Here is a 55397-nt window from a genome sequence, read left to right as displayed (position 1 = left end):
CAGTTTTCCCGGCATATGCGATAAGGACATGATCACCCTGCGTTGGCCTGCGGCAGACATCGACGATGGCATAACCGGCGGCAGTCTCCAGGGCGCGACAGTTGGCGTCATACTGACAAAGGCGGGAAACGGTTAGCGTTTGCTCAACGTAGTCTGCGGCAGGTGATGGAAAACCCATGATGACCTCACATAAAAATACTGTATATTTAAACAGTATAATCATGTGAGGATTTAGTCAATATGACGTGACATGTCACAGCGGTAGTTTCGTTTCGTGCCAGCCGTACATCACCCAGCATGCGGCTTCTCCTGAGTGCGGGCAGGATGCCACCGGCAGTTGATCGCCGCACTTGCCGCAGCGGCGTTTGCTGATGGCGTTAATCCTACCGCGCACCCGGGCGTCATCCTGGCGGATCAGCAGCGCGATGTACTCGGCCATTTCGTAGGGATCACGACCAGGGCGCCGGGCGGCGCAGTTCCGCGCCAGCATCTCCTGCTCCTGTTCATCCAGCACCAGTTCAATTTTGCGCTCACCGGCGGCGGACTGCCGCGCGCGCTGCGCGGCTTTGCGTTCTGCGGGGGATTTAGGCACCTTTCACCTCTACGCATTGAACATTATCTACGCTTGGCGAAACGTCATCCCAGGACCTCTTATCATCTGCAACTTTCATCGCCTTAATGGCTGCTTTGCACTGCTCCATACTCTGCATGGGAACCACCTGCATATTCGATGATTGGCTGCTGATGACGAAAATCAGGAAGAAGTACGGCATCATTTCACCTCCTGCGGTGCGGCTGCGAGCATGGCGGCCCGGAGCGTGCTTGCGATATCGCCATCAGTTTCGCCGTATGCATCTTGAGCCGCCGCCAGCATGTCGCCGTTCGGCTCGACCGGAACCATCACGTAACCATCCGGAATTACCGGAGAGTTGCCAGCGTTGAGCAATCGCTCCATGATTTCGACCATATCTTCTGGCGGAACCTTGCAGTACTGGCCGATGTGCCTCTGCTGTTTGGCGTATTCGAGAATGTGCTCCAGTTTGTTGCGGTTGATCATGACTTACCTCCGCTGAGCATGGCGGCGCGGCAGTGATTCCACCACGCAGCCCGGATAACTGCATCACCAATGCTCATCTCAGGGTGCTGACGGCACAACTCCTCCCAGTGCTGCTTTGGCGGCACTACCGGCACCGGCTGCGCGTGGCGATAGAGCGGCGCTATGTTTCGTTCTAGGTCGGTAATGACGCTCCAAATTGGTACTGACTCGACGCCTTGTTTCGCCATATCACGATAACTGTCGGCATACGCCAGCACAGGATTGCGATCCGGCTCGCTGTCCGCTACTGGCTGCGCTGGCGGCATATCTGGACCTTTGCGAATGGCTTTTGCCAGCTCGATAGGGTCATCGTAAAGCCAGTCTCCTGTCTCAGGGTGATTGGCTTCTGCCAGTTGGGAGGCCCACTCCAGACCGTCTTTGCGTCCCTGTAGGTAGTCGAGAGGAAGACACTCAGACTCGCCGTCCATTGCGGACAGCGCGATTTCAAACAACGCCGCACATTGGTTTACATGGGCGCGGCCTTCACCCGTTATCTTCGTGTGACGGCAAAACTCAATTTGCTCCTGCGCCTTTTTAATTAACTGCTTTCTGGGTATGGTTGATTTGGTCATTGGTTGGCTCCCCGTGAAATTTTGTGGCCCGGCGCATAGCAGCGCTGGCGGTCTTTGCTGATGCGCCAGCCAGCTTTGCGCGCCTGCTGAGAAATGTCGGTCATATTCCGGCCAATAAAATCAGCCTGCCCCTGCGGATAGATTTTCCCTGACTGACAACCATCACAGTCGCAGTAGAGGTCCGCGCAGAATCCTTCAGTGATAGCCATCACTCAGCCTCCACCTTGATGCCATCGGCGCGAAGTGCGTCAGCACATGCAGTGATCGCCTTATTCCAAACTTCAGTTTCTGACCATAGTTGACTACCGGCGTACTCCGCAGGGCAAAATCTTTCATCTGGCAGCTTCACGGTGCGGGACTCCAGCTCGGCGATGCGAGACATCACGCGCCGTGTTTTCTCTCTCTCCCGCTCAAGCTCTGTGTCCAGCTCTGCGATGCGGTCTGCCTGCTGGTCGAAATGGTAGTCTTTAGCTGCCTGGGTTACGTCTCTGCTCTGCACCTTCTCCAGCGCCTCTACCAGTGCGATGACATTGTTTGGGTTAGCCAGGGCGTAAAATTTCTCCGCCGCCGCACGGCCTTTCGAATACCGGGCGATAATGGCGAGCTCTTTCGCATCGATCGCTGCCGCTTTCAGGCTCTGCGCCAGTTCGGTGATATCAGTCATGCTGCACGCTCCTGATTAGATGTTATTTGCGAGAAGGCAGAATGCAGTTGCAGCCACGATTGGAACTTGTGCATTTCCAATGGCTCTGTACCTATCCACCCTAAAGGGAACCCCATCAACCAAGATTGATTCTGGGGAGTAGGTATCCCAAACGCTATGGTGAAATTTCTTGCTGATTCCCACTTCTGCATTGACTCTGCCGAGTAATTCGCTTTCGTGGTCGGTGTATGCAAGTAGCCAAAATCTTTCCCGTATGTGGTCAGCACCCATGTCTTTCGCGGAAAGTTGAACCGCCCTGGTTTTGTAACCCATTGCAATGAGGTCGGTTGCGGCGATGGTGATAGCGTCTTTAGTGACGTTTTCTGCAAAGACAAGACCTGGCTTAACTTCACTAACGATTCGACGCATTTCTGGCCACATGCTTTTTGCAGTAATTCTTCCTCTTGATGCTTTGCTAAATGCCTGGCATGGAAATCCGCCAGATACGATGTCAACAATTCCTCTCCATGGCTTTCCGTCAAAACTGCACACGTCAGACCAAATCGGGAAAGGCTGGAGAATTCCATCGTTTTGTCGTTGCGCGAGAACTTGTGCGGCGTAGGCATCACGTTCAACTGCGCAAACTGTTCGCCAGCCAAGGAGGTGTCCGCCGAGTATTCCTCCGCCAGCGCCTGCGAAAAGAGCCAACTCATTCACCGTTACCTCCGTCGCGCAGCTGATACGCCACCATTGCGCAGATGTTCGGCGCGTCGGTGAAGTCGTCATCATCCGAAGTCACTAGCGCTCTAACGCAGGCCTCTGCACCTTCAGCCTTAATCCCGGCTACGATGCGATCGGTGGCGGGGGTTTCGATATTCCGCTTAGCCTCATCGACGAGAGTTCTAATTGGATTCGGGTATTTGTTACGATTACCTGTGCTCTCCATCAGCCCATCGTGTAATGCTGTGTTGCGAAATCCGGCTGTATAAACCTCGTTGCAGGTTTCAAGCGCGTTTTCGGCAAGAATTGCTCTGCTACTTTTCAGCGCCGCATTCTCCTCAGCCAGCTGCTTAAACGCTTTCGCCAGCTTCAGGAACTTCTGCTCTCTGATCGACAGCTCGCCTGCGCTCTCCAGGGAAGCGATGAGCTCGTTTACTGTTTCGATGTTCATGCCGCCACCCACTCGATCGCCAGATAAGCCACATACAGGACGGCGATGATTGCCACCCACCCAATGATGTTTGCCACCATCACGAACAGCAGCAGTGACCGCCGGCTGTAATTCACGAAATCAAAATCCATACTTACCCCCGCTTACCCGTTTAACTTATTGATTCAATTGATATCAATGAAGATCGTTGTTTTAGAACTCTTCGACCTTCCACCCGCCGCCGGCTTTTGCCGGGAGCTTCGTTACTCCGATGATCCGGAATGGGTACTGGTCGGCGGCGACTTTGGTTTTCACCCTGGCATCGTCAGTCCAGAACCCTTTCACCTCATGCAATTCCATCTGGCCGTTTGCCAGCATCACTGCGAAGTCAGGCGTGTAGAACGTGTTGTCAGCCAGACGCAGCTTGATGCCTTCGAACCGGTACCAGGCGATTTCCCCGTAGCGCCTACGCAGTTCAAGCTCTTGCGCATACGCCGTTTCGGTTTTGTTCATCTGGCCAGCTTTAAGCCGGCCAAGTGCCTGTAGTGTCTTTCGCATGATTTTTACCTTATTGGTAATTTATAACCATAAACGGATCAATATCAATAGTCTTGCGCATATTTTATTACCTTTTTGGTAAACATTAAGGCGTAAAAAAACGCGCTTCCGCGCTGCGCTGGCTGTCAGGGTGCCGGGCCTCCCCGGAATCCCGGCGGGATCTCGGTATCCGGCCTGGATATGGTGTTCACATCTCGCTGCCCAGAGCCGCCTTTCAGCTCGAACAGCCCTTTCCAACCCTTCGCCATGCTCTGCTTCACAATCTGCATCTGCCTTGTGTGGTTGCCACCAGACAGGTTAATCAGTTCGGTGATTGCTGCCCCTCGCTCCGTTCAGTTGGCGCATAGGCTTTAAACCGCATTTCTGACCTGTAGGCCTTCCACTCATCCCAGGCTTCGGCATTGAGCTGTTCAGGATACGGATAAGATTTTTTTGGCTCCCTCCCCCTTGGGGGTTAGGGGGATCTTATCTTTTACTTCTTCTCTTCTCTTCTCTTCTCTGGTCCGCATTTCGTCCGCATCAGAAGCGGACATTTTGACGACATTTCTCTTAACTCTTTTCCTGTCAGCGTCCTGTGCGCGGCGCTTCGCAGACTGACCGTTATGGGCTTCAAAGCGCGGCATTACTAGGCTTTCGCCATCTTCTTCAAGCCATCCAACGGCCATCATCGCCCGGGCAAATCCTGGAAATCCGATGAGGTCATCGAGCGTCTCAGGGCTGTAACCGTCAAGAAAACCATCAACAGAATGGACATCAAAAAGACACCATGCGGAATGTAGTCCGCCAACTATCCGAAGTCTGTCCGCTTTCAATGCGGACGCCATGCGGACAACTTTAGGATGTGTGTGAAGGTCTGCACGCATCTTGATCCAGTCGCCGGCCATTATTCACCCCGGATAATTCATAAAGGGTCAAATTACCGTTAAAAACAGCACCAGTATCGATGTAGAGCTGGTTTTTGTTACGCATTGGCTGAAGCGCTGGAGTGTGTCCGAAAATGAATAAGTCAGCCCAGAAATACTGGAGCTAAAGCCATCAATGGATAAACTGATTCGCTCACGACTCCAGATAGCTTGCTGTGAATCTACCGGCTTACCGTACTCATATTCGTCGTGAGGATAGTCTGCATGGCAGATGACAAACTTCTTACCGCCCTTCTCCACCTCGATGATGAGCGGCAACTCTGCGACCTTGGGTAGCAGGGATTTCAGGCGCATATCCTGCTCGTAGTCCAGACTGTGCCACCATCCTCCACCATTTGACATCCAGTGCCCAAAGCTACCAGTGCCGGTTATGGCATCCAGCATCATCTGCTCATGGTTTCCGCGTACTGCCCGGAACCATGGCTGATTTATCAAGTCCAGGCACTCGAAGCTTTCCTGCCCACGGTCGATCAGGTCTCCGACAGAAACCAGCAGATCCTGCACCGGGTCGAAACCTGCTTTATCTAGACTGCTCATCAGGTTGGTGTAGCAGCCATGCAGGTCACCGCAAACCAAAACCCGGCGCCATTCTTCGCCATTTATACGCTGATAGATTTTCATGCTGCCACCGTAGAACTGCCGGCCTGCAGCATGAGGCGTTTTATCTCAGCCTGGCGGCGTTTGTTTGTTTCCATAGTGCACTGCACGCAGTGACCGTTATGCACCCAACGTTCGCTATCATGGCCATGCTTACACGATTTCCCGGTGTAGTACCGCTTCAGGCCACTGGTAGCTGCTTCAGTCCTGGTAATAATCTTCATCTTCGTAACCTCATTCCGATTGCGATTACGATAATTTTGCAGCAAGCCAAAAAAAGATCAACCGTATTTGGATAATTATTACCAGATTGGTATTCAGGGAAAGGCAGGAGCCGCCTGGGGGTGGCGGCGCGGGTGAGTTTTGAGGATTAACGTTCGTGGAACCAGAGGACCAGGTCGGATTTTGCGGAGATCCACTTACGGGATTTGCAGGCTTTAAACAGTCTTTCTAACAGAGGCTTACGTGGAATTCTTCTACGGCCAGTCAGGTGAACCTGAATGTAGTGGCTGGTCGTGCCGGCGTCACTTGCGAACTCTTCTCGCTCAGCCGGCGAGAGGTCGAGCCAGCAGCGTTTGAAGTCAAATTTTTGCACATCGCTCATATTTTTTAGTCCCGGACTAACTTTAGACAGCCTGATTATTACCAATCTGGTGTAAAAATCAATGACTGTTACCTTTTTGGTAAGTTTACCTTTATGGTAATATTCTATTAAATTTAATCAGTTAGGTAACAATTTCAGGCCAAAAAAATAGAAATGAAAAGCATCTACGACATAAGGCGCGACAACCTCAACGAGATAATCCGGAAGGATTTCGATAACACGCAACTCCGGTTTGCCGAGAGAATCAAAAAATCAGCTAACCTCGTTAACAGGTGGAGCAAGGGAACAAAAAATATCGGCGCTAACGCGGCACGCGAGATCGAGTCGTTCGCCGGGAAAGGTCGGTTCTGGCTGGATATCGACCATCTGTCAGATACCCCGACGCTGCCGGAGATTATCGACCCGCAGGAATGGAGTGTGGAAAAACAGGCAGCGTTTACCCTGGGTGTATGGATGGGTCAGCATTCGGATCTGAACTCAGAGAAAAAGGTTTCGGAAGCGGCCGGCATCGGCCAGGCGACCGTAAATCGCATCCTGAACTGCGAAGGCTCCACCAGCATTGGCGTACTGTCGGCTATCGCCAGGGCGTTCGGCCGCGATGCATATGAGCTGATCCTGCCGCCTGGAAATGCTGGTCTGATTGACTATGACCACCATGAATACGCCGGGCTGCCGCAGGAAGAGAAAAACAAGATCGCCGCCTTCATCAAGTTCATCGTCAGCCAGAACCAGTAACCTCTAACCTACCTGTTACTCCTGCCAGTGGGATAACTCCCCGCGCCTCATGCACTTACCAAAATGGTAAACTTTTCCTCATCAAATCTATTGACACAACCATAAATTGATCAGATTATTACCTTAACGGTAACAGCAGGGCGTTGAATTACCAGAAATCCACCAACGTGTGGTTTTCTCATACCCCTGATATTTACCAAATGGTAATAGTGAGGTGTGTATGCAATGGCAAATCATTAACGGCTGGTACTGCGTTACGGCATGCGGGCTGATGAGCTGGAAGTTTCGCACGCTGCCGGAAGCAATCAGCTGGGCATTCGTCAGCAAACTGGCAGCAAAAACGGAAATGGGTATGGGGGTGAGCAAGTGAACATTCAGCAGATTAACAACCTGAAAAAAATCATGAACAACATCGACGGCGACTACCAGCTTAACCAGATGCTGTACGAGCGCCACGTCGAGCTTATCGACGCGATCAAGTTCCATCAGCTGCAAAAGCCATTCTACGAACTGGAGCGCAAAGGCGTGCGCAGCGAGATCCTGGAAGAGCTGATGATGAGCTCTGAGTTTGAAGAATGCCTGGCCGCGTATCAGCGGGAACTCACCGGCATCATTGCCAAGTGGGATCTGGCTGACCAGCTGGATACGGCGAGGAACGCGGCATGAGCAAACAAACAGGTGGACCAGCCTTCCCGGTTTCCGATGGTGCCGCGCATCGGATAGCAATGCAGGTGGCCGGTGACAATGAAGCTAAATACATTGCCGAATCAGCAAAAGCACTCGCCGGAATGACTCTCCGCGATTACTTCGCAGCCAAGGCTATGCAAGCAATGATAGCAGCACATGAGCCCGATGACGCGATTCCTGGATGGGCATATGGAATGGCAGACGAGATGCTGAAGGCTCGGGAGGAGTGATGACACCAGGAATTTACTTCGACATCAGCAACGAGGACTACCACGCCGGCGACGGCGTGAGTAAGTCGCAGCTGGATATGGTGGCGTTGAGCCCGGCCCTTCTGCAGTGGCAGAAATCAGCACCGGTCGATACCGAAAAGCTGAAAGCTCTGGATATGGGGACAGCCCTGCACTGCCTGCTTCTGGAGCCGGAAGAGTTTGATAAGCGCTTCATCGTGGCGCCACCCTTTAACCGCCGAACAAACCAGGGGAAAGCTGATGAAGCGGCTTTCATGAAGGATTGCGAGGGGAGCGGGAAAACAATTATGGAGGCGGAGCAGGATCGTCAGTTGAAGCTGATGCGTGACAGCGCAATGGCACACCCGGCAGCGCGCTGGCTGCTTGAGGCGGAAGGATTCTGCGAAGCCTCCCACTACTGGACAGATCCGGAGACTGGCGAGCTGTGCCGCATACGCCCGGACAAGCGCCTGAAGAATCACCCTGTCCTGTTGGACGTGAAGAAGGTTGCCGATATGGAGCGTTTCTCACGCCACATTGAGGAATTCCGGTACCACGTACAGGACGCGATGTACCGCGAAGGCGCGCAGCAAACCACCGGCGATCCGCATGGATTCTTCTTCCTGGCAGTGAGCAAAACCATTGACTGCGGCCGCTACCCGGTACGGGTGTTCGAACTGGATGCGCAGGACGTGGATACAGGGCATGCGCTCTACCGCCGGGATCTGAATACCTATCACCAGTGCCGAGAAACCGGAGACTGGGGTGGATTTGAAGTTATTAAACGCCCTGAGTGGGCACGTAAACAGGATATGTACGTATGAGCAACGATATCGCAATCACTTCTCAGCCTGGCGCTACCGTCGGCACCGCCGCGGCAATCTTCAGCCCGGAAGGGATGGATCGCCTAGTGCGATTTGCCACCCTGATGGCTGACAGCAAAGCCACCGTTCCTGCGCACCTGGCTGGAAAGCCAGCTGACTGCCTGGCGGTGACTATGCAGGCGGCGCAGTGGGGAATGAACCCGTTCGCGGTGGCGCAGAAAACGCATGTGGTTAACGGCACGCTTGGCTATGAAGCACAACTGGTTAATGCGGTTGTCTCTTCCTCAAACCTTCTGGCCACTCGCCTGAACTACAAATGGGATGGCGACTGGTCAAAGGTAAGCGGGAAAACCGACAAATCTCCGAGCCTGACAGTGACAGTGTGGGCAACCCTTAAAGGCGAATCTGAGCCTCGCACCCTGACCATCAGCATGGCTCAAGCCGGCGTGCGCAACTCCCCTCTCTGGGAGCAGGATCCGCGTCAGCAGCTGGCTTACCTGTGCGTTAAGCGCTGGGCACGCCTACACGCCCCTGATGTTCTCCTTGGCGTCTACACCCCTGACGAATTGCAGGAGGCAGCACCGCGTGTTGAGCGCGATATTACGCCAACACCAGCGACTGCATCCGGCATGAACAAGCTGATCAACACCAAGCCTGAACAGTTGGCTGAAGAAAAACCAAAGAGCAGCGACGACCGCGATCCAGAAGAAATTCTGTGCGCTTTCACTGACGCGGCGATGAACTACAACACGCTGAAGGACCTGGACAACGCTTACAAATACGTTGCCAAAAAGCTCGCTAACGATGATGAGCGTCTGGCTAAAGCTACCGACGTCTACAGCATCCGCCGCGAAGAGCTGAATCAAATCCCGATGTAATCACCACCGCGGCGCCCGGCGCCGCACTGAAAAAAGAGAGGTAACGATGAAAGGTGCATTAGGCAAAAAGGAACTGCTGGCGGTGGTGCCTGTATCGATGAGCACTATCGACCGCATGGAGAAAAACGGGGAGTTCCCTAAGCGTTTCTGGATCACAGACAAGCGCTGTGCCTGGAACAGCGAAGAGATCGAGCGCTGGCTGGATGAACGTCAGCAGAATGGCACAACGGAGTTTGCTGGGAAAAAGCCTCCGGTTGAGCAGCGAGTATTTCGCCCGGTTGGTAACGCGGCGTGACGTCGCTGGCGAGGTACTGGGAAAGGTGGTCAGGATGGTTTCTGTACCTGGCCGCCGTATCCGCCTGGCTGTTCCTGCTGGCGGTCATTTTTCGAGAGGGTTGGATACGATGAATCGGATGGAAAAATACCACGCGGATTATGTCTCTCAGCGCAAAGCGCCCCCTCTTGTCGCCGTAACGCCGGCGGCAATGGAGATCGAGCAGCGCGCTATTGCTCGCGAGAAAAAAGGCCAGTACCGCCTGGCCGCTCGCCTCTGGCTTGAGTGTATGGATGCGGCCACTGGCGAGGTTGAGCGGGCCCGTATCGCTATACGCCGCGATCAGTGCATTGGCCGCGGGAATCGGCTTCGCCAGGGATGCTATGCCGGGATCTGCGCCACCGCCGGGGTGATTTATGACTAACCCACACGACAGCATTCGCGTAGGCAGTATCACGCTGGTTTATTCGTCCGTGCGCCGTGGCTGGCTGGCGCCTGGCGGCCAGGTTATCAGAAACCCATTGAAGGCTCAGCGCGTGGCGGAGCAACTGAATAGCAAGAAGGGGGTAGCATGACGGGGAAATACACTCTTATCTACGCTGACCCTCCCTGGGTTTACCGTGACAAAGCAGCAGACGGCGAGCGCGGCGCCGGTTTCAAGTATCCAGTGATGAATGTTCTGGATATCTGCCGGCTGCCAGTATGGGAACTCGCCGCCGAAGATTGCCTTCTGGCTATGTGGTGGGTACCGACTCAGCCGGTAGAGGCGCTGAAAGTCATGGAGGCCTGGGGATTCCGTCTGATGACCATGAAGGGATTCACCTGGCACAAGACGAACAAGCATAAAGGGAACAGTGCGATCGGCATGGGCCATATGACCCGGGCGAACAGCGAAGACTGCCTGTTTGCCGTGCGCGGGAAACTACCGGCCCGCATGGATGCCTCAATCTGCCAGCATGTCACGGCGCCGCGCCTGGAGAACTCGCGCAAACCGGACGTTATCCGCGAGAAACTGGTGCAGCTGCTTGGCGATGTCCCGCGTATTGAACTCTTCGCCCGCCAGTCGTCTCACGGTTTCGACGTATGGGGGAATCAGTGCACGGCGCCGGCGGTTGAGTTGCTGCCAGGCTGCGCAGTGCCGGTAGTGAAGACGGAGGCCGCATGAACATTGCCGAAGAGGCCTCGCTGATACGACAACTCGAAGAGGCGCGCGCCATTATCAACCAGAGGAATGGTGAGATCCTTCACCTGCAGCGAGAAGCGGCGCGCTACCGTGAGCAGCGGGATTCTGCAAACGCGATGGTTAAGTTCCTGCGCGGTCTCTTTGAGAATTCTTCGCAGGCGACACAATGAGCCGCCTCCGGGCGGACTATTGTTCATTCATCCACTTTTCAAATGCAGACGGGGAGAACGGCACCAGGTCGTAATGCTCCCCGTTTATCCATGCATCAACCATATTTGCCCACTGCTGCAGCATGTAGGCCCGCTGCCGGGAATACTCGGCCTTGTTGTAAACCGCCCTCACGCCCTTCTGTTCATGCGCAAGCGCCTTCTCTATCCAGTCTGACGGGAATCCCGCTTCATGCAAAAGCGTGCTCGCTGTGCGCCGCAGGTCGTGCACCGTGAGAGGTTGCAGGCTCTCCCCGGCATCCGCTGCCGCAGCAACCGCGCGATCGATGACTGAGTTCAGAGCGGCATTGGATAGCGGCTTACTGGTGCTGTAGCGACCTGGCAACAGATAATCACTCCCGCCGGCGCACATCTGCAGGCCTATCATCAGATCCTGCGCCTGAGGCGGCAGGTAGATGACGTGCGACCGGCTCCCCTTCATCCTGTCAGATGGGATCGTCCAGGTTCCTTTGCTGAAATCCACCTCTTTCCACGTCGCCATGATGAACTCGGTTTTGCGCACCATCGTGATCAGGATGAGCTTCACAGCCAGCTTTAAGGTTGGCAAAGTGCTGACGGTATCGAGCGACCTGAACAGCACGCCGATTTCTTCAGGCTGCAGGCAACGGTCACGCGGTTTAAACATGGCGATCGCTGAAGGTTTGATATCTGCGGCCGGGTTGAATAACCCGTGCCCGCGGTCATTGGCGTACCGGTAAACGCTGCTGATGATTTCACGCGCCTGCACCGCCGTCGCACGTCCGCCGCGCTCGACTATGCGATCGCAAAGATCACGCACCATAGGGGTCGTTATCTCGGACATCATTTTGTTTCCGAGAACAGGCAAAATATCCCGGTCGATTACTGATTGCTTCATAGCCCGCGTGCTGTCAGCCAGGACCACATGTTTCATGTAGGCGTCGGTATGTACCGTAAATGTTTCGGCGCCGCGGATCCGCTTGATACCGTCACGCTTCGCTGCAGCCGGCGACTGGCCTGCGTTCAGCAGTTTTTTAGCGGCTATCAGCTCATCCCTGGCTTCAGCCAGTGTGATACCGTCACGACCATACTGACCGATAACCAGCGTCTCCCGGCGGCCGTTGATGCGGTAATCGTAACGAAACGAGATGGTGCCTGAGATCAGCACGGCTACATACAGACCGTCGCGATCTGAGACCTTGTACATTTTGCCCTGCGGTTTCAGGTTTTTTAGTTTGGTATCGGTAAGCACATTTCACCCGTGATGCATCATTTGTCTGACGGTACGAGAGTATACCGTAATGGTAATACCGTCAGGTATACCGTCAAAAAATGTGAGATAGAGTGAATAGTTTTGAAGTGATATAAAGAAAAACCCTCTGTAAAAACAGAGGGTTGCATTTCAATTTGAGTAGATATGATTAGCTATAAGGTAGCCGTTAATCATTCCCACTCGATCGTTGCTGGCGGCTTGCCGCTGATGTCATACACCACGCGGGAGATACCGTTCACTTCATTGATGATACGGTTGGAGACGCGGCCGAGGAAATCATACGGCAGGTGTGCCCAGTGCGCGGTCATGAAGTCGATGGTTTCCACCGCACGCAGGGAAACCACCCAGTCGTATTTACGGCCATCGCCCATCACGCCGACGGAACGAACCGGCAGGAACACAGTGAACGCCTGGCTGACTTTGTTATACAGGTCAGCTTTGTGCAGCTCTTCGATGAAGATAGCGTCCGCACGACGCAGCAGGTCGCAGTACTCTTTCTTCACTTCGCCCAGCACGCGCACGCCAAGGCCGGGGCCCGGGAACGGGTGACGGTAGAGCATGTCGTACGGCAGGCCCAGTTCCAGGCCGATCTTACGCACTTCGTCTTTGAACAGCTCACGCAGCGGCTCAACCAGGCCCATCTTCATCTCTTTCGGCAGGCCGCCCACGTTGTGGTGAGATTTGATGACGTGCGCTTTACCGGTGGCGGAAGCGGCAGACTCGATAACGTCAGGGTAGATGGTACCCTGCGCTAGCCATTTGACGTCGTCCAGCTTCAGCGCTTCTTCGTCGAACACTTCCACGAAAACGCGACCGATAATTTTACGCTTCGCTTCCGGATCGCTTTCACCCGCCAGCGCGTCGAGGAAACGCTGCTCGCCTTCAACGTGAACAATGTTCAGGCCAAAGTGGTCGCCGAACATCTCCATCACCTGCTGTGCTTCGTTCAGGCGCAGCAGACCGTTGTCCACGAATACGCAGGTCAGGTTTTTGCCGATAGCGCGGTGCAGCAGCATCGCGGTCACCGAAGAGTCCACACCGCCGGAGAGGCCGAGGATCACTTTGTCGTCGCCAACCTGCTGACGGATACGCTCAACGGCGTCGTCAATGATTTTCGCCGGGGTCCACAGCGCTTCGCACTGGCAGATGTCGCGCACGAAGCGCTCCAGCATACGCATCCCCTGACGGGTGTGGGTCACTTCCGGGTGGAACTGCACGCCGTAGAAGCGTTTTTCTTCGTTGGCCATAATGGCGAACGGGCAGTTGTCGGTGCTGGCGACGGTTACGAAGTCCGCTGGGATGGCGGTCACTTTGTCGCCGTGGCTCATCCACACGTCCAGCAGCGGTTTGCCGTCTGCGGTCAGGGAATCTTCGATACCGCGCACCAGCGCGCTGTCGTTAACCACTTCAACCTGCGCGTAACCAAACTCACGCTCGTTAGAACCTTCTACATGGCCGCCCAGCTGCATCGCCATGGTCTGCATGCCGTAGCAGACGCCAAATACCGGCACGCCGGCTTCGAACACATACTGCGGCGCGCGCGGGCTGTTCTCTTCGGTGGTGCTTTCCGGGCCGCCGGAAAGAATGATGCCGCTTGGATTAAATTCGCGGATCTGTGCTTCCGTGACATCCCATGCCCACAGCTCACAGTAGACGCCCAGCTCACGCACGCGACGCGCCACCAGCTGAGTATACTGAGACCCGAAGTCGAGGATGAGGATGCGATGTTTATGAATGTTTTCCGTCATTGACGCTAATTCCGAGGCAAGTGAAACAGAGTAAATAAATCGCCCGACGCAAGGTCGGGCGAAGAAATCAGGAGCCCAGACGGTAGTTCGGGGACTCTTTGGTGATGGTCACGTCGTGAACGTGGCTTTCCTGAATGCCCGCACCGCTGATGCGTACGAATTCAGCTTTGGTACGCAGCAGATCAATGGTACCACAGCCGGTCAGACCCATACAGGAACGCAGACCGCCCATCTGCTGGTGAATGATCTCTTTCAGGCGGCCTTTATAGGCCACGCGGCCTTCGATACCTTCCGGCACCAGTTTGTCAGCGGCGTTATCGCTCTGGAAATAGCGATCAGAGGAGCCTTTGGACATCGCGCCAAGGGAGCCCATCCCGCGGTAGGATTTGTAAGAGCGACCCTGATAGAGTTCGATTTCACCCGGGGACTCTTCGGTACCCGCCAGCATGGAGCCAACCATCACCGCCGCCGCACCGGCGGCGATCGCTTTGGCGATATCGCCGGAGAAACGGATACCGCCGTCAGCGATAACCGGAATACCGGTCCCTTCCAGCGCTTCCACCGCGTCGGAAACAGCGGTGATCTGCGGCACACCCACGCCGGTGACGATACGGGTAGTACAGATGGAGCCCGGGCCGATGCCCACTTTCACCGCGCTGCAGCCGGCTTCCGCCAGCGCGCGCGCGCCTGCGCCAGTGGCGACGTTGCCGCCGATGATCTGCAGGTCAGGATATTTCGCGCGCGTTTCACGGATACGCTGCAGAACGCCTTCTGAGTGACCGTGCGAGGAGTCGATCAGCAGAACGTCAACGCCTGCCGCTACCAACGCGTCTACGCGCTCTTCGTTGCCGGCACCGGCGCCGACCGCCGCGCCTACGCGCAGACGGCCCTGCTCATCTTTACAGGCGTTCGGTTTACGTTCTGCTTTCTGGAAGTCTTTGACGGTGATCATGCCGCGCAGGTGGAAGCTCTCATCCACGACCAGCGCTTTCTCGACGCGTTTTTCGTGCATCTTAGCGAAGACCACTTCACGGCTTTCGCCTTCACGAACGGTGACCAGACGCTCTTTCGGCGTCATGTAGACGCTGACCGGCTGGTTCAAATCGGTGACGAAACGCACGTCGCGGCCGGTGATGATGCCGACCAGCTCGTTTTCTTCGGTAACCACCGGGTAGCCGGCGAAACCGTTGCGCTCGGTCAGCTCTTTCACTTCACGCAGGGTGGTGGTTGGCAGAACGGTCTGCGGGTCGGTGACCACGCCGGACTCATGTTTCTTCACGCGACGAACTTCTTCAGCCTGGCGCTCGATGGACATGTTTTTGTGAATAAAGCCGATGCCGCCTTCCTGTGCCAGGGCAATAGCCAGACGCGCTTCCGTTACGGTATCCATGGCTGCGGAGAGCATAGGAATATTCAGACGAATGGTTTTCGTCAGCTGAGTGCTGAGATCGGCAGTATTCGGCAGAACGGTAGAATGAGCGGGAACGAGGAGGACGTCGTCAAACGTCAGGGCTTCTTTAGCGATACGTAGCATGGGCAATATCTCGACCAGGGTGGATAAATATTGCCGTGGCATTATACAGAGCGTAACCGATTGCATCTACCCTTTTTTGCAAATAATACTTGCCATCCCCTCTGAGCGCGTTACTATCGACTGAATAACCTGCTGATTTAAAGTTTGATCTTGCTCACATGTTACCCTCTCAATCCCCCGCAATTTTTACCGTAAGCCGCCTCAATCAGACGGTGCGTCTGCTGCTTGAGCGCGAAATGGGCCAGGTTTGGATCAGCGGCGAGATCTCTAACTTCAGCCAGCCCTCCTCCGGCCACTGGTACTTCACCTTAAAAGACGATAACGCCCAGGTGCGCTGCGCGATGTTCCGCAACAGCAACCGCCGGGTCACGTTCCGCCCGCAGCACGGGCAGCAGGTGCTGGTTCGCGCCAACATCACGCTGTATGAGCCGCGCGGCGACTACCAGATTATCGTCGAAAGCATGCAGCCCGCCGGCGAAGGGTTGCTGCAGCAGAAGTATGAGCAGCTGAAAGCGCAGTTAACGGCGGAAGGACTGTTCGAGCAAAAACATAAGCAGGCGCTCCCCTCTCCCGCCCACTGCGTCGGCGTCATCACCTCGAAAACCGGTGCCGCGCTGCACGATATTCTCCATGTCCTCAGGCGCCGCGATCCCGGGCTGCCGGTGATCATCTACCCAACCGCGGTCCAGGGTGACGACGCCCCCGGGCAGATTGTGCGCGCCATCGCGCTGGCCAACGCGCGCCAGGAGTGTGACGTACTGATTGTCGGACGCGGCGGCGGTTCGCTGGAGGATCTGTGGAGTTTTAACGATGAGCGGGTGGCGCGGGCTATTTTCGCCAGCCAGATCCCTATCGTCAGCGCCGTCGGCCATGAAACCGACGTCACGATCGCTGATTTTGTTGCCGACCTGCGGGCACCGACTCCCTCAGCCGCCGCGGAAATCGTCAGCCGCAACCAGCAGGAGCTGCTGCGCCAGCTGCAGTCCGGACAGCAGCGGCTGGAAATGGCGATGGACTATTTCCTCGCCAGTCGCCAGCGCCGTTTTACCCAGCTGTTCCATCGCCTGCAGCAACAGCATCCACAGCTGCGCTTGGCCCGCCAGCAGACCGCCCTGGAACGCCTGCGCCAGCGGATGCGTATCGCCGTGGAGTCACAGCTTAAGCGCGCAGAACAGCGGCAAAAGCGCACCGTTCAGCGTCTGAATCACTACAACCCGCAGCCGCGGATCCACCGCGCGCAGTCGCGGATCCAGCAGCTGGAATACCGGCTGGCGGAAATTATGCGTGGCCGCCTCAGCGAGCGGCGTGAACGGTTTGGCAACGCGGTGACCCATCTGGAGGCGGTGAGCCCCTTAGCCACCCTGGCGCGGGGCTACAGCGTCACCTCGGTGAGCGACGGTACGGTGCTGAAGCAGACAAAACAGGTCAAAACCGGCGATCTGCTCACCACCCGCCTGAAAGACGGCTGGGTCGAAAGCGAAGTGAAGCAGATCGCGCCGGTGAAAAAAACGCGGGCCAGAAAGCCTTCGCCCACTAAACCAGCGGAATAAATTCCACCCGTTTTTTCGAGATAAGGCCATGCCCATGCTGGCAAAAGTAATCCACCGCGCCGCACGCCTTCAGCACCTCCAGCGGCTGGTGGCATTCCGGGCAGCGGGCCTCAAGGGTAAATACCCTTTCGCACTGGGCGCAATGCGCGCTACTGCCTTTGACATCTAACGGCGCGTGGCACAGAGGGCAATCAAGTTCCATAACCATTCCTTTCAACGTTTATCTGCACCTATTTTATCATGTTCCGGGTTTAATGCGGGCCGCGTAATTGCTGCTGCAACCTGAGCAGCCATTCCACTTCCTCAAGCCTACGCTGCGTTAGCCCGGCCACGCTGTCCGGCGCCCGGATAAACAGATTATCCGCGCCGAGGATCTGCTCATCAAGACAGTGCGTATAGATCGCCCCGGGCCGGGTCCAGCGCTGCACCCGCTCGCCGTCCTGTAGCGTCACCACTTCGCCCTCAGGGGCGCGATCGAGGGTAATTATTCGCCCGTCCCGCAGTCCTATCCGCATTCCCTTTTGCCCGCCCGCGGGACCCGCGTATTTGTTGAGCCAGATATTGAGCGGGATAGTGCCCAGGGTTCCCTGCAGATGCGCCTCCCCCTCGGCAGTGCTCGTATCCCCAGGAGCAATGTCATGGCCGAGGCGGTCTTTCGCCACCCGAAGGGAAAGGCTCAGCGCCGTATCGCCTCCGCTGGCGTGCAGGGTTTCGCGGAGCATCGCCAGGACATGGGTGCCGATATCGAGGATCACCCCATCAGGGTGACGCAGCTGCCGGGTATCCAGCTCCCCGGTGGCAAAATTGAGTGCGACCGGCTCACCAGCGCTGTTAAAGCCGCTTGGCTCCTGCAAATAACCTTCGATCCAGACGATATCCTGCGCTGACAGGTGCGGCGGAGGCAGGCCGCTGGCCTCCCTTTCCGCCCGCCACAGCGGGCCAGGAGCGTTCAGCGCAACGCCTCGCGCCATCCAGTGGTCAAGAGCCAGCACCCGCGCGGCCTGCTCAGTCGGCGCCAGCAGCGCCCGCAGCCGGGCGGCCTGCTCAAGGTTGGCCACGATCGGCTTTTCCACCACGATGCGGGAAATGCCGCTGGCTAACGCCCTCTCCAGTACGGGCAGATGCTGAAGTGATGAGGTGGTAATGAAGAGCGTATCCAGGGGTTCTGCCAGCAGCGCCGACAGCGAACTACAGCGCTGGATCCCCGGCAGCGCTCTGCTGCAGTCCAGGTCATAGCCCTGGCAGCGGTCGATGACGTCCCCCAGGCGACGCAGCGCCGGTAAATAGGCGGTTTCCACCACCGCGCCGAGGCCGATAAAACCAATCTGCATAGTAAGTCCACCTTTGAGCCGCTCTGTTCCCGGCGAAGTATCGCGGGATTATGGCGGAAGGTTTTGACATTTACCGGCATGGCGGCCACAAAAAACCCGCCGAAGCGGGTTTAATGATTATTTGCTTTTCTTGATGTGCTTGATCAAGCGCTTACGTTTACGCATCTGGTTCGGCGTCAGGGTGTTACGCTTGTTAGCGAACGGGTTTTCCCCTTCCTTGAACTGGATACGGATTGGCGTGCCCATCACGTCCAGGGATTTACGGAAGTAGTTCATCAGATAGCGCTTGTAGGAATCCGGCAGATCCTTGACCTGGTTACCGTGGATCACCACGATAGGCGGGTTGTAGCCCCCGGCGTGGGCGTATTTCAGCTTCACGCGACGGCCACGCACCAGCGGTGGCTGATGATCTTCCGCCGCCATGTTCATGATCCGGGTCAGCATCGCGGTGCTTACGCGGCGCGTAGCGCTGTCGTAGGCTTCGCGTACCGATTCAAACAGGTTGCCGACGCCGCTGCCGTGCAGGGCGGAGATGAAGTGCACCCGGGCAAAGTCGATAAAGCCCAGACGATAGTCGAGGGTCTCCTTCACCTGCTCCTTCACTTCCTGACTCAGGCCATCCCACTTGTTAACGACGATCACCAGCGAACGGCCGCTGTTAAGAATAAAGCCCAGCAGCGAGAGGTCCTGGTCGGAGATCCCTTCGCGAGCATCGATCACCAGCAGCACGACGTTGGCGTCTTCAATCGCCTGCAGCGTTTTGATCACCGAGAACTTTTCCACGACGTCGGTGATTTTCCCGCGCTTGCGCACCCCAGCGGTATCGATGAGCACGTATTCGCGCTCGTCACGCTGCATCGGGATATAAATGCTGTCACGGGTGGTGCCCGGCATATCGTAGACCACCACGCGATCTTCACCGAGGATGCGATTGGTGAGGGTTGATTTACCGACATTAGGACGCCCGACAATCGCCAGCTTGATCGGCAGATCCTGCGGATTGAAGTCGTCTTCCGGCTCTTCTTCCGCTTCGCCATTCTGCTCGGCTTCGAATTTCGCCCAGTATTCGGCATCTTCATCCACCTCTTCCTGCGGATTAACCTCATCTACCCATGGCAGCAGGGCCTGCTCCAGCAGGCTGGTCACGCCGCGGCCGTGCGAAGCGGCAATCGGATAGATATCGCCCAGGCCGAGCGACCAGAAGTCCGCCATCGCCTGGTCGACGTCGATGCCGTCGGTTTTGTTAGCCACCAGGAAGGTGGGCTTTTCACGAGAGCGCAGGTGTTTAGCGATCGCGATGTCCGCCGGCATCAGGCCCGCGCGCGCATCGACCATAAACAGCACCACATCGGCCTCTTCGATTGCCAGCAGCGACTGCTCCGCCATCCGGGTTTCCACGCCCTCTTCCGTACCATCAATACCACCGGTATCGATACAGATGAATTCGCGGCCTTCGACTTCGGCCCGACCGTACTTACGGTCACGAGTCAGCCCCGGGAAATCCGCAACCAGCGCATCACGAGTGCGCGTCAGGCGGTTAAAGAGCGTGGATTTTCCAACGTTAGGGCGCCCGACAAGCGCGACCACAGGTATCATGTTAAATGCCTCATACAATCACTAAGCAACATCGTCTTAACGACGTTTTTAAAAAAGTCAAAACGGCCCCTGTCTGCCAGGGGCCGTTTCTTAATCACTCACGACAGCGGTAATTAACGCGTAATCGCGTACAGCGTACCGTCTTTCGCCTGGATCAGCAGTCGACCATCGGCAACCACCGGGTCGGTCAGGAAGCCGGAGCTGTCCACTTTCTGCTGCGCCACAAAATGGCCATCTTCCGGATTAACCCAGTGCATGTAGCCTTCGCTATCGCCGACGACCAGATTGCCATTATACAACACCGGCGCGGTCAGCAAACGGTGCAGCAGATCGCTTTGCGTCCACAGGGTTACACCGCCGTCGGTGGTCAGTGCCAGCAGGCGATCGTTCTGGTCAACCAGGTAGATACGGTTACCATCGACGATGAAATCATTCACCGAACCCAGCTCGCGTTTCCACATAATCTGGCCGCTACGCAGGTCCAGCGCGGTCAGGTTGCCGTTATAAGCCAGCGCATAAACCACACCGTTAACGATGATCGGCGTCGTGTCGACGTCGTTCAGGCGGTCAATTTCCGTCGGGCCGGTGGCCGTAGAAATACGCTGCTGCCAAATCATCTGCCCCTGCTGCATCAATACTGCACTGACGCGGCCGTTGTCGCCGCCGACGATCGCCGCGCCGTAGGCGGTCGCAGGCGCAGACTCGCCGCGCAGGGAGAGCGCCGGCATATCGAGGTTAACGGTCCACTTCACGGCCCCATCGGTCTCGTTTAGCGCCTGCAGCTGGCCGTTGCTGGTATGCACCAGCACCATGCCATCGCTCACCACCGGACGCGACAGCGCCTCGCCGGCGACACGGGTTTGCCAGGCCACGGTACCATCGCTGGTATTCAGCGCATACAGCTGCGCTTTCTCGCTGCCGATATAAACATGGCCGCCAGAGACGGTCACCCCGCCAGAAAGCAGCGCTGGCGTGCGCGAGAACCAACCATCTTTCTCCGCCAGATTCACCGACCACACCTCTTTGCCGTCGTCGGCGTTCAGCGCTTTGACGGTGCCTTTACGGTCAGCAGCATACACTACGCCGTCGGCAAAGGCCGGATGAAGGTTAGAGTAAAATTCGCCGATACCATCGCCAACCGAGGTGCTCCAGGACGTGGACGGCGTAAACTGGTTTTCTACCGTCGGCAGCGGTGACATTTTCACCACATCTTCTTCGCTATTAAACAGCGAACACCCGCTCAGCAAGGTAACGGAAAGCAGCCCTGGCAACAGTAATTTACGCAATTGCATCGAGTCCCTCTCAGATGGACAAATTATTCATTTTCATACGCATCATTTCGCTGAGCGCAGGAGAAGCATCGCTTTTCACGCCAGCTTCCCACGCCGCACGGGCCCCTTGCTTATCGCCTTTGCTCAACAGAATTTCGCCGCGCAAATCGGCCACAATGGCGGTCCAGCCCTCACCTTTGATGCTGTCGAGGGTTTTCAGCGCCGCATCAGCCTGTTTCATTTGCAGCTGAACGCGGGCCAGACGCATACTGATAACCGATTTCAGATTATCATCAGATGCGGCCGCCAGCCCCTGCTGCAGCTGCTTTTCAGCGTTCGGCAGATCGTTCTGTTCAACAAAATGCTGTGCCAGCTCGAGAGAGGCGAAGGCGCCGTAGGTATTTTTATTGTCAGCCGCGAATTTCTCTGCCCCTGACAGCACTTCTGGCGTATTCGATTTCAGCGCGGAAGTCGCCTTCTCGTAAGCCAGCGACGCGTCTCTGGCGGTATCCTGCTGATGGGAGGTCCAGTAGCGCCAGCCAACCAGCGCGCCAATCCCTAAAATCACCCCGACCGCCAGCGCTTTGCCGTTTTCGGCAAAGAAACGCTTCAGCGCATCGACCTGATCGTTCTCGTTGTTAAAAGTTTCCACGCAGTCCTTCTCCTGACTAATAATTCCCGGGAGATTAACCCAGAAGTGTGCGCAAATGCGCGGCAACGCTCTCCTGCGTTACGGTAGTTTGCTCACCTGAGCGTAAATCCTTCACTACCACGTTTCCGTCAGCAATCTCTGATTCACCGACCACCAGCGCGACGCGCGCCCCCCACTTGTCAGCGCGGGCGAACTGCTTCTTAAAGTTGCCGCCGCCGTGGTTGGTCATCAGCTTCACGCCGGGCAGCGCATCGCGAACCTGCTCAGCCAGACGCATTGCAGCAGACTGAGTATCGGTCCCGGAGGCTACCAGGTATATATCGACAACAGGATCGGCTTTAAATTCCGGATTCACTGCCTGGACCAGTAAAACAAGACGTTCCAGCCCCATGGCAAAACCCACGCCCGGGGTAGCGCGACCGCCCAGCTGCTCAACCAGGCCGTCGTAACGACCGCCGGCGCAGACGGTGCCCTGGGAACCAAGGCTGGTGGTCACCCACTCGAACACGGTGCGGTTATAGTAATCAAGGCCGCGCACCAGGCGCTGGTTGACGGTGTAGCGGATCCCGGCATCGTCAAGCAGCGCGCACAGGCCGGCAAAGTGGGCTTTCGACTCTTCGTCAAGATAATCGCCGAGCGCCGGCGCGTCGTTGAGCAGCGCCTGAACGTCCGGGTTTTTGGAGTCCAGCACCCGCAGCGGGTTGGTATACATCCGGCGTTTACTGTCTTCATCCAGTTTATCGGTAAACTGCTCCAGGTATGCCACCAGCGCGTCGCGGTAGTTGGCGCGTGCTTCCAGCGAACCGATGGAGTTCAGCTCCAGGCTGACGTGCTCGGAGATGCCCAGCTCACGCCACCAGCGCGCGGTCAGCATAATCAGCTCCGCGTCGATGTCCGGGCCCTGCAGGCCAAACACTTCGGCGCCGATCTGATGGAACTGGCGGTAGCGACCTTTCTGCGGGCGCTCGTGACGGAACATTGGCCCGACGTACCACAGACGCTGTTCTTGATTGTACAGCAGACCATGTTCGATGCCGGCACGTACGCAGCCCGCCGTCCCTTCCGGACGCAGCGTCAGGCTGTCGCCATTGCGGTCTTCGAAGGTATACATCTCTTTTTCAACCACGTCGGTCACTTCGCCGATCGCGCGTTTGAATAACGGGGTCTGCTCTACAATCGGCAAACGGATTTCGCTGTAACCGTAGCTACCGAGCACCTGCTTCAGTGAGCCTTCAATGCGCTGCCAGAGAGCGGTTTCGCCCGGCAGATAATCGTTCATGCCACGGATGGCTTGAATGTTCTTTGCCACGTTTATTCTCTTTATATATACAAAAATGAACCCCGGCGCCTCGCGCCCGCAGGTTCAATCATACACGGGAAGCGTATCGCTTCCCAACACGTTATTTTGCTTCAACCTGTTGAACGTCAATCCGACGGGCTTCATCGAGCATCGAGGCTTTGGCGCGGATCCGCGCTTCCAGCTGGTCGATCATGTCGTTGTTGTCCAGGCGATCTTTACGCACGCCGTCTTCATACAGGCCGCTTTTCTTGTTGCCGCCGGTGACGCCAAGGGTGGAGACCAGCGCTTCGCCCGGGCCGTTCACCACGCAACCGATGATCGAAACATCCATCGGGGTGATGATATCTTCCAGACGCTGCTCCAGAGCATTCACCGTACCGATAACGTCAAACTCCTGGCGTGAACAGGTCGGGCAGGCGATAAAGTTAATGCCGCGGGAACGAATACGCAGAGATTTGAGGATATCAAAGCCGACCTTGATCTCTTCCACCGGATCCGCCGCCAGCGAGACGCGCAGCGTATCGCCGATCCCCTCGGACAGCAGTAGTCCCAGACCGATCGCCGATTTTACCGCGCCGCTGCGCGCGCCGCCCGCTTCGGTGATCCCAAGATGCAGCGGCTGATCGATCTGTTTCGCCAGCAGACGATAGGATTCCACCGCCAGGAAGACATCGGAGGCTTTAACGCTGACTTTAAACTGATCGAAGTTCAGACGATCGAGATGATCGACATGACGCATGGCGGATTCGAGCAGCGCCTGCGGCGTCGGCTCGCCATATTTTTCCTGCAGATCTTTTTCCAGCGAGCCGGCGTTGACGCCGATGCGGATCGGGATGTTTTTATCGCGAGCGCAATCTACAACCATGCGGATGCGCTCTTCGTTGCCGATGTTGCCCGGGTTGATACGCAGGCAGTCGACGCCATATTCCGCCACTTTCAGCGCAATACGGTAGTCAAAGTGGATATCGGCGACCAGCGGGACGTTAACCTGCTGTTTGATAAGTTTGAACGCCTCAGCAGCGTCCATCGTCGGAACAGAGACACGGACAATGTCCGCGCCTACGCGCTCTAACGCTTTGATTTGATTTACGGTCGCCGCCACATCGGTGGTGCGCGTATTGGTCATTGACTGAACGGCGATGGGAGCCCCATCGCCAATTGGCACATTACCAACGTAAATACGTTTAGATTTTCTACGTTGAATCGGAGCCTGGTTATGCATGAAAAATCTCCCGCGTTACCCGTCTGTTACTGCGCCGGTGATGCTTCGGCATTGAGGGTCAGACGCGCAACCTGGTTAGTTCTGATAAAACGACTTAAATCGACAGGCTTGCCCAGATACTGGATCTGTACCGCGGCCGGGGCGCCAATTTTCAGCTTATACGGCGCCTGACCGCTCAGGTTCAGGTTACCGCCTTTACGCTGCAGGCCGCTGAACAGTTTTTTACCGGTGGCATCGCTCACTTCCAGCCAGCAGTCGGCGGAAAAGTTCATCACCAGATCCTGCGCCGACGCCGCCGGAGTCGTGACGTTCGCCTGATCGGTCGGCAACGGCGAGGCTGGAGTGGTAGCCGGAGCTGCCGGCGTCGTCCCCGCGGTATCGACATTGGCCTGGGAAGGCGCCACGACAGCGTTATTATCCGCTGGCGTCTGGGCCGGCGCGCTGGTGGTCGGTGCGCTGGCGGTATCGGTTGGCGCGCTGTTCGCGGCGCTATCGGCGGTCGGGGCTGCAGGGGCGCTGGTATCCAGCGGCACGTTCTGGCTGTTGGCGTCGCCGCCGTTCAGCTCAGCGGAAGACTGATCGGCCATGGTCGAAATCTCTTCCTGCTGCGCCTTATGGTCTTGCCACCACCAGGCGCCGCTCAGACCGATAACCACAAACAGCACCAGCCAGGTGAAGCTCATCAGCCAGCCGTCGCGCTTTTTGCGGCGCTTGCCTAAAGAGAAACTCTGCATTGGCGCGACTTTCGCCGCGCGGATGGGCGCCTGCTTGGCCATCATCGGCAGCAGCTCGTCTTCTGGAATATGTACGAGGCGAGCGTAGGAGCGGATGTACCCGCGCAGGAAGGTGGAGGCGAGGTCGGCGGGGGCCTTATCGTCTTCAATATCACGAACCGTGGACACCTTCAGGCATAAGCGTTCGGCCACCGCTTGCTGGCTAAGTCCGAGTTGTTCGCGGGCGTGACGCAGACGCGCGCCCGTGGTGTTTGCTTCTTGATGATCTTGAGTGGCTTCAGTATTCATTCGCTACAACTACTGGTACGTGAAATTTAAAGTTCAGCGCGGGAAAAAGCCGGCGCCGCGAGACATCTGTGCTACGTCAGCCTCACAGTATAGGACTGTCAGCCGCGCGATCACAGAGACGAATCAAAATTGAATGCTAAGCGGTTGTTGTGCCGCTACATACTGCCTCAAAGTCGACAAAAACGCACCGTAATTATTAACCGAATCAGCGTATTTCGCCTGGCTATCGGCCATAAATATGACCCGTGCCGCCTGCGCTGCACGGGTCATCATTTGTCAGACCGCTTTTACGTCAATCGCTTCGCCCTGCATCCGCTTACGCAGCGTACGCTTGGTACGGTCAATGACGTCGCCCGCCAGCTGGCCGCAGGCGGCATCGATATCGTCGCCGCGCGTTTTACGCACGATGGTCGTAAAGCCGTACTCCATCAGGACTTTGGAGAAACGGTCGATGCGGCTGTTGGAGCTGCGGCCATACGGCGCGCCCGGGAACGGGTTCCATGGGATCAGGTTGATCTTGCACGGCGTATCTTTCAGCAGCGCCGCCAGCTCATGGGCGTGCTCGGTGCCGTCGTTGACGTGATCCAGCATCACGTACTCGATGGTCACCCGGCCCTGGTTGGCGTTGGACTTCGAAATATAGCCGCGCACCGAGTTGAGGAACGTCTCGATGTTGTACTTTTTGTTGATCGGGACGATTTCGTCACGAATGGTGTCGTTCGGCGCGTGCAAGGAGATCGCCAGCGCAACGTCGATCATATCGCCGAGTTTATCCAGCGCCGGCACCACGCCGGAGGTAGACAAGGTTACACGACGCTTGGAAAGGCCAAAGCCGAAATCGTCGAGCATGATTTCCATCGCCGGAACGACGTTGTTGAGGTTCAGCAGCGGCTCGCCCATGCCCATCATTACTACGTTGGTAATGGGACGCACGCCGGTGGTCTTCACCGCGCCGACGATCTTCGCCGCGCGCCAGACCTGGCCGATAATTTCGGATACCCGCAGGTTGCGGTTAAAGCCCTGCTGGGCGGTGGAGCAGAATTTGCACTCCAGCGCGCAGCCTACCTGGGAGGAGACGCACAGGGTGGCGCGGTCTTCTTCCGGGATATAGACGGTCTCGACGCGCTGATCGCCAACGGCAATCGCCCATTTAATGGTCCCGTCGGTTGAGCGTTGCTCTTCAACCACTTCCGGGGCGCGGATCTCCGCCACTTCTTTCAGTTTACTGCGCAGGACTTTGTTGATGTCGGTCATCTCATCAAAGTCGTCGCAGCAGTAGTGATACATCCATTTCATCACCTGATCGGCGCGGAAAGGCTTCTCGCCCATGTTTTTGAAAAACTCGCGCATCTGCTGACGGTTTAAATCCAGCAGGTTGATTTTGGCATCTTTGTTCGGCACCGTCAGAGCGGCGGTATCAGGCGTGACAATTTGTTCAGACATAATATTTTCCGGCCTCGTTATTACACGTTATGGCCCCAGGTGGGTTGAAAAAGAAACGCCCCGGAGAGCGACTGCTCGTCCAGGGGCGCTATATTCTACAAATTCTGGCGCATCATTGCCACGTTTGCACAAAGCAATGAAAAAAAATCTGTAACTGACTGCTCAATCCTCTAAGGCTTTTCGATTGTCGCAAGGCGGCAAGCAAGTGACAAATTCGTCGGGAACGAATTTGACCAGCCGTAGGCTGGCCTCCGGTGAGAGGCAGGAGCCTCTCATTAATCCCGGGAGCATAGATAACTATGTGACCGGGGTGAACGCGCGCAGCCGACCCGCGACGGTCGAAAAGACGAGGTTTGTATCTCCAAAGTATTTCAGGTCACAGCGAGACGGCGAGTTCGCAAATCCCGGGAGCATAGATAACTATGTGACCGGGGTGCGCGAAGGAAGCCAACAATGCTGTGGCGTGAAAGACGCAGGAGATTAGCGAGTGCGCGGGCAAACCTCGCCTTCAGCAAAGAAGAACGCGATTTCGCGGGCAGCGGATTCTACAGAGTCAGAACCGTGGGTGCCGTTCTCGGTGAAGCTGTCAGCGTAGTCAGCGCGCAGGGTACCCGCCAGGGCGTTTGCCGGATTGGTGGCGCCCAGCAGGTCACGGTGACGCTGTACCGCATTTTCGCCTTCCAGAACGGAAACCACGATCGGGCCGGAGGTCATGAACTCAACCAGACCGTCGAAGAACGGGCGACCTTCGTGCTCAGCATAGAAACCACGAGCCTGTTCAACGGTCAGGTGCAGCATTTTGGTGCCGACGATTTTGAACCCTGCAGCTTCAAAGCGGGAAAAGATGCTGCCAATAACGTTTTTTGCCACCGCGTTTGGTTTGATGATGGAAAAAGTACGTTCAATAGCCATGATTACCTCTAATTAAATGTTCTGTTGTTGCACATACGATTGTATGGCCTGGCGCGCATTATAATGAGCATCCCCGCCCCTGCCTACGGATGAAGGTAACATTTTGTTAAAATAAGATGAGTATTGAAAACACAAACCGCCAACAACAAATTCACCCTGGTTATTGCAGGGTGAAGCTGGCGGCCGCCGTCTGACCCGCTTCATCCATCACTACCAACTGCCACTCGCCGGGTTTATCCAGCATTAGCGTGGTTCTTGCGCCGGCGGCCTCTAACGGTTCGCCATTAATAAACCACCAGCGCCGCCCCTCCCCACCGCTGGTTTGTAGCGGCAACATCACCCGCGCCTCACCCGGGAGACGTTTTATCACCGCCCCATCACGGATGCCGGACAGCACCAGCGGCGCGGTATCCTGAGTCTGTAACGGCGGGCATGACTCCGATGCCGGTCCCAGGCGCGCGCGCCGCCTTTCGCTGGCCGGCAGCCAGGGATCCAGCGGCAGCGGCCAGACTTCGACCTGGCTTTCCCGAGCGCCGGGACAATCCGCCGCCACCCGTTCGCCGTGTTCATTGCGCCACACCGGGAAGCGGATCCCGCGTACGCTCTCCTGCCCCGGCAGCAGCAGAGTCGGCGGCTGGCTGGCATCCAAAAGCCAGCTGGCCAGGCGACGACGACAGTTGCTGTCGCCCGCCGGCAGATCCTGCCCGCCAGGCCAGCAGATTGTCCCCTGGCTGACCGTTGCCGGGCGCGGATCGCTCGGCAGCCCGCCGCGGCTCATCGCCGGGCGGGCCAGCAGCAGATTATTGACCTGGTTGAGCAGCGGCACGGCGCTGGCGAAGCCAAACTGGCCCACCACCGGCGTACCGTCCGGGCGCCCGGTCCAGATGCCTATCAGATATCGCGCATTGAGGCCGACCGCCCACGCGTCGCGATAGCCGTAGCTGGTGCCGGTTTTCCACGCCAGCGGCACCGCCTGCGGCAGCGAGGCATCGGGAACCGGTTGCGCTTCGCCGGCCAAAATACGCCGGACGATCCATGCCGCCCCGGGCGACATCAGCGCGCGCTCGGTCAATGGATCGCTCGGCTTCAGGCGCAGCCGCGCCGCCTTGCCATGGCGGGCGAAGGCGCTGTACGCCGCGACAATATCTTCCAGCCGCGCCCCGGCGCCGCCGAGGATTAGCGACAGATTCGGCTCTGCGCCAGCGGGCAGCGTCAGGGGCAGCCCGGCGTTGCGTAAATTAGCCGCAAAGCGTTTTGGTCCATAGGCTTCGAGCACCTGCACCGCCGGCAGATTCAGCGACCGAACCAGCGCCTCGCTGGCGCTCACCGGGCCATGAAACCCGCTGTCGAAATTACCGGGGCGATAATCGCTAAAACGCCGTGGCACATCCTGTAATAGCGATGCCGGGTGAATCAGCCCCTCATCCATCGCCATCGCGTAGATAAAGGGTTTCAGCACCGACCCCGGCGAGCGTACCGCCGAGACCATATCAATATGGCCGAAGCGGCTGTCGTCGGTGATATCCGCCGAGCCCACCCAGCCGCGAACTTTCATATCCGTGTGGTCGACGACGACCATCGCCAGCGAACTGCGCGGCGGCAGGCGCGATTTCCAGTTCAGCGCCAGATCTTCCAGTTGCCGCTGCAGTCCGGCATCCAGAGTCGTCACCACCTTTTCATCACGACTGGTCGCCAGCGCGCGGCGTGAAAAAAGCGGCGCCAGCTGCGGCATCTGGCGCGGAAACAGCCATACTGGCTCCTCCATCGCTTCCTTTACCGCCTGCTCCGGCCAGACGCCCTGGCTGACCATTCGCGTAAGCACTTTATCACGCGCCGCCTGGGCCCGCTGCGGCCAGCGGTCCGGACGTAAACGACTGGGCGCCTGGGGAAGTACCGCCAGCAGCGCCGCCTCGCCGTAGCTAAGCCTGGCAGGCGGCTTACCGAGATAGGCCCAGCTGGCCGCGCCGATCCCCTGCAGGGTGCCGCCAAACGGCGCGCGGTTCAAATAGAGGGTTAGAATGTCGCTTTTTGACAGATGCCACTCCAGCTGCAGCGCTCGCCACAGCTGGCGCAGCTTGCCGCCGAAGGTGCGTGGATGGGGATCAAGCAGGCGTGCCACCTGCATGGTAAGCGTGCTGCCGCCCGAGATAACTCGCCCGGAAGTAAGATCCTGCCAGGCGGCGCGCAGCACCGCGAAGGGATTGACCCCCGGATGGCGCCAGAACCAGCGGTCTTCATACTGGATGAGCGCCTGCAGATAGCGCGGCGACACGTCGGCGAGCGTGACCGGATAACGCCAGACGCCCTGCGCGTCGGCAAACCGCCACAGCGGCGTCCCGTCTTCCGCCACCACCACACGGGCAGGCGTGACGTCATGCAGCGGCAGCGGCCACAGGCGATCGGCCGCCAGCACCGCCAGCCACAGCAGAAAAATAAACGCCGCCAGCCAGCGCCAGCGGCGTTTTACCCGAGGCAATACGCGCATTTACGGCGTCACGGTGAGCGGACCGCTGGCCGCTCCTGTCGCCCGCCACTGCGGCGCATACATCGATTCCACCTGCGGCTGCGGGACCTGATAAGTGCCCGGCGTCACCGCCCGCGCCAGATAGACCAGCGTCACCGGCTGGCCTTCATTGACAGCGACGGCGGCGACGAAACGGTCATCGCGGAACTCGATATGCTGAATATCCGCCTGCTGCATCTGGTTAAGCAGGTTTTGCACCGCGTCGCCATTCTCCTGCAGGCTGGCGCTGCTGTTGGCCAGATTCTGGTTTTCCAGCTCCAGACCGGCTGGCAACAGATCAACCACCAGCGCGTCAGGCACGTTGCGTTTGGCGGTCACCTCCAGCTTGACGAGCACCAGTTCGCCGCTGCGCAGTGAAGACAGCGATTTCTGCTGCCCCTGGGTATCGAAAATAGTGCGTTCAATCCCCAGGACGTTACCGCCCGGCTGCGGCGCGCTTTGCGGATAGCCGCTGCTGTCGAGACGCAGCCACAGCGGCTGACTGCCGGTATTACTCACCTGCAGCGCCGCCAGCCGATCGCCGTCGAGGTTGCGGGTTTGCGCTTTGTCGCCGGCCAGCGGCTCCGCCTGCAGCGAGGTTTGCGCCTGCCAGCTGCCCGGCAGGTCCGCCAGCGTACGTCCGGCAAGGAACAAGGCGTTGGTTTCCTGGGTCGACAGCCAGCGCTGGCCATAGGCCTCTTCCGACAGCGTGCTCAACAGCTGAGTTTGCACCTCCGGCAGCAGCTTATTCTCTTCCAGCAGCGCCAGCTTCAGGGCGTTATCGCGCAGCGGGCTACCGTAATCGCCCAGCCAACGATTCTCATCCTGGCGCGGGGTGGCAACCGCCAGCTTCAGGGCGGCGTCGCCGCGCGGCGCATCGCCCATAGTTTTCAGCGCAATGCCGAGCTGCAGCAGCGGCAAGCCGGATCGCGCCTGGTCGTGACGGCTCCAGATTTCACGCAAGGCGCCGAGCGGCGCTTTTTGCTGACGCGCCAGCACCAGCGCGGCGTATGCCTGGGCGGCAAAGCGGCTAGCCTGGGCGTCGTCGCTGTAGCGCACGGTCATCAGGCCCGGCTCCTGCAGATAGCGCAGCAGGCGCTCGTTGCCTTTATTAATGGCGTTGACCGGTACGCTATAGCCCTGCTCGCTGGCGCGCACGAGGAAGTCCATGGCGTAGGCGGTCAGCCAGTACTCTTCCGGCCCCTCTCTATCCCATAGCGCAAAGCCGCCGTTTTCCAGCTGCATCTGCAGCAGGCGTGAAATACCGACATCGATGGCCGCGCGGCGTTTTTCGTCGCTGTCCCCGCTAATGCCCAGCGCCTTTAGCTGCGCCGCGCTGGTATACAGGGACGGGAACAGGCCGCTGGCGGTCTGCTCAAGGCAGCCGTAAGGATAGGCTTTCAGCTCGCGGATATAGCGGGCGAGATTCAACGGTGGTTTACCGCTGAGCAGCAGTTGGCCCTGCAGCGTTTGCGGGGCAAAGCCCTGGCTCTGCGCCGCCGGCGGCTGCCAGCTTTCACCTGGCTGCAGCACTGCGCCGCTGTTGACGGTCTGTGCCGGGTACGCCGGACGCACGCCGATTTTCCACTGTTTTTGCAGCGGGGCGAAGGTTTCGCCCGGCAGGCTCAGGCCGCTGATGGTGGCATTAACCTGACCATCGCCGAAGCCCGCCAGCGCGCTCACTGGTATAAACAGCGTGCTGCGCGCCCCCGGCGCCAGCTGTACCGGCGGCAGTTGACCCTCGCTCAACGTTACCAGCCCGCTGGCGGTAAGGTGAACCTGCAGGGTTTGCGGTTTATCGGTCAGATTGCTGAGATCCAGCGCCAGACGCGTACTATCGCCGCTGGCGAGGAAGCGCGGAGTGTTCAGCTCGGCGATGACCGGGGCGGCCACCACCACTTTATCTTCGCTGCTGCCGAAGTCATCCGCCGTCCACGCCTGGGCCATCACCCGCAGCTCGCCGTTAAAATCGCCAATGGGTAACGTCACCGTGCCTTCGCCCTGATCGTTCAATACCACCGGCTGCGCCTGCTGGGCGACGATCGTCACGTGGTTAACCGGCGGTTTGCCGCCGCGTTTTAACTCGTCGCCATCGCCGCCGAAGCGCAGGCTGGCCACACGTCCCTGCCCTTCGATCACCTGGCCGTAGATGTCATAGATATCTGCGCCGTAACGCTTCTGGCCAAAGAAGGCGTTCCACGGATCCGGGGTAGCGTAATCGGTGATATTCAGTACCCCGCTATCCACCGCCGAGAGCAGGACATTGACCTGTTTCGGCGCCTCGCCCTCTTTGACGCTGGCTTTCACTTTCACCGTCAGCGGCTGGTTGGGGCGCATTTTGTCCGGGGCCTCCAGCGCCAGCGTCAGGCGACGGTTTTCATCGCCCAGCGGCAGATGCAGCAGGCCCACCGCGCGTTTCGGCGTTGCCGAGCGCGATTTATCGCCGGGACGAACCACCAGCGTGCTGAGGTAGAGGTCGTGGCGATTCCAGGTTTTATCCACCGGGATCGACAGGTCCATCCCCTCCGCCGGGACGTCAATTTCCTGCCACCACAGCGGCCCTTCGCTGGATTCCACCATTGCGTAGCCTTTACCCGCCGCCGGGGCGGCGATGTGCAGCCTGATGGTGTCGCCCGGTTTATAGCTCGGTTTATCCAGCTTCATGGTGACCCGGTCAGGACGCGCCGCGCCGGCGCCTTCGCTGTTATCCTGCCAGCTGTAGCCCGCCCAGAAGCGCACGCTGCTGACCACGTCGTCCGGTCCTTTCACCTCCAGGCGATAGGATCCCCACTCCACCGGGAAGCTCACTTTGCCGATCTGGCCGGCCTGCAGGTCCAGCGACTCCTCGCCCTCCTGCAGATCTTTTTGATCGAACTGCGACTGCCAGCCTTCGCTGTCGGACCAGTTCCAGTAGTAGTCGCGCCTCTCGCGGATCAGCCGCACCTGGAGACCGGAGATCGCTTTTTTCTCGCCTTTGACGTCGGCATAGACGATATCAAACGCGGCGTTACTGTTTTCATCCACCACCGGCTGTTTCACGGTGGTATCGGTGCGGTAATCGTAAACGTCCTTCAGCGTAAATTGCGGGCGGATCCCCGGCAGCGCCTCGGCGGGCCAGATCGGCTGCTTAACCGTACGGGTCACCGGGCGACCGCCGGATTCCAGCAGGCTGGCCTGCAGCACCACCTGCAGCGGCGAATGGCTATCCTGCCACTGGCTTGAGGTGGTCACTTCGCCATGGCCTTTTTCGTCCAGCGTCAGCTGGACTTCATCCAGACTACGGGAGAGGTTTTCTTCCGCAATATCGCCGAACTGGAAGCCCGGCAGCGCAGCGACGGCGTCGCGCAGCGGGCGCAGGAACAGCTTGCCCTGCAGCTGGTTGCCGCTGGCCGGCGCGCCGTAGAGATAAGCGCCGCTAACGCCAAAGGTGACGTCGGCATCCGGCGCGACTGGCGCGGCCTGCGGCGTCAGGTTCAGGGCCATGCGTTCCGGCATAAAGTCTTCAACGTGGAAATCCCATTCGCGCGGCTGGTTGTCGCCGGCGCTGGCGCGAATGTGCCACATGCCGGTAGCCGCGCCGCTGTCGAGCGGATAAGTAAACTGGTACAGGCCATTCACTGGTTTACTCATCACCGAGCGGATCACCTGGCCGTCCGGCTGAACCACCTCCAGTTTCACCGGCTGCTCCGCCAGCGGCTTGCCGTCGCTATCGCGCAACAGCGCATTAAGGATCACCGTTTCGCCGGGACGATAGAGATCGCGCGGGCCAAACATAAAGAACTGTTTGCTAAAGCCGGGCGCGCCTGCGATAGAGAATTCCGCCAGATCCAGCGCCGGCAGCTTGAGGTCGAGGAGCGTGGTCTGCCCCTCTTTGCGCGCCAGCAGCAGCGCGGCTTCTTTATCGGTTTGCAGGGTGACGTGGCCCTGGCTGTCGCTTTTCGCTTCCGCCAGGGTCTGCCCTTTGGCATTGAGCAACTGCACCTCAATACCCGACTGGGCGGCGCCGTTTTCCAGACTCTGGGTAAAAACGTCCAGCCGGTTATGGTAGCGATGCGCCGAGACGCCGATATCGCTGAGGGTAAACAGCGTCGCCGCGTTGCTGTAGCTATAACGGCCCGCCGGGTTCATGACCGCCACGTAGACGCCAGGCTGCTGGAGCGGCTTGATGTCGCTCAGCGGCAGCAGCAGCTTTTCGCGAGTATTACGCGCCGGGTTGAGATCGAAGCGGCCGCTGTAGACCAGATCCGCCATCTTCAGCAGTTCATCAGATTCCCAGTTGCTTAACGAGTTACGGTATTCCCACTGACTGACAAAGGCGGAGAGCGATTCCGGCTTAATGCGGAAGAAATTAACGTCGACATTATCGACGTTAAGCGCCATCACCGGCAGCCCGGCGACCACATTGCCCGGCAGCAGCGAGCCGCGGCTGGCAAACCCAACGCTCGGTGCGATATCGCGGGTGGTCAGGGTCTTCTCAAACGGTTTGTCGAGCGTCGCCTTGTTCAGGGCGGTCAACGTCGGGTCGACCGAGACAATCAGCTCGCGCTTTGGCTCAAGGTGACGCAGACGCAGCTCTTTCAGATTCGGCGCCAGCTCCCAGGCACCGTCCACCTTACCGCTTTTCTTGTCGACCAGATGCACGCTGCGGGAGAAATCCTGGTCCGGCTGCAGCGGGACGGAAAACGTCAGCACCAGGGTCGCGGCGCCATCCAGTTGCACCTCCGAGGCGTCGAGGAGCGTCAGCGCTTTACCCTGGCTTTTTTCCGCCAGCGCCGCCAGCTGGGCGCGGTCCGGTTTTGCCGTCGCGCCTGGGTTGCTATCCGCGGCTGGCGCCGGGGCCGAGGCCTGCGGTGTACCGCTGTCATCACACCCGGTTAATGAAAATGCGGTAAGGAGCGCCAGTGATAGCGCCGCTAAACGAAATGGTTTCATCCTTCTAACCCCTCGGCCGATGAGCCTGATGCAATTTGTCACATTTATTATGCGTTATGGCGGCGCTTCTCAACAGTGACGAAGCGGGTTTCTGCCGATTAATCAGAAAAGTGCCGTGACGCCGTCCCCACTCTGGCGTCCTTAACTTGTCAGCGCCAGCTAAAACGCCGACAATTCAGTCATGAATAATAAAACGGAGGCACCTATGTCCACCTCGTTTTTTGTCGCTGCCGACTGGCTGGCAGAACATATTGATGACCCGGAAATTCAGATTATCGACGCCCGCATGGCGCCCGCCGGGCAGGAGGCCCTGAGGGATATGGCCGCGGAATACCGCGCCGGCCATGTGCCGAACGCGCTGTTTTTCGATATCGAGGCGCTATCCGACCACACCAGTCCGCTGCCGCATATGATGCCGCGGGCCGAAGCGTTTGCCGTCGCCATGCGCGAACTGGGCGTCTGCAGCGATAAGCATCTGGTGGTCTATGACGAAGGTAATCTGTTTTCCGCCCCGCGCGCGTGGTGGATGCTGCGCACCTTTGGCGTAGAGAAGGTGTCAATTCTGGCCGGCGGGCTGGAGGGCTGGCGGCGCGACGAACTGCCGCTGGAACAAGGGATGCCGGAGGTGGCCGAAGGGGAATTCGACGTGCGGTTCGATCCTCAGCAAATTAAGCGTCTGACCGACGTCCTGTTGGTCAGCCATGAAGGATCGGCGCAGATTGTCGATGCCCGTCCGGCGGCCCGGTTTAACGGCCAGGCCGACGAACCGCGCCCGGGCCTGCGCCGCGGGCATATCCCCGGCGCGCTGAACGTACCGTGGACGGATCTGGTGATTAACGGCGAACTGAAAACCGTTGACGAGCTGAACGACATCTTTTTACGTCAGGGTGTCGATTTTGAACGGCCGATCATCGCCAGCTGCGGCTCGGGGGTGACGGCGGCGGTGGTCGTGCTGGCGCTCACCACGCTTGGCGTGAACGGCGTCTGCCTGTATGACGGCTCCTGGAGCGAATGGGGCGCGCGGAGCGATCTGCCGATTGAACCGGCCCCTGCCGCTCCGTAAACACGGCGTGACCGCGGGCCTCCCGTTCCGCGGTCACTAAATAATTTCTGATTTTCTCTCCCACTTTCTTCTGCTTCTCGCTAAACCGGTTACTCTGTGCTGCCGCAGGGCTTGTACCTGTCGAGTTCGCTTTGCCTGATGCGGAGGCAGAGCACTGGTACAGAATTCCTCAGGGCTGATAGCGCATCCAGTCCATCCCAATCTGATGTCACCACAAGGAGTGAAAATGGCATTAGTCTCTAACCCACATTCGGCTTATTCACCGCGCCTTCCCTGGCTGGGAGGTATAGCTGGCCTGCTGGCAGGCGGCGCGATCCTTTATTTTTGGCCGCAATGGAACCGGACATGGCTAAGCCTGGTGCCTGCGCCAGTCTCCGTGTATACCCGCTTTCTCGGGGTCACTCTGGAAGAGGTCCCACTGATCACCTATGGTCACCAGGCGCTGCTGGGTTTTCTGATGGTGCTGCTCGCGCCCGGTTACGGTAAGTCGACCCTTGCCGCGTGGATGATGCATAACCCAGCGTCAAGCCGGCGCTGGCCCGGCGAGGTATTCCGTGCCTGGGTCACAAAATTTGGCCTGCTGGTCATGGTCTTTTGCAATCTGTTCTTTTTGTCCCGGGTCCCATCCGGAACCCTGGCGTTATATATTTGTATTCTCCAGCACATCAGCGTTGCCGCGGCGGTGGCGTCAGGGGGGCTGCTACTGCGTGACGCCCGGCGCCTGGCCCGCACGTTCGACGCTCAGCTGGCGGACCTGCGTCTTCTCATGATACTTACCCTCGGGTTCCAGACGATTTTGCCGGCGCAGATCGCGCTGATGAGCGCCCGGGGCGTGAATACGCCGCTGGGCTGGTACATTGTTATCGCGCAAATGGCAGGGGTGTTACTGGCGTTTATGCTGGTCGGCGGGCTGGTGGCAGCGCTACGTTCTCTGCTGGGCGAAGAGAGGTGCCGGGCCTGGCGCGGGGATATGGCGCTCTTCAACGGCATTGTCACACTGTGCGTGACGGGATTTCTCCTCTATCACATGGTGTCTGCCTATCCGCGAATCTTTGCCGCCCTGCATTAGCTTTTGCCACCCCGCTTTTGTGCCTCGAACTGGAAGCATAAAGAAACAGCGGGGGCTGCTGCCCCCGCTGTCAGATGATGCGGTTCTGCTTAAAATCGCGCAGGAAGCTGCCCCAGCGCTTTTCATAGAACGGCGTGATATGGGCAATCATAAAATGGCTGATGCCCTTCTCGCCTTCCACCACCTGGCAAATATCGATAGGTTCGTCGCCTGGCAAGGTATCGGTGGCCACGCTGCCGGTGGTCTGGATAATGGCTTCAATATCCCCTTCCGCTTCAATCCCGATCAATAAGTTGGCCGGCGCGTCGGCGCGCTCTTTAATCGAGCACAGAAACGCCCGCTTGACGGTCTTCAGCGTTTTGAACAACGTGGTCAGCGAATCGACCATCTGCGCCGGCGGTTCGGCGACTTCAGACAGCAGCAGCGCTTCGCCGCCTTCCAGTACCGTCTGGGTGCTCAGTGGGCTGCCCTCTTCGCCTAACAGATGGCTGATTTCCCGTGGGGTGAACTCTTTGCCGCTCGGCAGCTTCGGGTTGAGGAATAACGATTCGCCCAGCGTCATCGCCATCAGCGTGCGGGCCGGCATCATCACGAAAGCTTGTTCATCCGCCACCGCCTGCTGCAGCGCCTCCAGCGAGGTAAAGAATGGGATCACCGAGGTACCGTCGTCTTTTTCCCAATGCTGCAGATCCAGCGCGCTATCTTCGACAATCTGCTCGCCATCGGCTGCCCTGCCCGGCACCCAGACGGTGGCCTCCAGCAGCGCGCTGAAAAATGCCGGACGATGGGCGGGCTCAGTCGCCGCTTTTTCCAGCAGGGTTTCTAATTCATTTTTTGTATCTGACATAGTTTGGCTACTTCACAATGAATTGCCCGGCGGCCATTCGTCCACGCGGGCATATGGTTTTCCTGGCCGGGTAAGCGCAGCGCCACCCGGCAAGGCCATTACTCAGCTGTCAGCAGGTTAGCAATGGTACGCACGCCAAGCCCGGTGGCGCCCGCCGACCACTGCTCAACGGCAGATTTGCGGTAGGTTGCCGAACAGTCGATATGCAGCCAACCCTGATGGTAGTTTTCCACGAAGTGGGACAGGAAGCCCGCCGCGGTGCTGGCGCCGGCCGGATAGGCCGCGCTGCCGGTATTGTTCAGGTCAGCAAAGTTGGACGGCAGCTGGTTGCGGTGGAACTCGGCCAGCGGCAGACGCCAGAAGGCTTCGTTTTCCGCCTGAGCGCTCGCCAGCAGGCGATTCGCCAGCGCATCGTCAAAGCTGAACAGCGCGTGGTAATCATTGCCCAACGCGGTTTTCGCCGCGCCGGTCAGGGTGGCGGCGTCGATGAGCAGCTCTGGCTTCTGCGCCGAGGCGTCAATCAGGCCATCCGCCAGCACCAGGCGGCCTTCCGCGTCAGTGTTCATAACTTCAACGGTTTTGCCGTTGCGATAATGAATAATATCGCCCAGTTTGAAGGCGTTACCGCTGATCAGGTTGTCGGCGCAGCACAGGTAGAGCTTCACGCGTTTGTTCAGACCGCGGGTAATGGCGAAAGCCAGCGCGCCGGTGATAGTCGCCGCACCGCCCATATCGGATTTCATCGAATCCATAAAGGCGCTTTGCTTGATGCTGTAGCCGCCGGAATCAAAGGTGATGCCTTTGCCCACCAGGCAGGCGTATACCGGCGCCTCTTTATCGCCGGTCGGGTTATAGTCCAGCGCCAGCAGGACCGGCGGACGCTCGGAGCCGCGGCCCACGGTATGCAGACCAAGATAGCCCTGCTCGCGCAGATCTTCGCCTTTGGTGATGCGATAGCTTATCTTCTCACCCGCCACGCCGCACAGCAGGTCGACAGCGCGCTGCGCCAGCTGCTCCGGACCCAGCTCTTCCGCCGGCGCATTGATGGTATCGCGCACCCAGTCGATGATCGTCAGGCGGTTATCCAGCTCGCTGCGCTGCGCGTCGTCAAGGGATGGCCATTCGACCTGACGCTGACCTTTCGGCCCTTTATAGCCGGCCCAAAAGGCCCAGGCGCGATCGGTGTTCCAGCCTTCGCCGCTCAGGGCGACGTGCTTGATGCCCATGCCGTCAATTTTGCGCGCCGCGCGCTGGATAAGCCCGAGGTCGTCTTTACCGTTGAGATGTAGAGCGATGCCGTCGTTATTGATGCTCCAGGTCGCTTTTTCTCCCCAGCGTCCATCGGCTGGCTGAGTAGAAAGCGTAATCTTCATAGCTTCGGTCATTATCATTATCCTTCTTAGCAAACGGGCCACCCTATGGCAGCCCGTTAAAATGTTTTCGCTTAACGCGAAATTATTCGGCCTCGTCTAGCCAGACTAGCAGAATCGCCTCGAGAATTTTTTCATTGGATGCGTTTGGATCATCATCAAACTCTTCCAAATCGCAAATCCACTGATGCATGTCGGTAAAGCGAACGGTTTTCGGGTCGAGATCCGGGTAAGCGTCGTACAGCGCTTCGCCGATTTCACGGCTGTCGGTCCATTTCAGTGCCATATTAGTGCTCGCGTGCGTGGTTGATGGTGTAACGCGGGATCTCAACGACCAGATCTTCGTCGGTGACGCGCGCCTGGCAGCTCAGACGGCTGTCAGGTTCCAGCCCCCAGGCTTTATCCAGCATGTCGTCTTCATCTTCGCTACTTTCCGCCAGCGAGTCAAAACCTTCACGCACGATGCAGTGGCAGGTGGTGCAGGCACAGGATTTTTCGCAGGCGTGTTCAATTTCGATACCGCTACGCAGCGCGGCATCGAGAATGGTTTCACCGGTCACAGCTTCCACAACGATGCCATCCGGACACAGGTCCTGGTGGGGCAGAAATACAATTTTTGGCATTTTAAACCTCGTCCACGGATTGGCCTTTCAGCGCGATACGGACCGACTGATCCATACGGCGAGCGGCGAATTCCTGGGTTTGTGTGTCGATATTTTTAATCGCTTCTTTAATCGCGTCAGCGTCGTCGCCTGCCGCGGCGGCGCGTACCTGCTCCGCAGCGGCATCGATGGCCTGACGCTCCGCGGCGCTTAACAGCGCGGCGTCGGCGGCCAGCGCGCTTGTCAGGCTCTCCAGTACGCGCGCGGCTTCCACTTTCTGTTCAGCCAGCATGCGCGCCTGAATATCCTGTTCGGCGTAGCTCATCGAATCTTTAATCATGGTGGCGATTTCGCCATCGGTCAGACCGTAAGACGGTTTCACCTGGATGGAGGCTTCCACGCCGGTCGATTTTTCCATCGCCGTAACGCTCAGCAAGCCATCGGCATCCACCTGGAAGGTAACGCGAATATGCGCCCCGCCCGCCGGCAGCGCCGGGATACCGCGCAGCGCAAAGCGCGCCAGCGAACGGCAATCCTGGACCAGCTCACGCTCGCCCTGCATCACGTGAATGGACATCGCCGTCTGGCCATCTTTGAAGGTGGTAAACTCCTGCGCGCGGGCCACCGGAATGGTGGTATTACGCGGGATCACTTTCTCCACCAGGCCGCCCATGGTTTCCAGGCCTAACGACAGCGGGATAACGTCGAGCAGCAGCAGTTCGCTGTCCGGCTTGTTGCCCACCAGGATATCGGCCTGGATCGCCGCGCCGATGGCGACAACTTTGTCCGGGTCAATGGAGGTCAGCGGAGTGCGACCGAAGAACTCGCCAACGCGCTCACGCACCAGCGGCACGCGGGTCGAACCGCCGACCATCACCACTTCCAGCACTTCTTGCGCTTCAACGCCAGCGTCTTTTAGCGCCCGACGGCAGGCCATCAGGGTACGTTTTACCAGCGGGGCAATCAGATCGTTAAACTGGCTGCGGGTGATATCGCCCTGCCAGCCGCCGACCTCGACGTGCGCTGCCTCGGCATCGCTCAAGGCGATTTTCGCCGCGATGGCGGCATCCAGCAGCTCACGCTGCAGACGGTTATCGCTGCGGTCGCTGAAGCCCGCCTGCTCGCGCAGGTAGTCAGCCAGCAGGTGATCGAAATCATCGCCGCCGAGAGCCGAGTCGCCGCCGGTGGCCAGCACTTCAAACACCCCGCGGCTTAAACGCAGAATGGAGATATCAAAGGTGCCGCCGCCGAGATCGTAGACCGCAATCACCCCTTCCTGGCCGGAGTCGAGGCCGTAGGCAATAGCCGCCGCGGTCGGCTCATTGAGCAGGCGCAGCACGTGCAGGCCCGCCAGACGCGCCGCGTCTTTGGTTCCCTGGCGCTGAGCGTCATCGAAGTAAGCGGGAACGGTAATGACCACGCCGTCGAGTTCGCCGGCCAGCGCTTCGGTCGCCCGGGCGGCCAGCGCTTTGAGGATATCGGCGGAGACGCGAATCGGGTTCAGCAGGCCGCCGGCGGTCTGGATCATCGGCAGGCCGTTTTCACTGGCCTGCAGCTGATACGGCAGATGCGGGTAACGGTTTTGAATATCGGCGAGGGAGCGCCCCATCATCCGCTTCACGGAGCTGATGGTATTGGCAGGATCCTGAGCGGCGTTAAGCCGGGCGTCATAGCCGACGGTCAGCCCCGAAGCGTGGTAGTTCACCACCGACGGCAGCAGATAGCGGCCTTGATGATCGGGCAGAGTCTCGGCCTGGCCGCTACGCACGGTAGCCACCAGAGAATTGGTGGTGCCCAGGTCGATACCGGCCGCCAGACGACGCTGGTGCGGCGCGGCGCTCAGGCCGGGCTCACTAATTTGTAATAAGGCCATAATTGCTTCCGAAAATTAAAAATCGAGCAGTTTTTCTTCGAGTTCTTCAGCACTGCTGCGCAGTTTATCGAGGAAACGGAGCTTACGAACCGTGTCCGCCGCCGCCTCCCAGCTCTCATTATGCAATTGGTCAACCATCAGCTGCTGACGGGTATCAAACAGCGCTTTCACCCGTTTGATAAAACCTTCCAGCCGCGCGTCGTCTTTCGCCTGGCCGATCTCATCCAGCTCTTCGCGCAATTCCAGCTGTTCCATCAGGAACGCGGTATCGCGAACGGTATGCTGCTCGCTGGCCAGATCGAAGCCATGCAGCGAAAGGAGATATTCTGCGCGAGTCAGCGGATGGCGCAGCGTCTGCCAGGCCTGGTTTATAGTGGCGGAATGCTGAACCGCCGCAAGCTGTTCCGCCGCAGGCGCGCTGGCAAATTTATCCGGATGGTACTGGCGCTGCAGATCCTGATACCGGACAGCCAGTTGTTCAAGCGAGAGGGTATAGCTGGCTGGTAACCCGAAGAGGGTGAAATAGTCCATAGTAACCTCAGGGTCATGCATCTAAATTAAAACCCCACGCGCGGCGTGACCGCGGTGGGGTTGAGGAGTACCGATTATACGTTAAAGCTTTCGCCGCAGCCGCACTCATCTTTGACGTTAGGGTTAGTGAATTTGAACCCTTCGTTGAGGCCTTCTTTGACGAAGTCCAGCTGAGTGCCGTCGAGGAATTGCAGACTTTTGCCGTCGATCACGACCTTCACGCCTTTGTCTTCAAACACGGTGTCTTCAGCCGCCGGCTCGTCAACAAACTCCAGTACATAGGCCATACCCGAGCAGCCGGAGGTTCTTACGCCCAGGCGCAGGCCAAACCCTTTACCGCGGTTCGCCAGGAAGGCATTGACTCGCGCTGCTGCACTGTCGCTAAGAGTAATCGACATAACAAAACCTCAACTAATTATTTTGCTTCACGTTTGCTTTTGTAATCCGCAATCGCGGCTTTAATCGCGTCTTCCGCCAGGATCGAGCAGTGGATTTTCACCGGCGGCAGTTCCAGTTCATCGGCGATATCGGTGTTCTTGATCGCCTGCGCTTCGTCCAGCGATTTGCCCTTCACCCACTCGGTAACCAGGGAGCTGGAAGCGATAGCGGAACCGCAGCCGTAGGTCTTGAAGCGCGCGTCTTCAATGATGCCTTCATTGTTGACTTTAATCTGCAGCTTCATCACGTCGCCGCAGGCCGGCGCGCCGACCATGCCGCTGCCGACGTTCTCGTCGCTGTTGTCAAAAGAGCCGACGTTGCGCGGATTCTCGTAATGATCGATAACTTTTTCGCTGTAAGCCATGATGAATTCTCCTTATTGGTGCCGAATTAGTGATGTGACCATTCAATGCTGTTCAGATCCACGCCCTGTTTGAACATTTCCCACAGCGGAGAAAGCTCGCGCAGACGGCCAATGGATTTGCGAATCAGATCGATGGCATAGTCAATCTCTTCTTCGGTAGTGAAACGACCTAAAGAGAAACGAATAGAACTGTGCGCCAGTTCATCAGTCATGCCTAACGCGCGCAGCACGTAGGATGGCTCAAGGCTCGCGGAAGTACAGGCTGAACCGGAGGAAACCGCCAGGTCTTTCAGCGCCATAATCAGCGACTCGCCTTCAACATAGTTGAAGCTGACGTTAAGAATGTTCGGCGCGCCCTGCTCGAGGTCGCCGTTGAGGTACACTTCTTCCATATCCTTCACGCCGTTCCACAGACGGTTGCGCAGCGTGCGCAGACGCGCCATCTCGCTTTCCATCTCTTCTTTGGCGATACGGTAAGCTTCACCCATGCCGACGATCTGGTGAACAGGCAGAGTACCGGAACGCATACCGCGCTCGTGGCCGCCGCCGTGGATTTGCGCTTCGATACGAATACGCGGCTTACGACGCACGTACAGCGCGCCGATGCCTTTCGGACCGTAGATTTTGTGACCGGAGAAGGACATCAGGTCAACTTTCAGCTGGCTCAGATCGATAGGCAGCTTGCCCACGCTCTGGGTGGCGTCTACGTGGTAAATGATACCGCGGGCGCGACACATCTCGCCGATGGTAGCGATATCCTGCACCACGCCGATTTCGTTATTCACATGCATGATGGAAACCAGGATGGTGTCGTCACGCATCGCTGCTTCCAGCTCTTTCAGATCGATAATCCCGTTGCTCTGCGGCGCCAGGTAGGTCACTTCGAAGCCTTCGCGCTCCAGCTGACGGCAGGTATCCAGAACCGCTTTATGCTCGGTTTTGCTGGTGATGATGTGCTTGCCTTTTTTCTGATAAAAGTTGGCTGCACCCTTGATCGCCAGGTTGTCGGATTCAGTCGCACCAGAGGTAAAGACGATTTCGCGCGGGTCGGCGCCGACCAGCTCGGCAATCTGATTGCGGGCGATATCAACCGCCTCTTCAGCCTGCCAGCCAAAACGGTGGGAACGGGAGGCCGGGTTACCAAAGGTCCCGTCCATGGTCAGGAACTGCATCATTTTCTCGGCAACACGCGGGTCCACCGGCGTGGTTGCGGAGTAATCGAGGTAAATCGGTAATTTCATTGCTCTTAAACTCCGTACATCACTCAATGCAAGGAATCAGGCAACCGGCTTGATGTACGACCGAGTACACGGAATGTCGGAGCATCCCGGCCTGATTCTGAAAGCTCTTTATAATCGTTGTCCCGCCGTTTCGCGCCGCCTTGCCCTGTCAGCCGCAGCCCGAAACGGGACGGGTCACTCAGGCGCGCAGTTTAACGTCAATCGCGTCCTGGGTGCGCGCATTGCGCTGGGTTTCGTGCTGATGCTGACGACCGGAAACATCGAGGATCTCCTGGTTATTCACCAGTTCCCCGAGGGTGATATTGTTCAGGAAGCCGGTCAGGCGCTCGCTCAGGTCGCGCCACAGCGCGTGAGTCAGGCATTTATCGCCGCCCTGACAGCCGCCCTTGCCCTGGCAACGGGTGGCGTCAACGGATTCGTCCACGGCGCTAATGACTTCGCCGACGGCGATACTGCCGGCATCTTTACCTAACAGATAACCACCACCTGGGCCACGAACGCTGGAAACCAGGCCATTTTTACGCAGGCGAGAGAACAGCTGTTCCAGATAGGAAAGCGAAATTCCCTGACGCTCTGAAATATCTGCCAACGGCACCGGGCCCGTTTCAGAGTTGAGCGCAACGTCAAGCATCGCGGTCACGGCATAACGCCCTTTAGATGTCAGTCTCATGTCTTACTTAACCTCAAACTCGCCCCTGGCCGGGCTTTTTATTAATATGGGTATTGCATAGCAGGGCCAAGTCTGACATTCCCGAGTAATTTGGTCAACTATTTACTTGACTGTTTTAGTCAGGTATTTGGCTTTCCGTGCCGTTTTACTTCCGCATAGCCTGATACCTTCATCCCGCCAGGCGAGCCCGATTCGTAGCCCGGATAAGCGAAGCGCCATCCGGCGTTAACGCGGTTACTTACCTTTATTCTGCTGCTCAATAGACGCCAGCATGCCGCGCAGGATGTTCAACTCCTGGCTTTCCGGACGCGCGCGGGTGAACAGACGACGCAGCTTGTTCATCACCTGCCCCGGATGATTTGGGCGGATAAAGCCCGTCGCCAGCAGCGTCTGCTCAAGATGGTCGTAGAATCGCTCCAGATCGTCCACCAGCGGGTACGGCGCCTCTTCATGCTCAACCGCCGGCTGCGCTTGCTCCTGCGCCGCCAGCCAGGCCATCCGCACTTCATAGGCGATAACCTGCACCGCCATCGCCAGGTTCAGCGAGCTGTACTCCGGGTTCGCGGCGATCGCCACGTGATAGTGGCACTTCTGCAGTTCATCGTTGGTCAGACCAACGCGCTCGCGGCCAAAGACCAGCGCCACCGGCGCATGCTGACCTTCGGCGACGCTTTTCAGACCGCATTCGCGCGGGTCGAGCATCGGCCACGGCAGCGTGCGAGAGCGCGCGCTGGTGCCAACCACCAGGCTACAGCCTGCCAGCGCTTCATCAAGGGTATCGACAATCTGCGCGTTGCCGATCACGTCGCTGGCGCCCGCGGCCAGGGCTATCGCCTGCGAATCGGGTTTGACCAGCGGATTGACCAGCCACAGGTTAGTTAAGCCCATGGTTTTCATCGCGCGGGCTACGGAGCCCATGTTGCCGGTATGGGAGGTTTCTACCAGTACGATTCGAATATTTTGCAGCATTATGGTTCTTCGGCTAAAGATTATTCGTGCATGCTACCATAAAACGGAGACATAAGCAGATTTGGCTGCTATTATATGCGCCGTTTTTTCCCGTTCTTTAACATCCAGTGAGAGAGACCGATGCATCCGATGCTGAACATCGCCGTGCGCGCCGCGCGCAAGGCGGGTAATTTAATTGCCAAACACTACGAAACGCCAGACACCGTAGAAACCAGCCAGAAAGGCAGCAATGATTTTGTGACCAACGTCGATAAAGCCGCCGAAGCGATTATTATCGAAACCATTCGCAAATCTTACCCGCAGCACACCATTATCACCGAAGAAAGCGGTGAACACGCTGGCGAAGAGCAGGATGTTCAATGGGTTATCGATCCACTGGATGGCACCACCAACTTCGTTAAACGTCTGCCGCACTTTTCTGTTTCCATCGCCGTACGCATCAAAGGGCGTACTGAAGTCGCGGTGGTCTACGATCCGATGCGTAACGAACTGTTTACCGCGACCCGCGGCCAGGGCGCGCAGCTGAACGGCTACCGTCTGCGCGGCAGCAACGCTCGCGACCTCGACGGCACCATTATCGCGACCGGCTTCCCGTTCAAAGCGAAGCAGCACGCCACCACCTACATGAATATTCTCGGCAACATGTTTACCGAATGTGCCGACTTCCGTCGCACCGGCTCTGCCGCGCTGGATCTGGCCTATGTGGCCGCCGGCCGCGTTGACGGTTACTTTGAGATCGCCCTGAAACCATGGGATTTCGCCGCAGGCGAGCTGATCGCCCGTGAAGCTGGCGCGATTGTCTGCGACTTCACCGGCGGTCATAACTATATGCTGACGGGCAACATCGTTGCCGGTAACCCGCGCGTGGTGAAAGCGATGCTGGCGAACATGCGCGAGCAGCTGAGCGACGCGCTGAAGCGTTAATCTCTTACTGATGTCAAAAAGGAAGCCGCGGCTTCCTTTTTTTATGTCATTTTATCATGTTGAGGATCTGGCGAATCACCGCATTGCCGCCGATGCACAGTACCGTCAGGCCGCTAAACAAGGCCAGCGGTCCGCGCCAGCGCAGACAGCCCTGCGGCCCCAGCCAGCGCCGGAAACACAGCGCTATCCCTACCACCGTCAGCCTGGCGAGCAGCACGCCGACCATCGCCGGAACCAGCAGCAGCCATCCCCACAGCGGCAGCTCATACTGCTGCGCACTGAGTAAAATCCATACCAGCTGAAACGGCAGATAAAAACTCAGGGCAAAGATCAGCGGAATGCGAATATTGCCTGCCGGTGCGGCAACGCCCTGAAAGTCGCGCCAGCCGTCGCGCAGCAGTATTCCAGCCAGCACCAGCGTGGCCAGATAGCATACGTCGTTAAAGATGCCCACGATCTGCATTAGCCTGTCGCTGCTTAGCTTACCCATAAACGCGAAACGCCAGAAAATGATCACCAGAAAACCGAACTGCAACACCCAGCTGCGCAGGATCCAGTCGACCATCTCCCGCGGCGAGGGCTGGTTATGCACAGCCCAGGCAACAATGGGCAGTTTACTGTGACCGGGATGACAAAAGGCCAGCACGAAGCCCGACAGCGTTAGGGTGGCGTAGGCCACCAGCGGAATATCCGCGACACTCGCCACCCCGAATCGCATAACATACGGCATGGCGTGGTAGACACGCACCAGATCTGACGGCCACCAGCTGGCCAGGGCTGGAAACCAGAATACGATCGCCAGGCCCGCCAGCAGCCCGGCGGCGCCGGCGCAGCCATAATAGAACCGCCCGCTCTGCGCGGGAGAAACGATATTTGCGGCCATAGCGACTCCTTGTCATCCGCCGAAAAGCGGAAAACTAGAGCATCGCTTCGCCAGCGGCAAGCGCTGGCGCCCACTTTAGGATTTGCGCCCGGCGTCTGTCTAAAACGGACGGATCCCACCGCCGGCAGGGACGGCGCTGAGCCACATCACCCCTGCCGCCGCCAGCAATATGACGCCGCCGGCCAGCGCCAGCGTCGCCCAACTAACCTGCTTCCATAACGCTGGCGCCTGATGGCGACTGAGGCGGATCGCCAGTTGGCGGAACCCATGCACCAACAGCGCCAGCGCCGTGATAGTCAACGAGGTTCCCGCCGCCATCGCCAGCGCCGCCGCCATCCCCCAGCCAAAAACGCCGATTACCTTGCTGAACAGCAGAACCATGATCGCCCCCGAGCAGGGACGCATACCCATCGACAGGACGATCGCGGCGCGAGCCCGCCAGTCGTCGCCGGCCTGCAGCTGCTCCGGGGCCGGGAGATGCTGATGCCCGCAGCCGCAGTGTTCGTTATGAACATGGTGCGGGGTAAAAGCGGTAAACGTTGGCCGGCTCAGCAGCAGACGCAGCTTTTTTAACGCCCGCCAGCACAGCAGCAGCCCTAACGCACCCACCAGCAAATAGCTCCCCTTCTCCAGCCAGAAACTGCTGAGGTGCAGCTGGCGCGCCGGCAGCTGCAGCAGCGCCAGCACCACGACCACCAGCGCGATGGCTACCAGCCCCTGCAGTAAAGAAGCGGCCAGCGTCAGGCCAATGCTTGATTTCAGCTTCGCGGGATGGGTGGCAAGCCAGGTCGTAATGACAATTTTACCGTGTCCGGGCCCTAAGGCATGGAGCACCCCGTAAACGAAGCTAAACCCCAGCAGCGACAGCCCTGCCGCCGCCGGGTTCTCCGCCACCGCCTGCAGCAGGCGGCTGAGTTCCAGGTTGAGCGAACGCTGCCAGACTGCGCTCTGCATCAGCACCTGCGGCCACGCCCGCCACAGCCAAATGCCGCCGATGATGCTCACCGCCAGCAACAGCGCCAGCGGCCACAGCGCTTTCCAGCGCGAAAATCGCGCGCGCGGAGTAAAAATTACTGACATGTCAGGGTCACCTTCTGGGCAAAATAGCTGCCCAGCGCCATATCCTCCGGCGGCGCATCCGCTTTATCCAGCGACTGGGCGTATGAGAGCATTTTGTCGTTCGGTTTTGGCGTCATCACCGTTGCCTTACAGGCGGCCCGCAGCCCTGCGGGCAGGGAAAAATCGCTATCCTTGTCATAAAACATATCGACGTAGTAGGTCGGGTCGAAGGTGGAAAAGGTAAACGTCTGCCCGGCAATGGGTTGCGGCGTCGCCAGCGGCAGAGTAAAGGTGAGTACCGCCTGCAGTCCGTCACGTTCGAGGCCGTAACCGTCGGGACGATTGTCAAATTTAACCCGCTGACCGTTATGCCACAGCTCGCTGAAATAGTGCTGACCGAGCACGTTGGCCATCACCTCCGCCGCCAGCTTTTTCCAGACTTCGCTGCCCGGTTTGGCGTTTCCGGCATCATAGAGCAGATCCGATGAGGTAATTTCATCCATCGTCCAGCGCATTTTAAAGGCGCTCAGCAGACCGTCCTTGACCACCGGCTCGCTTTGCAGGCTGATGAAGCTATGCGGATGCGCAGCGGCCGACCATGATAAAACCATGAAAAACGCCGCGCTTGTGCATTGTTTCACTCTGTTCATCTGTTCCTCACGTGAAAAATTCTGTGAACTTCGCCAGCAATCCTGAGTAAAAGCGGACGCTCTTCCCTGCCCACGCCGCGGTCATTGTCTATCCTTAGCGGAAACCCTAACTGGAACTTACCAGATGATGACCGTCATTGAACCACCATCTGCGCTTTCCAGTCCACAGCGCCGTAGCCAGGTGCTCCTGATGTTTTATCTGCCCGGACAGTCGGTGACGACTGAACGGCTTGGCAGGATCAACCTCGTTGATGAGACCACGGCCCGGCAGGATATTGAGGAGACCGGACGCGAAATTCAGCGTTACCACCGTTTGACCCTCCAGTCACAGGTGGACGGCAGCTATCGGATTGAAGGCGCCGCGCTCGACCAACGTTTATGTCTGCTGCATGCGCTGCGGCGGGGGCTGCGCCTCTGCCCACAGTTCGTTAATCATCATTTTACCCCGGCGCTGAAAACGCAGCTTAAACAGGAAGGCATTGCCCGCACCTTATACGATGATACCAATCTGCAGGCGCTGGTGAACCGCTGCGCGCGGGCGCTCAATCGCCAGTTTGACTGCCGCGACGTGCAGTTTCTGCGCTTGTACCTGCAGTACTGTCTGCTCGAACATCACCGGGGATACTCTCCGGACTTCAATGAGGAACAGCAACGCTGGGCTCAAACCGCCGCCGAGTTCACCCTGGCGCAGGAGATTGTCCGCCACTGGCAGCGTCGGGTCGGCGCTCCGCCCCATGTCGGAGAACCTTTTTTCCTCTCGCTGCTGTTTATGTTGCTCAAAACCCCCGACCCGGACCGCGACGGTCACCCGCACGATCGCCGCCTGCGGCTGGCTATCTCCAGCCTGATCCACCGCTTTCAGATCCTCGCTGGCAGAGCGTTCAGTGATGAGCAGGGGCTCAGCGATCAACTCTATATTCATTTGTCGCAGGCGTTGATCCGCAGCGTGTTTGCTATCGGCATCGACAGCACGCTCACAGAGGAAGTGACCCGGCTCTACCCTCGCTTACTGCGTACCACCCAGGCGGCATTGAGCGAATTCGAGGAGGCCTGGCACATCCGTTTTAATGAGGAAGAGACCGGTTTAATCGCGGTGATCTTTGGCGCCTGGCTGATGCAGAAAAGCGACCTGCACGAGAAACAGGTGCTGTTGCTAACCGATGACAACCCAGCTATTGAAGAGGCCCTGGAACAACAGCTGCGCGAACTAACGCTGCTGCCGCTGAATATCAAATACCAGAGCGTAGAGCGCTTTCAGAAGGAAGGTGCGCCCAAAGGGGTGACGCTTATCGTCACCCCCTATGCGACGGCGCTGCCGCTGTTTTCGCCGCCGCTGATCCACGCGGAGAACTACTTCACTGAACGCCAACAGCAGCATATCTGCGCCATGCTCGAGGACTAGGCCGCCACCGCTTTTGGCCGTATAGCCATCGCCGGGAGCGTCAGCAGGGCCATCACCCAGAATACGCCCTGGTGCAGGTGCTGATAGAGGAAACCGGCGAAGACGGTCATGATGGCAATACTGCCGCCCATCGCCACCGCGGAGTAGACGGCCTGCAGACGGATCACTTCGCTACCCTGACGGGCGGCGATATAGCGCATCGCCGCCAGATGACACACCGTGAAGGTGCCACAGTGAAGGATCTGCGCAAGGATGAGTCCCGGCAGCGCCGTGGTCCAGCCCATCAGTCCCCAGCGAATCAGCCCGCAGGCGGCGGAGAGCAACAGCAGGTCGCGGGCGCTGAAGCGGCGGAACACCTTTTTACTCAACGCGAAGATCACCACTTCCGCCACCACGCCTAACGACCACAGATAACCGACCGCCGAGGCGGAATAGCCGGCCTGCTGCCAGTAGATGGCGCTAAAGCCATAGTAGGCGGCATGCGCTCCCTGCAGCAGACAAACGCAGGCGAGAAAGCGCCAGCTTTGGCGCACCAGCGTCAGCCAGGCCGCCATTCCGGCCCCCTGCTGCTGGCGCGACTCCCCCTGGGGCATCACCGACGGCTTAAGCAGCATGCCGAGCAGCATCGAGGCGACCCCCAGGCTTAGCATCAGCAGGATCGCCCGGTAATCGAACAGGCTCACCAGCTTGCCGGTCAGCGCTGAACCAATCACAAAGGCAATAGAGCCCCACAGCCGCACCCGGCCATAGTCCATGGTGATCTGCTTTTGCCAGGTATTGGCCAGAGCATCCGTCAGCGGCACCAGCGGCGAAAAGAACAGGTTGAAGCCGATGATGATCGCCAGCAGCCATGCTACGTGGCTGCCGGCCCAGAAGGCCAGCGCGAAGAGCAAGGTTAACAGCGCCAGCACGCGCAGCGCGGCGATCAGCCGGGAGGGATCGCTCACCCGCGGGGCAATCAGCAGACTGCCGAGAAAACGGGCCACCAGACCGGCGCCAAGCAAAATGCCGATGGTTTCCGGAGTCAGCCCGTTTCCAGCCAGCCAGACGCTCCAGAAGGGCAGAAAAATACCGTAGCTAAAAAAGTAGGTGAAATAACTGAGCGCCAGCCAGCGCGTGGAGTGCAAGACCATGATTTCCTCCCGAATGGTGGCGATAGTCTGGCGATAAACCCCGGCGGGCGCAAGATGCTCTTGTCTGCTGATAGCTCGTTATTTATGCCCCCTCGATGATGATTTTCAGCGAAAAATTGAGCTTCTCTCCCGCGCCTAAAACTCGCAGCCCCGGCTGCCCGTCCATGTTGTGGGCGTTTACCGGATGGCTTTGCGGCTCGAGGCAAAGGAATGATTCACCTTGCATTCTGAACAGCATCAACCACGGAGTTTGCGATAGAATTGTGATATTCATCACGTCATTGCTTACCCTCGCCCGCCCGCCCCAGCCGGAATAACCCACGTTCAGCCAACGATCTTCACCGAACTGAGCCACGCTGAAATTGGCATAGTCGGGCAAGTTTCCTTGCCAGTTGAGAGGTAAGTGATTCTCCCCTTCCGGCCAGTAACCGCTGACCTGGAACTGAACCTTGCTGCGTTCATCGAAAGGGAAAAAGGGATGAAAGCCGCAGCCGTAAAGCGCAGGGACCTCCCCATAGTGGGTAAGCGTTAGCTCCGCTATCAGCTGGTTACGCAGCAACTGGTAGCGGAGCTGCGCCAGATAATCGAAACCGCAGGCATGCTGCCGACGCAGCTGTAATACACAATACTCGGCGCCGTACTCAATAATATCCCAGCGCTGTAACCAGCCGTCACCGTGAAGAAAGAAATACTCGTCGGCATGGTGGCGAGGCAGGACAATCTCCTGCCCATGAAAAATAAAACGGTTGCCGGCGACGCGATTGGCCAATGGCAGCATCGGAAACATGCCGCCGGCGGGATTTTCATATAGCACCGGCGCTTGATATTGCCGCGAGAATAAACTTTGCACTTTGCCGCCCAGAGAAGAGACGCACATCCGCAGATGCGCGTTCTCCAGAATCCACTCTTCCGCCATTAGCGCATCTGCTCCTGCTTCGCCGCATTAACGCCCGTATGACGCTGCGCCAGCTGCTCTTCCAGCGCTTCGAGGGTGATACCTTTCGTTTTCGGGACGTTGCGCAGGATATAGAGGTAGCCGGCAGCGCAAATGACACCATACAGCAGGAAGCTTCCTGCCGCGCCCAGACCGGCATTAAGCAGCGGGAAAGTATAGGTTAACAGGAAACAGGCGATCCACAGCGCCAGGGTACCTAAAGACATCGCGAGTCCACGTACGCGGTTGGGAAAAATCTCCGCCAGCAGCACCCAGGTCACCGGCGCCAGGGTCAACGCATAAATAGCAATCGCCGCCAGCACCAGCAACAGTACCGGCCACCCCATAATGCCCATGGCGTAAGCGCCGGCGATCAGCACATAGATCAGCGTCAATCCCGAAGCGCCAAGCAGCATTAATTTACGGCGACCGATTTTATCCACCAGCGGCAGCGCCGCAATGGTAAAGACCAGATTAACGACGCCCGTCGCGACGATCGATTTCAGCGTGCTGTTAATATCGAACCCCGCCGAGGCAAAAATCTCCTGCGCGTAGTTAAAGATGACGTTAATCCCACACCACTGCTGGAATATGGCGAGCACCATGCCAATGATCACAATCGGTTTCACCTGGGGAGCCAACAGCGCGCCGTAGGAGACTTTGTTGTTATCCTTTTCCAGGGTATGCGCGATTTCACGCAGGATCCTGTCGGCATAGTCGGCAGAACCAATGCGTTCCAGCGCAGCCCGGGCGCGCTCCGGTTTACCGGCCTTCATGAGCCAGCGCGGCGACTCGGGGACAAAAAACATCAGGACCAGAAACGCCAGCGCCGGCACCAGTTCCGCACCGAACATCCAGCGCCAGCCCATCTGCCCATTCCAGCTGTCCACAATCATCTGCTGCGTCGCCCCCGGCTCCACCGGTTCAGCAATCATCAGATTGATTAACTGAGCGGCCAGCACGCCAATCACGATGGTGAGCTGATTGACCGCAACAAAACGTCCTCTTTTCTCTGCCGGGCTGACTTCGGCAATGTAAAGCGGGCTGAGAGCGGAAGCCAGACCAATCCCTACGCCGCCCACAATGCGGTAAACCACAAACATATCGAAATGACTGGCGACCGCCGTCCCCCAGGCCGACGCGCTGAACAGCACGGCGGAAAGAATTAATGGCAGCTTGCGCCCCAGTTTGTCTGCGCACCATCCCGAAATTAATGCGCCGAAAATACAGCCCAACAGCGCTGAGCTCATCGCCCAGCCGGACTGCGCCGGGTCCGTAATTGAAAACCAGGCTTCATAAAATGGCTTAGCGCCGCCAATCACCACCCAGTCATAGCCAAACAGTAAACCACCGCAGGCGGCGACCAGACAAATCGTCCAGACGTAGCCCATTTTGAGATGTGTCTGCGCGTTGTTCATAATGATTCCTCTATAAGGGAAACGCAGGGAACAGTAGGGTTCAGGCGGGCCGAGCCCGCCCATTGAGGTTCAGGAAAAAATGCCGCTTTGCAGGGCATGGCGAATCAGATGCGCCTTATCATGAGCTGGGTTCAGCTGCAGAAGCCGCTGCATCGCCTGCTGGCTGGCAGATACATTCCCCAGCCCCAGATGGCCCAGCGCTTCAATAAACAAGCAGTGCTGCTGATGTCTCTGCTGCGCTGATACATCGAGAACCACCAGGTCCGGAAGAGAGACGGCAAAAAAATCGACTTGCGGAACGTCATCCCGATGCTGCGCGGCCCAGTCGATAAAATGGCGGAAGTGCTGCTCGGCCTGCGCTGGGTTACCGCTCTTACGCAGCGCAATGCCCTGCCAGAAAAGGTAATCGGCGGGTTGATCGTTGTAGTACCGCCCGGCGTCCAGCGTTGAGCCCCCTTGCCGGGCAAGCTGGTAATATTCCGCCGCCTGCTGCGCATCCCCAGCCTGTTCTGCGCAGTAGCCCAGCAAATAC

62 protein-coding genes and 2 pseudogenes (2 of these 64 only partly in view) are annotated in these 55397 nt (G+C 58.1%); 16 read left to right on the top strand and 48 right to left on the bottom strand.

What is annotated here, in order from left to right:
- From LPQ25_RS06500 to LPQ25_RS06435, 15 genes and pseudogenes are all read right to left on the bottom strand, one after another.
- Nucleotides 1-178: the 5' portion of a S24/S26 family peptidase gene (locus LPQ25_RS06500; RefSeq protein WP_048336844.1), read on the bottom strand. 152 nt of this gene lie to the left of the window's left edge; the window shows 178 of its 330 coding nt (coding positions 1-178); it begins with the start codon at nt 176-178; the stop codon falls past the left edge of the window.
- A 75-nt stretch (nt 179-253) separates the two neighbouring features.
- Nucleotides 254-592, bottom strand: coding sequence for a hypothetical protein (locus LPQ25_RS06495; protein ID WP_023339258.1), 339 nt, complete (start codon nt 590-592; stop codon nt 254-256).
- Nucleotides 585-776: a hypothetical protein gene (locus LPQ25_RS06490; protein ID WP_171048788.1), complete on the bottom strand. Its 192-nt coding sequence runs from the start codon at nt 774-776 to the stop codon at nt 585-587. The genes LPQ25_RS06495 and LPQ25_RS06490 overlap by 8 nt, the downstream gene beginning before the upstream one ends.
- Nucleotides 773-1057 carry a hypothetical protein gene (locus tag LPQ25_RS27355; protein WP_048336795.1) on the bottom strand — a complete coding sequence of 95 codons (285 nt, stop codon included), beginning with the start codon at nt 1055-1057 and terminating at the stop codon, nt 773-775. The genes LPQ25_RS06490 and LPQ25_RS27355 overlap by 4 nt, the downstream gene beginning before the upstream one ends.
- Complete coding sequence (locus tag LPQ25_RS06480; protein WP_094953176.1) at nt 1054-1668, bottom strand: hypothetical protein; 615 nt, start codon at nt 1666-1668, stop codon at nt 1054-1056. The genes LPQ25_RS27355 and LPQ25_RS06480 overlap by 4 nt, the downstream gene beginning before the upstream one ends.
- Nucleotides 1665-1877 (bottom strand): hypothetical protein, encoded by a 213-nt coding sequence (locus tag LPQ25_RS06475; RefSeq protein ID WP_004141386.1) that lies wholly within the window; start codon nt 1875-1877, stop codon nt 1665-1667. Before LPQ25_RS06475 ends, LPQ25_RS06480 begins: the two co-directional genes overlap by 4 nt.
- Nucleotides 1877-2332 (bottom strand): hypothetical protein, encoded by a 456-nt coding sequence (locus LPQ25_RS06470; protein WP_048336796.1) that lies wholly within the window; start codon nt 2330-2332, stop codon nt 1877-1879. Before LPQ25_RS06470 ends, LPQ25_RS06475 begins: the two co-directional genes overlap by 1 nt.
- A gap of 15 nt (nt 2333-2347) precedes the next feature.
- A complete protein-coding gene (locus LPQ25_RS06465) occupies nt 2348-3028 on the bottom strand; it encodes a DNA cytosine methyltransferase (protein ID WP_071888830.1) in 681 nt (226 codons plus the stop codon).
- Nucleotides 3021-3482 carry a hypothetical protein gene (locus LPQ25_RS06460; protein WP_053065703.1) on the bottom strand — a complete coding sequence of 154 codons (462 nt, stop codon included), beginning with the start codon at nt 3480-3482 and terminating at the stop codon, nt 3021-3023. The genes LPQ25_RS06465 and LPQ25_RS06460 overlap by 8 nt, the downstream gene beginning before the upstream one ends.
- Nucleotides 3479-3613: a hypothetical protein gene (locus LPQ25_RS27210; RefSeq protein WP_254913182.1), complete on the bottom strand. Its 135-nt coding sequence runs from the start codon at nt 3611-3613 to the stop codon at nt 3479-3481. Before LPQ25_RS27210 ends, LPQ25_RS06460 begins: the two co-directional genes overlap by 4 nt.
- 61 nt (nt 3614-3674) lie before the next feature.
- Nucleotides 3675-4019: a DUF1064 domain-containing protein gene (locus LPQ25_RS06455; RefSeq protein ID WP_048336798.1), complete on the bottom strand. Its 345-nt coding sequence runs from the start codon at nt 4017-4019 to the stop codon at nt 3675-3677.
- A gap of 125 nt (nt 4020-4144) precedes the next feature.
- Nucleotides 4145-4903: pseudogene (locus LPQ25_RS27270) on the bottom strand (DNA replication domain protein).
- Nucleotides 4854-5563 (bottom strand): annotated as a pseudogene (locus LPQ25_RS06445) (metallophosphoesterase). The pseudogenes LPQ25_RS27270 and LPQ25_RS06445 overlap by 50 nt, the downstream one beginning before the upstream one ends.
- Nucleotides 5560-5763: a hypothetical protein gene (locus tag LPQ25_RS06440; protein ID WP_004197431.1), complete on the bottom strand. Its 204-nt coding sequence runs from the start codon at nt 5761-5763 to the stop codon at nt 5560-5562. Before LPQ25_RS06440 ends, LPQ25_RS06445 begins: the two are co-directional and overlap by 4 nt.
- A 146-nt stretch (nt 5764-5909) precedes the next feature.
- A complete protein-coding gene (locus tag LPQ25_RS06435; RefSeq protein ID WP_004152538.1) occupies nt 5910-6143 on the bottom strand; it encodes a hypothetical protein in 234 nt (77 codons plus the stop codon).
- Between the two features lie 153 nt (nt 6144-6296).
- Between LPQ25_RS06435 and LPQ25_RS06430 the strand changes: the two genes are divergently transcribed.
- The 11 genes from LPQ25_RS06430 (at nt 6297) to LPQ25_RS06380 (ending at nt 11121) form a co-directional block, all read left to right on the top strand.
- Complete coding sequence (locus LPQ25_RS06430; RefSeq protein WP_048336800.1) at nt 6297-6878, top strand: helix-turn-helix domain-containing protein; 582 nt, start codon at nt 6297-6299, stop codon at nt 6876-6878.
- A gap of 220 nt (nt 6879-7098) precedes the next feature.
- Nucleotides 7099-7248 (top strand): hypothetical protein, encoded by a 150-nt coding sequence (locus LPQ25_RS06425; RefSeq protein WP_004164037.1) that lies wholly within the window; start codon nt 7099-7101, stop codon nt 7246-7248.
- On the top strand, nt 7245-7544 hold the full coding sequence (locus LPQ25_RS06420; protein ID WP_004164029.1) for a hypothetical protein: 300 nt from the start codon (nt 7245-7247) through the stop codon (nt 7542-7544). Before LPQ25_RS06425 ends, LPQ25_RS06420 begins: the two co-directional genes overlap by 4 nt.
- A complete protein-coding gene (locus LPQ25_RS06415) occupies nt 7541-7795 on the top strand; it encodes a hypothetical protein (RefSeq protein ID WP_053065704.1) in 255 nt (84 codons plus the stop codon). Before LPQ25_RS06420 ends, LPQ25_RS06415 begins: the two co-directional genes overlap by 4 nt.
- Nucleotides 7795-8616: a PD-(D/E)XK nuclease-like domain-containing protein gene (locus LPQ25_RS06410; RefSeq protein ID WP_048336801.1), complete on the top strand. Its 822-nt coding sequence runs from the start codon at nt 7795-7797 to the stop codon at nt 8614-8616. Before LPQ25_RS06415 ends, LPQ25_RS06410 begins: the two co-directional genes overlap by 1 nt.
- Nucleotides 8613-9494 carry a RecT family recombinase gene (locus LPQ25_RS06405; protein ID WP_048336802.1) on the top strand — a complete coding sequence of 294 codons (882 nt, stop codon included), beginning with the start codon at nt 8613-8615 and terminating at the stop codon, nt 9492-9494. Before LPQ25_RS06410 ends, LPQ25_RS06405 begins: the two co-directional genes overlap by 4 nt.
- Before the next feature lie 46 nt (nt 9495-9540).
- Nucleotides 9541-9789 carry a helix-turn-helix transcriptional regulator gene (locus LPQ25_RS06400; RefSeq protein WP_004144294.1) on the top strand — a complete coding sequence of 83 codons (249 nt, stop codon included), beginning with the start codon at nt 9541-9543 and terminating at the stop codon, nt 9787-9789.
- 109 nt (nt 9790-9898) lie between these two features.
- Nucleotides 9899-10192 (top strand): PerC family transcriptional regulator, encoded by a 294-nt coding sequence (locus LPQ25_RS06395; protein WP_023339275.1) that lies wholly within the window; start codon nt 9899-9901, stop codon nt 10190-10192.
- The gene (locus LPQ25_RS06390; RefSeq protein ID WP_004144296.1) at nt 10185-10343 is read left to right on the top strand and encodes a DUF1317 family protein; all 159 of its coding nucleotides are present in this window, start codon (nt 10185-10187) and stop codon (nt 10341-10343) included. Before LPQ25_RS06395 ends, LPQ25_RS06390 begins: the two co-directional genes overlap by 8 nt.
- The gene (locus LPQ25_RS06385; protein ID WP_048336803.1) at nt 10340-10933 is read left to right on the top strand and encodes an MT-A70 family methyltransferase; all 594 of its coding nucleotides are present in this window, start codon (nt 10340-10342) and stop codon (nt 10931-10933) included. Before LPQ25_RS06390 ends, LPQ25_RS06385 begins: the two co-directional genes overlap by 4 nt.
- Entirely contained in the window at nt 10930-11121 is a 192-nt protein-coding gene (locus LPQ25_RS06380) for a hypothetical protein (RefSeq protein WP_004200579.1), read from the top strand. Before LPQ25_RS06385 ends, LPQ25_RS06380 begins: the two co-directional genes overlap by 4 nt.
- 16 nt (nt 11122-11137) lie before the next feature.
- Here LPQ25_RS06380 and LPQ25_RS06375 read toward each other — a convergent pair whose 3' ends face one another.
- The 3 genes from LPQ25_RS06375 to guaB all read right to left on the bottom strand — a co-directional run bounded on the left by LPQ25_RS06375 (nt 11138) and on the right by guaB (nt 15691).
- Nucleotides 11138-12388, bottom strand: coding sequence for a tyrosine-type recombinase/integrase (locus LPQ25_RS06375; protein WP_060184358.1), 1251 nt, complete (start codon nt 12386-12388; stop codon nt 11138-11140).
- A gap of 191 nt (nt 12389-12579) precedes the next feature.
- A complete protein-coding gene (guaA, locus tag LPQ25_RS06370; RefSeq protein WP_004151979.1) occupies nt 12580-14157 on the bottom strand; it encodes a glutamine-hydrolyzing GMP synthase in 1578 nt (525 codons plus the stop codon).
- Nucleotides 14158-14224: 67 nt separating this feature from the next.
- Complete coding sequence (guaB, locus tag LPQ25_RS06365) at nt 14225-15691, bottom strand: IMP dehydrogenase (RefSeq protein WP_004151980.1); 1467 nt, start codon at nt 15689-15691, stop codon at nt 14225-14227.
- 158 nt (nt 15692-15849) lie between these two features.
- Here guaB and xseA point away from each other — a divergent pair, with 158 nt between their 5' ends.
- A complete protein-coding gene (xseA, locus tag LPQ25_RS06360) occupies nt 15850-17241 on the top strand; it encodes an exodeoxyribonuclease VII large subunit (RefSeq protein WP_004149333.1) in 1392 nt (463 codons plus the stop codon).
- Here the strand turns inward: xseA and LPQ25_RS06355 are convergent.
- From LPQ25_RS06355 to LPQ25_RS06300, 12 genes are all read right to left on the bottom strand, one after another.
- Entirely contained in the window at nt 17225-17443 is a 219-nt protein-coding gene (locus tag LPQ25_RS06355) for a zinc ribbon domain-containing protein (protein ID WP_004144303.1), read from the bottom strand. The two genes, xseA and LPQ25_RS06355, sit on opposite strands and share 17 nt — an antisense overlap.
- A gap of 49 nt (nt 17444-17492) precedes the next feature.
- Entirely contained in the window at nt 17493-18572 is a 1080-nt protein-coding gene (locus LPQ25_RS06350; RefSeq protein ID WP_014907120.1) for a Gfo/Idh/MocA family oxidoreductase, read from the bottom strand.
- A gap of 117 nt (nt 18573-18689) precedes the next feature.
- The gene (der, locus tag LPQ25_RS06345) at nt 18690-20168 is read right to left on the bottom strand and encodes a ribosome biogenesis GTPase Der (protein WP_004144309.1); all 1479 of its coding nucleotides are present in this window, start codon (nt 20166-20168) and stop codon (nt 18690-18692) included.
- 113 nt (nt 20169-20281) lie between these two features.
- Nucleotides 20282-21460 carry an outer membrane protein assembly factor BamB gene (bamB, locus tag LPQ25_RS06340; RefSeq protein WP_002913889.1) on the bottom strand — a complete coding sequence of 393 codons (1179 nt, stop codon included), beginning with the start codon at nt 21458-21460 and terminating at the stop codon, nt 20282-20284.
- A 10-nt stretch (nt 21461-21470) separates the two neighbouring features.
- Nucleotides 21471-22091 carry a YfgM family protein gene (locus tag LPQ25_RS06335; RefSeq protein ID WP_002913890.1) on the bottom strand — a complete coding sequence of 207 codons (621 nt, stop codon included), beginning with the start codon at nt 22089-22091 and terminating at the stop codon, nt 21471-21473.
- A 34-nt stretch (nt 22092-22125) separates the two neighbouring features.
- Nucleotides 22126-23400 carry a histidine--tRNA ligase gene (gene hisS / locus LPQ25_RS06330; RefSeq protein WP_004149335.1) on the bottom strand — a complete coding sequence of 425 codons (1275 nt, stop codon included), beginning with the start codon at nt 23398-23400 and terminating at the stop codon, nt 22126-22128.
- A gap of 91 nt (nt 23401-23491) precedes the next feature.
- Nucleotides 23492-24613, bottom strand: a complete 1122-nt coding sequence (gene ispG, locus LPQ25_RS06325) for a flavodoxin-dependent (E)-4-hydroxy-3-methylbut-2-enyl-diphosphate synthase (protein WP_002913892.1) — start codon at nt 24611-24613, stop codon at nt 23492-23494.
- 26 nt (nt 24614-24639) lie between these two features.
- Complete coding sequence (gene rodZ / locus LPQ25_RS06320) at nt 24640-25635, bottom strand: cytoskeleton protein RodZ (RefSeq protein ID WP_004174849.1); 996 nt, start codon at nt 25633-25635, stop codon at nt 24640-24642.
- A 276-nt stretch (nt 25636-25911) separates the two neighbouring features.
- The gene (locus tag LPQ25_RS06315; protein WP_002913894.1) at nt 25912-27078 is read right to left on the bottom strand and encodes a dual-specificity RNA methyltransferase RlmN; all 1167 of its coding nucleotides are present in this window, start codon (nt 27076-27078) and stop codon (nt 25912-25914) included.
- A 480-nt stretch (nt 27079-27558) separates the two neighbouring features.
- Nucleotides 27559-27990 carry a nucleoside-diphosphate kinase gene (gene ndk / locus LPQ25_RS06310; protein ID WP_004144312.1) on the bottom strand — a complete coding sequence of 144 codons (432 nt, stop codon included), beginning with the start codon at nt 27988-27990 and terminating at the stop codon, nt 27559-27561.
- Between the two features lie 160 nt (nt 27991-28150).
- Entirely contained in the window at nt 28151-30475 is a 2325-nt protein-coding gene (pbpC, locus tag LPQ25_RS06305; RefSeq protein WP_004890414.1) for a peptidoglycan glycosyltransferase PbpC, read from the bottom strand.
- Nucleotides 30476-35425, bottom strand: coding sequence for an alpha-2-macroglobulin family protein (locus tag LPQ25_RS06300; RefSeq protein ID WP_234599503.1), 4950 nt, complete (start codon nt 35423-35425; stop codon nt 30476-30478). It lies immediately after the preceding gene.
- Between the two features lie 205 nt (nt 35426-35630).
- On the opposite strand from LPQ25_RS06300, the gene sseA reads away from it, so the two are divergent.
- Both sseA and LPQ25_RS06290 read left to right on the top strand, forming a co-directional pair.
- Nucleotides 35631-36488: a 3-mercaptopyruvate sulfurtransferase gene (gene sseA / locus LPQ25_RS06295; protein ID WP_002913950.1), complete on the top strand. Its 858-nt coding sequence runs from the start codon at nt 35631-35633 to the stop codon at nt 36486-36488.
- 226 nt (nt 36489-36714) lie between these two features.
- On the top strand, nt 36715-37557 hold the full coding sequence (locus LPQ25_RS06290; protein ID WP_014907118.1) for a hypothetical protein: 843 nt from the start codon (nt 36715-36717) through the stop codon (nt 37555-37557).
- 70 nt (nt 37558-37627) lie between these two features.
- On the opposite strand, the gene sseB is transcribed toward LPQ25_RS06290, so the two are convergent.
- The 11 genes from sseB to trmJ all read right to left on the bottom strand — a co-directional run bounded on the left by sseB (nt 37628) and on the right by trmJ (nt 46462).
- Nucleotides 37628-38404 carry an enhanced serine sensitivity protein SseB gene (gene sseB, locus LPQ25_RS06285; protein WP_002913952.1) on the bottom strand — a complete coding sequence of 259 codons (777 nt, stop codon included), beginning with the start codon at nt 38402-38404 and terminating at the stop codon, nt 37628-37630.
- A 98-nt stretch (nt 38405-38502) separates the two neighbouring features.
- Nucleotides 38503-39789, bottom strand: coding sequence for an aminopeptidase PepB (pepB, locus tag LPQ25_RS06280; protein ID WP_004214205.1), 1287 nt, complete (start codon nt 39787-39789; stop codon nt 38503-38505).
- Nucleotides 39790-39859: 70 nt separating this feature from the next.
- Complete coding sequence (gene iscX / locus LPQ25_RS06275; RefSeq protein WP_002913954.1) at nt 39860-40060, bottom strand: Fe-S cluster assembly protein IscX; 201 nt, start codon at nt 40058-40060, stop codon at nt 39860-39862.
- Between the two features lies 1 nt (nt 40061).
- On the bottom strand, nt 40062-40397 hold the full coding sequence (gene fdx, locus LPQ25_RS06270; RefSeq protein ID WP_015875087.1) for an ISC system 2Fe-2S type ferredoxin: 336 nt from the start codon (nt 40395-40397) through the stop codon (nt 40062-40064).
- Between the two features lies 1 nt (nt 40398).
- Nucleotides 40399-42249 carry a Fe-S protein assembly chaperone HscA gene (hscA, locus tag LPQ25_RS06265; protein WP_004149343.1) on the bottom strand — a complete coding sequence of 617 codons (1851 nt, stop codon included), beginning with the start codon at nt 42247-42249 and terminating at the stop codon, nt 40399-40401.
- Nucleotides 42250-42264: 15 nt separating this feature from the next.
- Nucleotides 42265-42780: a co-chaperone HscB gene (gene hscB, locus LPQ25_RS06260; RefSeq protein WP_004174835.1), complete on the bottom strand. Its 516-nt coding sequence runs from the start codon at nt 42778-42780 to the stop codon at nt 42265-42267.
- A 74-nt stretch (nt 42781-42854) separates the two neighbouring features.
- Nucleotides 42855-43178 carry an iron-sulfur cluster assembly protein IscA gene (iscA, locus tag LPQ25_RS06255; protein WP_002913979.1) on the bottom strand — a complete coding sequence of 108 codons (324 nt, stop codon included), beginning with the start codon at nt 43176-43178 and terminating at the stop codon, nt 42855-42857.
- Between the two features lie 17 nt (nt 43179-43195).
- The gene (iscU, locus tag LPQ25_RS06250; RefSeq protein ID WP_002913991.1) at nt 43196-43582 is read right to left on the bottom strand and encodes a Fe-S cluster assembly scaffold IscU; all 387 of its coding nucleotides are present in this window, start codon (nt 43580-43582) and stop codon (nt 43196-43198) included.
- A 26-nt stretch (nt 43583-43608) separates the two neighbouring features.
- Nucleotides 43609-44823, bottom strand: a complete 1215-nt coding sequence (gene iscS / locus LPQ25_RS06245; protein WP_002913992.1) for a cysteine desulfurase — start codon at nt 44821-44823, stop codon at nt 43609-43611.
- A 178-nt stretch (nt 44824-45001) separates the two neighbouring features.
- Nucleotides 45002-45493 carry a Fe-S cluster assembly transcriptional regulator IscR gene (gene iscR / locus LPQ25_RS06240; RefSeq protein ID WP_002913993.1) on the bottom strand — a complete coding sequence of 164 codons (492 nt, stop codon included), beginning with the start codon at nt 45491-45493 and terminating at the stop codon, nt 45002-45004.
- A 234-nt stretch (nt 45494-45727) separates the two neighbouring features.
- A complete protein-coding gene (gene trmJ / locus LPQ25_RS06235) occupies nt 45728-46462 on the bottom strand; it encodes a tRNA (cytosine(32)/uridine(32)-2'-O)-methyltransferase TrmJ (RefSeq protein WP_002913994.1) in 735 nt (244 codons plus the stop codon).
- Nucleotides 46463-46582: 120 nt separating this feature from the next.
- Between trmJ and suhB the strand changes: the two genes are divergently transcribed.
- Entirely contained in the window at nt 46583-47386 is an 804-nt protein-coding gene (gene suhB, locus LPQ25_RS06230) for an inositol-1-monophosphatase (protein WP_002913995.1), read from the top strand.
- 46 nt (nt 47387-47432) lie between these two features.
- On the opposite strand, the gene LPQ25_RS06225 is transcribed toward suhB, so the two are convergent.
- The 3 genes from LPQ25_RS06225 to LPQ25_RS06215 form a co-directional block, all read right to left on the bottom strand.
- On the bottom strand, nt 47433-48269 hold the full coding sequence (locus LPQ25_RS06225; protein WP_014907114.1) for a hypothetical protein: 837 nt from the start codon (nt 48267-48269) through the stop codon (nt 47433-47435).
- Between the two features lie 99 nt (nt 48270-48368).
- Nucleotides 48369-49349 (bottom strand): nickel/cobalt transporter, encoded by a 981-nt coding sequence (locus tag LPQ25_RS06220; RefSeq protein ID WP_014907113.1) that lies wholly within the window; start codon nt 49347-49349, stop codon nt 48369-48371.
- Nucleotides 49340-49978 carry a DUF1007 family protein gene (locus tag LPQ25_RS06215; protein ID WP_004151988.1) on the bottom strand — a complete coding sequence of 213 codons (639 nt, stop codon included), beginning with the start codon at nt 49976-49978 and terminating at the stop codon, nt 49340-49342. Before LPQ25_RS06215 ends, LPQ25_RS06220 begins: the two co-directional genes overlap by 10 nt.
- Nucleotides 49979-50102: 124 nt before the next feature.
- Between LPQ25_RS06215 and csiE the strand changes: the two genes are divergently transcribed.
- Entirely contained in the window at nt 50103-51380 is a 1278-nt protein-coding gene (csiE, locus tag LPQ25_RS06210) for a stationary phase inducible protein CsiE (protein ID WP_014907112.1), read from the top strand.
- Here the strand turns inward: csiE and LPQ25_RS06205 are convergent.
- The 4 genes from LPQ25_RS06205 to LPQ25_RS06190 form a co-directional block, all read right to left on the bottom strand.
- Complete coding sequence (locus tag LPQ25_RS06205) at nt 51377-52513, bottom strand: 3-phenylpropionate MFS transporter (RefSeq protein ID WP_004144329.1); 1137 nt, start codon at nt 52511-52513, stop codon at nt 51377-51379. The two genes, csiE and LPQ25_RS06205, sit on opposite strands and share 4 nt — an antisense overlap.
- An 82-nt stretch (nt 52514-52595) precedes the next feature.
- A complete protein-coding gene (locus LPQ25_RS06200) occupies nt 52596-53429 on the bottom strand; it encodes an aldose 1-epimerase (protein ID WP_004899867.1) in 834 nt (277 codons plus the stop codon).
- Nucleotides 53429-54865 carry a sugar porter family MFS transporter gene (locus LPQ25_RS06195; RefSeq protein WP_014907110.1) on the bottom strand — a complete coding sequence of 479 codons (1437 nt, stop codon included), beginning with the start codon at nt 54863-54865 and terminating at the stop codon, nt 53429-53431. Before LPQ25_RS06195 ends, LPQ25_RS06200 begins: the two co-directional genes overlap by 1 nt.
- Nucleotides 54866-54934: 69 nt before the next feature.
- Nucleotides 54935-55397, bottom strand: the 3' portion of a protein-coding gene (locus tag LPQ25_RS06190; RefSeq protein WP_041937792.1) for a DUF5107 domain-containing protein. Its footprint extends 2813 nt past the window's final position; the window shows 463 of its 3276 coding nt (coding positions 2814-3276); the start codon falls outside the window, past its right edge; its stop codon occupies nt 54935-54937.

Origin of the sequence: Klebsiella sp. KPN54798 (genome assembly GCF_021184225.1) — a bacterium.
GTDB classification, from domain to species: Bacteria; Pseudomonadota; Gammaproteobacteria; order Enterobacterales; family Enterobacteriaceae; genus Klebsiella; species Klebsiella pneumoniae.
The sequence above is the reverse complement of the archived record's forward strand: the minus strand, read 5'-3'. Positions and strand labels throughout refer to the sequence as shown.

Coding starts and splice junctions, on each gene's coding strand:
- LPQ25_RS06220 (WP_014907113.1), bottom strand. CDS start 49,349: ATGTCAGTAATTTTTACTCCGCGCGCGCGATTTTCGCGCTGGAAAGCG.
- sseA (WP_002913950.1), top strand. CDS start 35,631: ATGTCCACCTCGTTTTTTGTCGCTGCCGACTGGCTGGCAGAACATATT.
- LPQ25_RS06385 (WP_048336803.1), top strand. CDS start 10,340: ATGACGGGGAAATACACTCTTATCTACGCTGACCCTCCCTGGGTTTAC.
- iscA (WP_002913979.1), bottom strand. CDS start 43,178: ATGTCGATTACTCTTAGCGACAGTGCAGCAGCGCGAGTCAATGCCTTC.
- LPQ25_RS06480 (WP_094953176.1), bottom strand. CDS start 1,668: ATGACCAAATCAACCATACCCAGAAAGCAGTTAATTAAAAAGGCGCAG.
- LPQ25_RS06350 (WP_014907120.1), bottom strand. CDS start 18,572: ATGCAGATTGGTTTTATCGGCCTCGGCGCGGTGGTGGAAACCGCCTAT.
- ndk (WP_004144312.1), bottom strand. CDS start 27,990: ATGGCTATTGAACGTACTTTTTCCATCATCAAACCAAACGCGGTGGCA.
- LPQ25_RS06225 (WP_014907114.1), bottom strand. CDS start 48,269: ATGGCCGCAAATATCGTTTCTCCCGCGCAGAGCGGGCGGTTCTATTAT.
- xseA (WP_004149333.1), top strand. CDS start 15,850: ATGTTACCCTCTCAATCCCCCGCAATTTTTACCGTAAGCCGCCTCAAT.
- LPQ25_RS06405 (WP_048336802.1), top strand. CDS start 8,613: ATGAGCAACGATATCGCAATCACTTCTCAGCCTGGCGCTACCGTCGGC.
- LPQ25_RS06460 (WP_053065703.1), bottom strand. CDS start 3,482: ATGAACATCGAAACAGTAAACGAGCTCATCGCTTCCCTGGAGAGCGCA.
- trmJ (WP_002913994.1), bottom strand. CDS start 46,462: ATGCTGCAAAATATTCGAATCGTACTGGTAGAAACCTCCCATACCGGC.
- iscS (WP_002913992.1), bottom strand. CDS start 44,823: ATGAAATTACCGATTTACCTCGATTACTCCGCAACCACGCCGGTGGAC.
- suhB (WP_002913995.1), top strand. CDS start 46,583: ATGCATCCGATGCTGAACATCGCCGTGCGCGCCGCGCGCAAGGCGGGT.
- pepB (WP_004214205.1), bottom strand. CDS start 39,789: ATGACCGAAGCTATGAAGATTACGCTTTCTACTCAGCCAGCCGATGGA.
- LPQ25_RS06440 (WP_004197431.1), bottom strand. CDS start 5,763: ATGAAGATTATTACCAGGACTGAAGCAGCTACCAGTGGCCTGAAGCGG.
- LPQ25_RS06490 (WP_171048788.1), bottom strand. CDS start 776: ATGATGCCGTACTTCTTCCTGATTTTCGTCATCAGCAGCCAATCATCG.
- LPQ25_RS06205 (WP_004144329.1), bottom strand. CDS start 52,513: ATGGTCTTGCACTCCACGCGCTGGCTGGCGCTCAGTTATTTCACCTAC.
- LPQ25_RS06355 (WP_004144303.1), bottom strand. CDS start 17,443: ATGGAACTTGATTGCCCTCTGTGCCACGCGCCGTTAGATGTCAAAGGC.
- iscR (WP_002913993.1), bottom strand. CDS start 45,493: ATGAGACTGACATCTAAAGGGCGTTATGCCGTGACCGCGATGCTTGAC.
- LPQ25_RS06430 (WP_048336800.1), top strand. CDS start 6,297: ATGAAAAGCATCTACGACATAAGGCGCGACAACCTCAACGAGATAATC.
- hscA (WP_004149343.1), bottom strand. CDS start 42,249: ATGGCCTTATTACAAATTAGTGAGCCCGGCCTGAGCGCCGCGCCGCAC.
- ispG (WP_002913892.1), bottom strand. CDS start 24,613: ATGCATAACCAGGCTCCGATTCAACGTAGAAAATCTAAACGTATTTAC.
- LPQ25_RS06435 (WP_004152538.1), bottom strand. CDS start 6,143: ATGAGCGATGTGCAAAAATTTGACTTCAAACGCTGCTGGCTCGACCTC.
- pbpC (WP_004890414.1), bottom strand. CDS start 30,475: ATGCGCGTATTGCCTCGGGTAAAACGCCGCTGGCGCTGGCTGGCGGCG.
- bamB (WP_002913889.1), bottom strand. CDS start 21,460: ATGCAATTGCGTAAATTACTGTTGCCAGGGCTGCTTTCCGTTACCTTG.
- LPQ25_RS06315 (WP_002913894.1), bottom strand. CDS start 27,078: ATGTCTGAACAAATTGTCACGCCTGATACCGCCGCTCTGACGGTGCCG.
- LPQ25_RS06200 (WP_004899867.1), bottom strand. CDS start 53,429: ATGGCGGAAGAGTGGATTCTGGAGAACGCGCATCTGCGGATGTGCGTC.
- LPQ25_RS06410 (WP_048336801.1), top strand. CDS start 7,795: ATGACACCAGGAATTTACTTCGACATCAGCAACGAGGACTACCACGCC.
- rodZ (WP_004174849.1), bottom strand. CDS start 25,635: ATGAATACTGAAGCCACTCAAGATCATCAAGAAGCAAACACCACGGGC.
- LPQ25_RS06455 (WP_048336798.1), bottom strand. CDS start 4,019: ATGCGAAAGACACTACAGGCACTTGGCCGGCTTAAAGCTGGCCAGATG.
- LPQ25_RS06195 (WP_014907110.1), bottom strand. CDS start 54,865: ATGAACAACGCGCAGACACATCTCAAAATGGGCTACGTCTGGACGATT.
- guaA (WP_004151979.1), bottom strand. CDS start 14,157: ATGACGGAAAACATTCATAAACATCGCATCCTCATCCTCGACTTCGGG.
- csiE (WP_014907112.1), top strand. CDS start 50,103: ATGATGACCGTCATTGAACCACCATCTGCGCTTTCCAGTCCACAGCGC.
- LPQ25_RS06300 (WP_234599503.1), bottom strand. CDS start 35,425: ATGAAACCATTTCGTTTAGCGGCGCTATCACTGGCGCTCCTTACCGCA.
- LPQ25_RS06470 (WP_048336796.1), bottom strand. CDS start 2,332: ATGACTGATATCACCGAACTGGCGCAGAGCCTGAAAGCGGCAGCGATC.
- sseB (WP_002913952.1), bottom strand. CDS start 38,404: ATGTCAGATACAAAAAATGAATTAGAAACCCTGCTGGAAAAAGCGGCG.
- LPQ25_RS06475 (WP_004141386.1), bottom strand. CDS start 1,877: ATGGCTATCACTGAAGGATTCTGCGCGGACCTCTACTGCGACTGTGAT.
- LPQ25_RS27355 (WP_048336795.1), bottom strand. CDS start 1,057: ATGATCAACCGCAACAAACTGGAGCACATTCTCGAATACGCCAAACAG.
- fdx (WP_015875087.1), bottom strand. CDS start 40,397: ATGCCAAAAATTGTATTTCTGCCCCACCAGGACCTGTGTCCGGATGGC.
- iscX (WP_002913954.1), bottom strand. CDS start 40,060: ATGGCACTGAAATGGACCGACAGCCGTGAAATCGGCGAAGCGCTGTAC.
- LPQ25_RS27210 (WP_254913182.1), bottom strand. CDS start 3,613: ATGGATTTTGATTTCGTGAATTACAGCCGGCGGTCACTGCTGCTGTTC.
- der (WP_004144309.1), bottom strand. CDS start 20,168: ATGATACCTGTGGTCGCGCTTGTCGGGCGCCCTAACGTTGGAAAATCC.
- iscU (WP_002913991.1), bottom strand. CDS start 43,582: ATGGCTTACAGCGAAAAAGTTATCGATCATTACGAGAATCCGCGCAAC.
- LPQ25_RS06380 (WP_004200579.1), top strand. CDS start 10,930: ATGAACATTGCCGAAGAGGCCTCGCTGATACGACAACTCGAAGAGGCG.
- LPQ25_RS06400 (WP_004144294.1), top strand. CDS start 9,541: ATGAAAGGTGCATTAGGCAAAAAGGAACTGCTGGCGGTGGTGCCTGTA.
- LPQ25_RS06290 (WP_014907118.1), top strand. CDS start 36,715: ATGGCATTAGTCTCTAACCCACATTCGGCTTATTCACCGCGCCTTCCC.
- LPQ25_RS06215 (WP_004151988.1), bottom strand. CDS start 49,978: ATGAACAGAGTGAAACAATGCACAAGCGCGGCGTTTTTCATGGTTTTA.
- guaB (WP_004151980.1), bottom strand. CDS start 15,691: ATGCTACGTATCGCTAAAGAAGCCCTGACGTTTGACGACGTCCTCCTC.
- LPQ25_RS06415 (WP_053065704.1), top strand. CDS start 7,541: ATGAGCAAACAAACAGGTGGACCAGCCTTCCCGGTTTCCGATGGTGCC.
- LPQ25_RS06425 (WP_004164037.1), top strand. CDS start 7,099: ATGCAATGGCAAATCATTAACGGCTGGTACTGCGTTACGGCATGCGGG.
- hscB (WP_004174835.1), bottom strand. CDS start 42,780: ATGGACTATTTCACCCTCTTCGGGTTACCAGCCAGCTATACCCTCTCG.
- LPQ25_RS06395 (WP_023339275.1), top strand. CDS start 9,899: ATGAATCGGATGGAAAAATACCACGCGGATTATGTCTCTCAGCGCAAA.
- LPQ25_RS06390 (WP_004144296.1), top strand. CDS start 10,185: ATGACTAACCCACACGACAGCATTCGCGTAGGCAGTATCACGCTGGTT.